The organism is Arthrobacter parietis, assembly GCF_039530425.1.
Taxonomy (GTDB): domain Bacteria; phylum Actinomycetota; class Actinomycetes; order Actinomycetales; family Micrococcaceae; genus Arthrobacter_D; species Arthrobacter_D parietis.
Genome location: NZ_BAAAON010000001.1, coordinates 1,356,378 through 1,412,556, shown reverse-complemented (window position 1 = coordinate 1,412,556; position 56,179 = coordinate 1,356,378). Strand labels below are relative to the sequence as shown.

The window sequence follows — 56,179 nt, the reverse complement described above, 5'->3', positions numbered from 1 at the left end:
AGCAGCTGGTGCTCGAGACACAGGGGATGCGAAGCTCAACGACCGCAGCCCTACTTTAGCTGGATCCAACAACAAAGATTTTCTGGCGCGCGTTGGTGCCGGTTTCACGGGACACAAGTCACTTTTGCACGCCCGGAATCTGTTTGCGTTTCGGAAGAATTGCGAACTTTGTTTATTGAAACCACTAGCGGAACCGAGACGCTTCTACTAGCGTTCTAGGTGACCTGACTCCGGCTGGCCCGGGTCCTCAAAGGCGAGAAGAAAGTGAATGATGACAGTCAATCAACACGGGATAGCGCAAGCTTCCGGGCATCGAACCGATGCCGCACGATTCTCAATGAAGCGCGCTGCACGAGCGGGCGCAGGTTTGGCAATGGTGGCACTGCTGGCCACCTCATTCGCCGCTGCACCGGCTCAGGCCAAGGACGCCGCAGCACCGCCGGTGGCTCCGCCGGACGCAAACTTCGAAAAGGTGACCCTGAATGACACGCCGGGTGAACCGGTGGACCTTGCGGTCCTCCCCAACAATGACGTCCTGCACACCACCCGCGGCGGCGAGGTGTGGCTCAATGATGCCGAATCCGGCCTCAACACTCTGGCGGCAACCCTCGATGTCTACGAGCATGACGAGGAAGGTCTGCAGAGCGTCGCGCTCGATCCGAACTTCGGAACCAAGGGCAACAACTGGGTCTACCTCTACTACTCGCCTCCGGGGGACACTCCGGTAGATGATCCGGCCACTGAGGGCATCAACGAGGGTGACGCACCGACCACCGGCACCGCCGCCGATTTCGCGCCCTTCAAGGGCTCGCTTGTCCTGTCCCGTTTCCAGTTCGACGGTTCCACCATCGATCTGGCCAGCGAACAGGAAATCCTCGAGGTTCCCGTTGACCGCGGCATCTGCTGCCACGTCGGCGGCGACATCGTCTTCGATGCCGAGGGCAACCTCTACCTGTCCACCGGCGATGACACCAACCCCTTCGCATCCGGCGGCTACACCCCTATTGACGAACGCCCGGACAGCAACCCGGCATTCGATGCACAGCGGACCTCCGCCAACACCAATGACCTGCGCGGCAAGGTTCTCCGGATCACCCCCACCGAGGGCGGCGGCTACACCATCCCCGAGGGCAACCTCTTCGAACCGGGAACTCCACAGACCCGCCCCGAGATCTACGTCATGGGCCTGCGCAACCCGTTCCGCATCGAGCTCAACCAGAACACGGGTGAACTGCTCATCGCTGACTACTCCCCCGACGCCCGGTCAGCCGATCCGCTTCGTGGTCCGGCAGGAACCGGCAAGTGGATGTCGGTGACCGAGCCTTCCAACTACGGCTGGCCCTACTGCGCCACCGCCGAGCTGCCGTACGTTGACTACAATTTCGCCACCAACACCTCCGGTGAGACGTTCAACTGCGATGCTCCGGTCAACGAGTCCCCGAACAACACCGGGCTCCGCGAGCTGCCGCCGGTATCCCAGCCTCAGGCATGGTACTCGTACGGCGCTTCGGCTGAGTTCCCTGAACTGGAGACCGGCGGAATCGGTCCCATGGCCGGGCCTGCCTATGATTTCGACAAGAAGGCCACCAAGGGCCGCGCACCCGTCGCCTGGCCGGAGTACTACGACGGAATGTCCTTCTTCTACGAGTGGACCCGCGACTACATCAAGGGCATGACCACCGCCGACGGTGAGCTCGTCTCCATTGAGAACGTGGTGGACTCGCTGGTCACTGACAACCCGATCGACATGGAGTTCGGCCCCAACGGCGCGCTCTACGTACTCGAGTACGGCGACGGCTACTTCGGCGAGAACCCTGATGCGCAGCTGTCCCGCATTGATTACATCGGCGAGAACGGCAACCACAGCCCGGTAGCAGTGGCCTCCGGTACTCCCACCGTTGGTTCAGCCCCGCTGACCGTCCAGTTCTCAAGCGAAGGCACGGCAGACGCCGACGGCGACAAGCTGCGTTACGCCTGGGACTTCAACTCCGACGGCACCGTGGACTCAACAGAGGCGAACCCCACGTTCACCTATGAGGAGATCGGCTCCTACACCGCAAGCCTTCAGGTCACCGACCAGGGCGGAAAGCACCGGGGAAAGCACTCCTCCGCAGAAGTGACGATTGAAGTCGGAAACCAGGCACCGGTTGTCGAATTCATTACTCCGGTTGCGGACCAGCCCTTCCAGTTCGGCGACACCGTTTCCTACGAAGTCCGCGTCACCGACGACCAGCCCGTCGATTGCGCACTGGTTCAGGTCACCTACATCCTGGGCCACCACACCCACGGACACCCGCAGACCACCACCACCGGCTGCACCGGAACCATCACCACCACGGTTCCTGAGGGACACGATCCCGCAGTGGACGATCTCTCGGCAGTATTCAATGCGTCCTACACTGACGCCGGCGATTCGGCTTCCGATCCGCTGACCGGAACCGCTGAAGTGGTGATCATCCCCAACTGATTCCGCACGAATCACGCTGATCGCGCTGTAAGGGCCATCTGGCCCTGATAAGAAAAGCGGATCCTGTTCCAGCAAAGGCTGGAACAGGATCCGCTTTTTCGTGGTCCGAAAGATTGTCCGCTATGCGAAGGAAAGCGGCACGTCGGCGTCGTCGTCGTGAAATCGAAGGAAGCCGGCAGGATTCCGGATGAGGGGTTCGAACGCGAGCTCCGCGGCACCGACCAGAATGGGATCTTCGCCCAGGGGAGCCAGTTCGATGGCCACGCGCTCTCGTGGACCGCGCGTACCCGGAGTGCGCAGCGCCTCGCTCAGGGCGTCGGGGGCGGCGCGATCCAGGATCCGCAGGAACCCTCCCAGTACGATCATGGAGGGATTCAGCAGATTGACGACGCTCTTGAGCCCTACGGCCAGGAGCTGGACCTGCCGCTCGATGATGTCCCTCAACTCCTGGGACCCCTCCTGCTGCAGCTTCTCCATCACTGCTTCTTCAAGATTCTCCGTCTCACCCGCAGGCAGACCGACGGCGGCGATCAGCTCTTCGCGGGTGACCTCGGCTTCCAGGCAGCCGGAAGACCCGCACGTACACGCCGCACCACCCGAACGCACATGGGTGTGTCCCAGCTGACCTGCAAACCCGGTCGCCCCACTGATGAGACGGCCGCCGCTGATGACACCTCCGCCGATACCGCTGGCTCCCCCATAGAGATAGACGAGGTCTGACACGTCCCGGCCCGCGCCGAAGGTCGCCTGCGCACGGGCGCCCACAACGGCGTCGTTCGCGGCGATGACCGGAAGCTTCAGTGCATCGCTGAGAAGTGCGGCGAGCGGTTCATCACGCCAGCCGAGGTGCGGCGCTTCGATAACCGTTCCATCGACGGGATCCACCAACCCTGGAATGGCCAGCCCAACCCCCATGATCCTGTGTCCGGCGGGCAGCGACGTGCGCATTCCCGAGTAGACCGCTTTCACGATATTCACCACTTCGGGCACCGACGGCGCACGAACCGTATGGAACCGTACCGGATTCACGATGTGGCCGCCGAGCGAAACAAGTGCCACGCTGACGACGTCGATATCCGGGTTCACCGACAGCGCCAGTGCCCCGCGGCTCGGCTCGATCATGATGCTGGGGCGGCCGTGCTGCTGCGCCAGGTCGAGGTTGCTCTCCACAACGAGGCCCAGCTGGACCAGTTCGCCGACGAGCGCGGCAATGGTTGAGCGGTTGAGCCCCGTGGCCCGGGTGAGCTGTGCGCGGGAGACGCCTGCCATGGAGTGCACGAGCCGCAGCACCGTTGAGAGATTGTGCTGCCGGGTTGAATCGCGGTTATTACCGAGGTTGGTACCCGCGACCGTGCGGCGAATGCGTTCATCCTGCGATGGCGAAGTCATTTCGGAGGAACGCGCCTTCCTGGCAGATCGCCTCGGTGCCGGATTTGTTCCTTCATGATAACGGGGAACCACGAAGTATTTACGGCTAGGTCTCTCGCGGTGCAGTTCCGGAGGGCAACCGTGGCGGAGCAGCAGGAATGAGGTTAGTTGGAGTTCACGTCTGAGATGACCGAGAAGAGCATGCCCTCGAGGCTGCTGCGCAGGTCCGCCGGAACGTCGTCGGACTGGAGGTGCATGACGGCGAGGTGGGCGTTCTCGGTGGCCAGACTGATCGCGTATTCCTTCGCTCCGCATGCCACCAGTACCGAGCGGATGTACTCGGCATCGGCGGCAGTCATGCCTGCCGATCCGATCAGCGCGGCTATGCTGCTCCATTCCGGCCTCGCGGCCGCGTAGGCGAGCAGGGCCGTCCGCTTGCCTTCCCTCAGGTCTCCCCAGGTGGTTTTCCCGGTACGGCTTTCCTTGCCGAACACACCCAGCACATCATCGGCCAACTGGTAAGCGATGCCGGCGTACCGCCCGAACGAAGTCAGCGCGGTGACAACTGGATCGGGCGCGCCGGCCAGTACGGCGCCGGCCTGCAGCGGTGCCTCGAACGAGTAGACCGATGTCTTCTGATGAGCCGTTTTGGTGATGTTCTCGAGGGAGGGCATGTCCGCCGTACGGCTGAACTCGATGTCGAGAACCTCGCCGCCTACAGAGCAGAAAATTGCGTCATCGAGAATCTCGTCAAGTCGCCGGCGCACGGCAGCCGGGGCATCGATGCTTCTCAATAGCCGGAAGGCGCTCGAGAGGGCGAGGTCGCCGGCAAGCACGCCCGCCGATACTCCCGCATGTTCTGCGGGAACTGGAGGCACACCGGCACGTAAGGCCCTGTTCCGGTAGTGGCCGGACACGTTGGGATTGCCGCGGCGAACGAAATCACGGTCAATGACGTCATCGTGAATGAGCAGCGCACTGTGCAGGAGCTCGTAGGAAGCCGCGAGCTGCGCCGCGCTCGGGAAGTCGGTGCCCCCGAGCTGCCGGTAGGCGAGCATCACCAACCGCGGGCGGGAGCGTTTGCCGCCCGCGGTTGCCCGTTCGAGAGCTTCCCAAAGTTCCAGGTAGGTCGCATTGACCGATACAGCCCGGAGTTTGGCGTCGATGAAGAATCGCTGGAGCACATCTTCGATCAGCTCGAGGTCCGTATTGCCCTTCAGCGCATGGTCCACGTTCAGGTTCACCGACTCATCCTCCGGTTTCGCCGGCTCCCGGAACTCGGGAGCCGGCTGGTGGGCTGCAACCAGCTTTCCGGCTAGACCTTCACCGGCTTGGGTTTTGCCCGTCGTGTTTTGCCGCGGGTTGCGAAGCGCTGCTGCAGCAGGACCGCTACGACGAGAATCAGGCCGCGGACCAGCGCCTGGATGGAGGTATCCAGGTTGTTTTGGGTGAAGACGTTCACCAGGGTGCTGAAGATCAGCACGCCGAGGACGGTTCCCATGATGGTTCCGCGCCCACCGATAAGGAGTGTTCCACCGACAACGACAGCGGCAATTACCTCGAGTTCGAGGAGCAGACCGTGGGTGGACGTGCCGGCTGTGGTGCGGCCGAGCATCATGACGCCGCCAATGCCAGCGGTGAGACCCGCGAGGACGTAGAGGTAGACCTGGTGGCGCTTCACCTTGATACCCGCAAGCCGGGCAGCCTCAAGATTTCCGCCAATGGCGATGGTCCGGCGGCCGAAGGTGGTGCGGTTCAGGAGGAACCAGCCCGCCACGGCCACGACGACAAATATCCAGACGAGGATCGGAATGCCCAGCACATCACTGCGCATGATCTGCGAGAAGTCGCGGTTGGTCACAATCTGAGTGCTGCGGCCGGAGATGAGTTCGGCAAGCCCGCGAGCGCCCACCAGCATGGCAAGAGTGGCAATGAAGGAGACGACATTGCCATAAGCGACCACCAGTCCATTGACCAGACCGGCGAAGGCGCCGACGGCCAGCGCCACGATCACCATGAGAATCCAGGATGACTGGGTCGCTGCCAACTGCACGCTGGTGAGGCTCGCAACCACCGAGGTCAGGCCGAGCACCGAGCCCACAGAGAGATCGATGCCGCCCGCGGTGATGACAAAGGTGACACCGACGCTGACTACGCCGATGATCGACGCGTACCGCAGGATGGTGAGCATGTTTTCGGGGTTCAGGAACCGGTCCCCGCTGGTTACCGCTCCCACCACGAAGAGCAGTGCGAGCGCGATGACCAGTCCCACGTTCCGCCCCGCCGGACCTCTGAGGAAGTTCTGCACGGGGTTGGCCTTGGGTTCGCTGTGGTCGGCCGTCGCGTCGGGACGCGGTTCAGCCACCTTGGTATTTTGCTCGCTCACGCGGCACTTCCCTTCATGACGAGGTCGAGCACTCCGTGCTCGTCTAGATCGCTTGCTTTGGTGTGAGTGAGTACTCTGCCGTCATCGATAACGAGCACGTTGTCCGCGAGGCCGAGCACCTCCTCGATTTCGCTGGAGACGACGATGATTGCCGTTCCGGCTGTCGCGAGTCTGCGGATGAGCGCGTAGATTTCAGCACGCGCGCCGACGTCAACGCCGCGGGTCGGTTCGTCCAGCAGGAGGACCGAAGTTCCGTGCACCAGCCAGCGGGCGAGCAGGATCTTTTGCTGATTTCCGCCGGAAAGCGTGCGGGCGGGGCGATCCGGATCGGCTGGACGCAGCTCCAGGGCGGTAATCTGCTCGCGTGCTGCATCCCGCTCTGCACGCTCATTCAGGCTGCCCGCGCGAGCGAACAGTTCGAAGCTTGAGAGCGTCACGTTCTTGAAGATCGGCTCGTCGAGGATCAGGCCCTGACTTTTGCGTTCCTCCGGCGAAAGTCCGATTCCTGCGTTGACCGCGGCGGGAACGGATCCGGGCTTGAGCAGCTTGCCGTTCACGGACACTTTCCCTGAGGAAGACTTCCGCGCACCGTAAATTGTCTCGAGAATCTCGGACCGTTTGGATCCGACGAGCCCGGCGAAACCAACGATTTCCCCTGCGCGCACGGTGAAGCTGACCTGCTCGAAGTGGCCGTCGAGTTCCAGGTTGTCCACTTCCAGGACCACGGGTGCGTCGGACGCCACCGGCTGTCCCTCCGGGAAGACGTTCTCGACGTCTCGGCCGGTCATTCGCCGAATGAGTTCCGCCTTCGGGGTGTCCGTGACACTGAGCCCGCTCGCGGTGCTGCGGCCATCCTTGATGACGGAGATGCGGTCACCAATCTGCCGGATCTCTTCGAGCCGGTGGGAGATATAGACGACGGCGATGCCCTGCGCGGTGAGTTCCCGAACGACGCGGAACAGGTTGGCGACCTCGCCGGAGTCCAGGATTGCACTGGGCTCATCCATGATGATCAGCTTGATGTCCCGGGACAGGGCGCGCGCCATGCTCACGATCTGCTTGTTGGCAGCCGAAAGCGTGCCGACCTCTGTGGACGGCGACAGGCTGCCGTGCCCAAGCCGCTTCAGCAGGTTGCGGGCAATTGCGTTGGTCTTCTTCACGTGGAGCACGCCGCCGCTGCTCCGCTCGTGGCCGAGGAAGATGTTCTCGGCCACGGAGAGTCCGTCCACGACGTCAAGTTCCTGGTACATGGTGGCGATGCCGAGATCCAGGGCTGCGGTGGGGCTCGGAATTGAAATCTGCTCGCCCTCCCAGCGGATCTCGCCGCCGTCGGGCTGGTGCACGCCCGAGAGCGTTTTGATGAGGGTGGACTTGCCGGCTCCGTTCTGGCCCATGACGCAGTGGACTTCGCCCGGAAGCACCTGCAGGTCGACGCCCTTGAGCGCCTGGACACCCGCAAATTGCTTGGTGATTCCTCGAACTTCGAGCAATGGCTGTGGCTGATCTTCTTCGAACATGAGACGAAGCTAACACATTATGTCGGCAATCGGTATAAAGTCGTCGATTTCGCTCAATCTTCTGTTATTGTGATTGCAGTCACGCGAAGATGCGGTCCTGCAGAGGCAAGCTGTTCCGCTCGCGAAGACGCATCCAACTCATTGAGGAGATACACATGCTTGCAGTTCGTACGGGCCGGAAGATGCTCGTCACCACCGGTGCTTTCCTGGCTGTCGGTGCCCTTGTTACCGGGTGTACTGCCGAAGCGGGCAACACCAACACGCAGCCCACCAATGCATCCGTTGAGGGCAACCAGGCCGAGGGCGACACCGTAGTCATCGGGTTCTCCGGGCCCGCTGCCGACCACGGCTGGCTCGGCGCCATCAACTCCGCCGCTATCGCGACGGCGGAGAACTACCCGGACATCGATCTGCGCGTAGCCGAGGGAACCAATGACGCGAACCTGCAGATCAGCCAGGTTGAGCAGTTCATCAACGACGGCGTCGATGCCATCGTGCTGCTGCCGACCGACGGCGCCGCTCTGACCCCGGTCGCCACCCAAGCCATGGAAGCCGGCATCCCCGTGATCAATGTGGACCGCGAATTCTCCAGCCCGTTCGCCGCCCGCACCACCATTCTGGGCGACAACTACGGAATGGGAGTCAGCGCAGGCACCTACATCTGCGAGCAGCTCGAAGGCAATGAGGATGCAGTGGTCGCCGAGATCGCAGGCATCGACTCGCTGCCGCTGACACAGGACCGCAGCCAGGGCTTCGCGGACGCACTTGAGTCCTGCGGCCTCGACGTGGACAACCGCGTAGCAGCCGACTTCACCGTCCAGGGCGGCGAGGCAGCAACATCGCAGCTCCTCTCCGCAGCTCCTGAGATCGACGCCATCTGGAACCACGACGACGATCAGGGCATCGGCGTCCTGGCCGCCATCGACAACGCGGGTCGCGATGAGTTCTTCATGGTCGGCGGCGCAGGATCCGCGAACGCAATGCGTGAAATCGAGTCGGGCGAGAGTGTTCTCCAAGCTACCGTCATCTACCCGTCCACTCAGGCAGCAGACGGCATCCTGCTCGCCCGCCTGATCGCTCAGGGCAAGGCCATGAGCGACCTGGTGGAAGTGGAGGTTCCGAAGCGCATCGTTCTGAACGCTCCGGTTGTCACCAGTGAGAACGTTGAGCAGTACCTGCCGACGGCCTTCGAATCGTAGGACACTAGGGGGCGGGGCGCTCAATCGCTGGCAGGGCGCCCCGCCTCCATCCAACTGCTTATAACCGCCGCCGGATAAAGAGGAAACATGCACAACGACGCACCACCCCTGAGAATCGCCCTGATCGGACACGGATTTATGGGGGCTGCCCATTCGCAGGGGTGGCGGGTTGCACCGCGCTTCCACGACCTGCCGGCCCGGCCGGAGATGACCCTGCTCGTGGGGCGCAACGCCCGTGGAGTAGAGGAATCGGCTCGTAAATGGGGCTGGGAAGAGACGGCTACTGACTGGCGGGCGGCCATCGCCCGCGACGACATCGACGTCATCGACATCGTTACTCCCGGCGGATCCCATGCGGAGATCGCCATTGCAGCGCTTGAGGCGGGAAAGCACGTTCTGTGCGAGAAGCCGCTCGCCAACACCCTCGAAGAGGCTGAGGCGATGGCAGCCGCCGCTGACCGCGCCGGCAACAACGTCTTCGCGATGGTTGGTTTCACCTATCGCCGCGTTCCTGCAGCGGCCTTCGCGAGGGATCTGGTTCACTCCGGTGCAATCGGCGAGGTCCGTCAGGTACGTGCCGCGTACCTGCAGGATTGGCTGGTTGACGCCGACGCCCCGCTGACGTGGCGGCTGCAGAAGGAATCCGCCGGCTCCGGCGCACTCGGTGACCTCGGCGCGCACGCGGTAGATCTCTCGCAGTTCATCACCGGCCAGAAGATCACAGGTGTGAGCGGGATCCTCAACACTTTTGTGCACGAGCGTCCGTTGCTGGCCGAAGCCTCCGGGCTCGCAGGCACCGCCTCAGCCGAGCGGGGAAGCGTCACAGTGGACGATCTTGCCCTGTTCAGCGGCCGGTTCGACGGCGGCGCGGTGGGCTCATTCGAAGCGACCCGCATGTCCACCGGGCGCAAGAACGCGTTGCGCGTTGAGGTGGCCGGCTCCACCGGCGCGATTTCCTTCGATCTGGAGAACATGAACTCGCTCGGCTTCTACGATGCAACCGCGCCTGATACCCGGCAGGGCTTCACCAACATTATGGTGACGGAGCCCTCCCACCCCTACATGTCCGCCTGGTGGCCCACCGGGCACATTCTGGGCTATGAACACGGATTTGCCCATCAGGCCAAGGATTTCGTCGAAGCAATCACAGCGAATCGCCAGCCGGAGCCGTCCTTCGCGGACGGACTGCAGGTGCAGAAGGTCCTTAACGGTGTGGAGCGCAGCGCGGAAGCTGACAGCATCTGGACTAAGACTATCTAGTACCGGCTATCCCGACGGCGCCAGCGAGAGGATCCCACGTGCCAACTCCACCCCTGTCTGTCCAGCTCTACACCGTCCGCGAAGCCCTCGAGGCTGATCTGGACGGCACCATCGACAGACTTGCATCGATCGGTTACACGCGGGTCGAGCCTTACAACTTCGCAGCGAACACGGCGGCGCTCTCCGCTGCGCTGGAACGCAACGGCATAGCCGCTCCGTCGGGCCACGCACCGCTGCTCGACGGCGACCGCGACCTCATCTTCGAAGCAGCCCGGACACTGGGCATCGGCACGGTCATCGAGCCCATGGTGCACCCTGAGCGGTGGACCACCGAGGAGGCCGTCGAGCAGACCGCACAGGCCCTCAACGAGGTGGCGGCCCTCGGCGCGGAGTACGGCATCACCGTCGGCTACCACAACCACTGGTGGGAGGTGGAAACCGATTTCGGCGGCCGCACCGGGCTGGAGGTCCTCGCCGGCGCCCTGGATCCCGCCGTCGTGCTTGAAGTGGACACCTACTGGGTGGCAGTGGGCGGGCAGGACCCGGCTGGGCTGCTCGTGAAGCTCGGCGACCGCGTGCGGTTCATCCACCTCAAGGACGGCGCGCTGGACAAGGACAACACCTCGCAGGTGGCGGTGGGCGCCGGACGGATGGACGTCCCCTCAGTCCTGGCCGCTGCCGGATCGGTAGAGGTAGGTGTCGTCGAGCTCGATGACAGCGCCGGTGACCTGTTCGAGGCGCTCGAGGCGAGCCTGCACTACCTGCAGGCGGACTCCAGGCAGGCAGGAGCATGAGCGGCCCGGTGGGCGTCGGCATCATCGGTGCGGGCGTCATCAGCAAGGAGTACCTGACCAACCTCACGGCGTTCCCCGATGTGCAGGTCCACATCGTCGCTGACCTCTTCCCGGAGGCAGCCCGGGCGCGCGCGGAGGAGTTCGGGATTCCAGCAGCCGGGGCTGTCGCGGACGCGCTCGCGCATCCGGACGTCGAGATCATCGTCAACCTCACCACTCCCGCCGCGCATGTGCCCGTCGCGCTGGACGCGCTGGCCGCCGGGAAGCATGTGTGGAGCGAAAAGCCGTTCTCACTCGACCGCGAATCCGGCCAATTGCTCCTGAAGACAGCCTCCGACGCCGGTCTCCGCCTTGGCTGTGCCCCTGACACTTTTCTCGGCGCGGGCCTGCAGACGGGCCTGCGCATGATCCGGCGCGGGGACATCGGAGTGCCGCTCACTGCGTTGACCCTCATGCAGTCGCCCGGTCCCGAGGCCTGGCATCCCAACCCCGCGTTCCTGTTTCAGGAGGGCGCCGGGCCGCTGTTCGACCTTGGTCCCTACTACCTGACAACCCTGGTTCAGGCCTTCGGCGCAGTGGAGACGGTAGCTGCGCTCGGCTCACGCTCGCGGGAAACCCGGGTGATCGGTTCCGGACCGCGCGCGGGTGAAGAGTTCGCTGTCACTGTTCCCACGCACGTCAGCGCGCTGGTCCAGTTCGAGGGCGGCGCCTCCTCCACGAGCAACTTCAGTTTCGATTCACCGCTGCGCCGCGAAGGGTTCGTGGAGATCACCGGCACCGAGGCGACGATTGTCCTTCCGGACCCCAACAGGTTCGACGGCAACATCCGCCTCCACCGCCACGGCGCCGAAGAGGAGGAATCCTTCCCGGCCGTCGGTTCCACCTACGGGCGCGGTACCGGAGTCCTCGACCTGGCCCGCTCGATCCGCGCCGGCGTTCCACACCGCGCACAAGGGGAGACTGCCTTCCACGTCCTGGACACCATGGCTTCGATCGCGGAGTCTGTGGACAGCCGCACGTTCGTTGACGTTGCCAGCTCAGCCGTGGCTGCCGAGCCGCTGCCCGAGGACTGGGATCCCACCAGCCGCACGCTTTCCTGACCCACTCACACAAGGAGAAAAATCATGGCACGCAACTTCACACTGTTCACCGGCCAGTGGGCCGACCTGCCGTTTGAGAAGGTCGCCGAACTCGCGGGCCAGTGGGGCTACGACGGCCTGGAAATCGCAGTCTCCGGAGACCACCTGGACGCGTGGCGGTGGGACGATGATGACTACATCCAGGACCGTCTCGACATTCTGGAGCGCAACAACCTGAAGGTCTGGACCATCTCCAACCACCTCAAGGGCCAGGCGGTCTGCGACAATCCGATCGACTTCCGCCACGAAGCCATCGTCGGGCCGCGCGTTTGGGGAGACGGCGATCCGGAGGGCGTCCGGCAGCGTGCAGCGGAGGAAATGAAGCTCACCGCCAAGCTTGCGCAGAAACTCGGGGTGAAGACGGTCGTCGGGTTCACCGGGTCCTCGATCTGGCAGTATGTCGCGATGTTCCCGCCCGTCAGCCAGGACGTCATCGATGCCGGTTACCAGGATTTCGCCGACCGTTGGAACCCCATCCTGGACGTGTTTGATGACTGCGGTGTGCGGTTTGCACACGAGGTGCATCCCTCCGAAATCGCCTACGACTACTGGTCCACCAAGCGCACGCTTGACGCCGTCGGCAATCGTCCCGCTTTCGGCCTCAACTGGGATCCGAGCCACTTCATGTGGCAGCAGATCGACCCGGTAGCCTTCATCTCCGACTTCGCTGACCGGATCTACCACGTGGACTGCAAGGACACGAAGATGCGGATGGGCGGCGGCCGCAACGGCATCCTCTCCTCCCACCTGCCGTGGGGAGATCCGCGCCGCGGCTGGGACTTCGTGTCCACGGGCCGTGGAGACGTGCCCTGGGAAGACAGCTTCCGCGCGTTGACCTCGATCGGCTACGACGGGCCGATCTCGGTTGAATGGGAAGACGCCGGCATGGACCGCCTGGACGGAGCCCCCGAGGCCCTGGCCTTCCTCAAGAAGTTCGACTTCGCGCCGTCGTCATTGTCCTTCGACGCCGCCTTCAAGCAGTAGCCATTGGAGTTTTTGTCGCCTACCTGCGGTTTACGCGCGTTTTAGGCAGCAGGTAGGCGACAAAAACTGAGTACGCTGGGTCGCATGCGTGAACTCCAGGCGAAGATTATCGAGGAAATGGGCGTACGCCCCACCATCGACCCTGCGGAGGAGATCCGCCGGCGCGTGGACTTTCTCAAGGACTACGTCCGGGCCACCGGCACCAAGGGCTTCGTGCTCGGCATCAGCGGCGGCCTGGACTCCACCCTTGCCGGAAAGCTCGCGCAGCTGGCGGCTGATGAGTTGAGGTCCGACGGCGTGGAGGCAACGTTCGTCGCGGCTCGCCTGCCGTACAACGTGCAGCATGACGAAGACGATGCCCAGGCGGCCCTGGCGTTCATCGAACCGGACCGGTCCGTTGTCTACAACGTCGCTCCCGCCGTGGACGGTTTCCAGGCTGAGTTCACCAGCGCTGCAGGCAACGAGATGTCCGATTTCAACAAGGGCAACGTCAAGGCGCGCGTACGAATGGTGGCGCAGTACGCCCTGGCCGGTGATGACAACCTGCTGGTCATCGGCACCGATCACGGCGCGGAATCAGTCACCGGCTTCTTCACCAAGTACGGTGACGGCGGGGCAGACATCCTTCCCCTGTTCGGCCTGAACAAACGGCAGAACCGGCAGGTTTTGAAGGAACTTGGCGCGCAGGAGCGCCTCTACAACAAGATCCCCACCGCGGATCTGCTGGATGAGAACCCGGGGCAGAGCGACGAGCACGAGCTCGGTCTCACCTATGAGCAGATCGATGACTACCTCGAGGGTCGGGACGTTCCCGAGGAAGCCGCGCAGCTGATTGAGCGCCGCTACCTGATGACCCGGCACAAGCGCACCGTCCCGGTTTCCCCCGACGACTCGTGGTGGCGCTGATTAGGTAACGTAGCAACTGTGAAAATAGCGACCTGGAACGTCAATTCCCTCCGAGCCCGTGCCGACCGCGTGGAAGCCTGGCTTGACCGCTCCGATGCGGACGTCCTTGCCATCCAGGAAACCAAGTGCAAGGACGACAACTTCCCCTGGGACATGTTCGAGAAGAGCGGCTACGAGGTTGCGCACTTCGGCTTGAACCAGTGGAACGGCGTCGCCATTGCATCACGTGTGGGGCTGACCGATGTTGAGCGCACCTTCCCCGGGCAGCCGGTGTTCGGGAAGGACACCGACCCCGTGCAGGAGGCCCGCGCCATCGGCGCCACCTGCGGCGGCGTGCGCGTGTGGAGCCTGTACGTACCGAACGGGCGGGCGCTCGGGGACCCGCACATGGCGTACAAGGTCGAATGGCTTGAGCTGCTGCGCAAGCACGCCGTCGGACTGCTGGAGGCAGACCCCTCCGCCCAGGTGGCGCTCACGGGGGACTGGAACATCGCGCCGCAGGATGAGGACGTCTGGGATATCGACCTCTTCGTCAACAACGGCTACACGCATGTGAGCCCGCCGGAGCGCGCAGCCTTCCACGCGTTCGAGAACTCGGGCTTCACCGATGTTGTCCGCCCCCACACCCCGGGCCCCGGTGTCTACACCTACTGGGACTACAAGCAGCTGAGCTTCCCCAAGCGCATGGGCATGCGTATTGACTTCATCCTGGCCTCCCCCGCCCTCGCAGAGCGGGTCAGCGGCGCGTCGATCGACCGGGAGGAACGCAAAGGCAAGGGCGCCTCTGACCACGCGCCGGTCATCGTAGAGCTGACCTGATCCATGGCAGACGTGCCCGGCGCCGGCAGCAGTTTCCCCTACGTTTCCTACCTACGGGTGTATGAGCCGCTTGATGCCTTCAGTGACGCCCAGCAGCTCGCCATCCTGGAACAGCGGACCCGCGGCCGCAGGGTCACCGAGCAGCTGGAACGCATCGATGCGGTGCGGCGCATAACGCGCGCAGTATCGGACCCGTTTCCGCACCATGCGCAGGATCTTGTGCGCGTGCTGCATTTCCCGCGCAGCAACGGCACCACCGCGCCCTACTACTGCCCCAATCAGCTGGCGGTACGCACCTACCTGTCCGCTGAGTCCCTCGAGCAGACCATCCGCGGTCCGCTGATGGATGTGCTCCTCCCGGAGATCGCGAGGGAGGCGCACCAGGCGCGGCTCGATCCCGAAACGCTGACCGAATCCACCGCCAAGCTGCATACCCGCTCTGCGACGTGGGGCATCCCCTTCGCCTGGTTTGTCCTCATCCACGAAGACGACCTCACCGAGGTGGTGGACGACGACGGCGAAGTCCACACCGTCCGAGTCTCCGCCACCATCAGCGACTGCATCGATCGTGCGCGCCGTGCCGTAGCCGGGCTCGCCATCGCTGCTCCGGAGCTTGATCTGCTGGAAGAGCTCACCGAAATCACGGAGTGGCTGCAGTCTTTCCGCCGCGACGCCGTCGTCGAACTCGACTACGGACCGGTTGCGGACCTGGTATTTCCGGACGAGTCCCCCATGGATGTCCGGATGGGAATCGAGTGCCTCGCCGAAGCGGATATGACCGGCGCGGCCGCGGCTTACCGCCGCCTCGCGTCACGGTGGGTTCCCATTCGCCAGCTCGCACGCGCGTCCTGAGCCGGCGGACTCGGCAACGCATGCAGCTCCGCCGGAATCCCGCCTTTGTCCAGTTCTGGGTTGCTTCGACGGTCTCGGATTTCGGTACCTACCTCACCACCGTGGCGCTGTCAGTGCTCATCCTTGTTGCGGCCGCTGGGCCTGAGCACGCACGTCTGGTTCATCGGCTCAGCGATGGTCGGCACCGTTCTTCCGGCCCTGATCCTCAATGACCTTCAACTCGGCGCGCTCGGCCTGGGTCTTGTCCTCGGCGGAGCGGGAATCGGTGCGGTGCTGGGCACCACCTGGTCCTCGGGCTGGGGTGAGCGCTACGGCACCGGACGGGTCATGGTGGCGGCGAGGCTGGCCCAGCCGGCCGCCGTCGTCGTCGTGGTTCTGGCACCACTGGTGGCAGCCGGGCAGGCGGGCGGCGGGAGCATCGAAAGTTGGCCGGCCACGGTGTGGGCGGCGTTCGCCTGCGCAGTCCTCGGGCAATTCCTCTTCGGCCTGGCGATGGGCGCCGAGGGGCCGCTGGAGATGGGGTACTGGCAGGGGGTCACTCCGGATGCGCTGATTGCCCGGATGAGCGCAACCAGGCGGTCGGTGAACCGCGGCATGATCGTTATCGGCGCTCCCCTAGGCGGCGCCCTGGCTACGGCGTTCGGCCCCGTCGTGGCTCTCGGCTCCGCCGCGGCGGTCATGCTGGCGGCCGCACTGATCCTGGCGGTTTCACCCTTCCGGGCGGCGTGCGAGGCGGACCTGCTGGACTCGGACGCCGCTAGTTGACGTCCTCCACAGCGTAGGAGACCTTGGTGACGCCCTTTTTCGACTTGATCTTGGGAATGCTCAGCGTACCGACCTCCGCGACATCCCGGACGTGGGTTCCACCGCACGGCACGCCGAACGTCTGGTTGTAGAGCACAATCCGCGCGGGCTTGTTGGTCGGGATGTTGTCCGGGACATGCCTGCAGTACTCACCCATGTCCGCAACCGGCATGAATCGGATCTCGTTGCGGCTGCCTTCGCCGATGATCTGCGCGACCTCCTGTTCGATGCGCTGCCGGACATCCTCCACCTCACCGGGCACGTCCCCGGTGTACTCGACAAAGGACATGTGCGGATAGTGCGCACTCTTACCTGGCACCCAGGGCAGTTCCAGCCGCTCAACGGCGAGATCAACAATATGCCCTGCGGAATGGAGCCGCGTGTTGACAGCCCTCCGGTCTGCGTCCACTTCCAGCACGACGGCGGCGCCCTCCAATGTTGCCTCCCCGCCCGCGGATTCCTTCCACGCTTCACCGGCGCCCAGGTGATGGACAACCCCGTGCTCGTCGAGGCGCACCTCCTCGACCCGAAAGGCGGCGTGCCCGCCGCGGATGGTGCCGGTGTCCCAGTCCTGTCCGCCGCCGCGGGGGTAAAAGCAGGTGCGGTCCAGTACAACGTCGAGCCTGCCGTCCTCGAGCACGGTCACCGCTGTGACGGTTGCGGGCGCGGTCAGGACATCGAAATCGTCAAGGTAGAGGAGTTCAGTAGCCATGCGTACCAGCGTAGCGACCGAATTGAAACCAGGGCGGTAGCAGCTAGCGGGGTGCCGGACCCGTCGAGGCGCGCTGGATGAGTTCATGGGGTTGCGTTGGCGGGTTCAGCACGGGCAGCGCCCCCTCCAGCTCCCTCAGGAGCAGATCCGCGGCGAAGGCTCCCTGCTCCTCAGGCACTTGCCGCACGGTGGTCAAGCCCATAGGCCCGGCGAACTCGTGATCGTCGATACCCACGATCGACAGTTCCCCGGGCACGCTGATGCCGAGTTCGGAAGCAGCCATCAGGGCGCCGAAGGCCATCTCATCGGAGGAGCAGAACAGTGCGGTGGGGCGTTCATCCACGGTGGACAGCATCCGCTTCACGGCGATCTTGGCCTCACCGAACCGGAAATCGCCGAACACGGACCAGTCATCCCACAGGGGCAGCCCGTGGGCGGCCATGGTCGCTAGATAAGACTCCTCGCGGATGCGGGGCACCTCGAAATAGAGACCGAAGGCACCGCCTCCGCGCACGTGCCCAATTCTGGTGTGGCCAAGGGAAATCAGGTGTTCGACGGCGTCCCGCACGGCAGCGCCGTCGTCGATGCCGACGTGCCGCACTCCCTGAACGGAACCGCCCACCACAATGGTGGGCGATTCCAGTTCACTCAAAGCCAGGTGCTCGTCTTCGGTGAGCTCCATACACATGACCAGGAGGGCGTCGATGCGCTTCCGCAGGATGGAGCGGTGAAACACGCGTTCCCGGTTGACTCCCGTTCCGCCGAGGCTGAAAACAATGAGGTCGTAGCCCGCGGCCCTGAGCTGACGGTCAACCCCCTCAAGGACGGCCGAGAAATACCAGCGTTCGATCAGGGGCAGCAGCACGCCCATCGCCATGGTGCGTCCAGAGGCCAGGCCGGACGCCGCTGACGACGGCACGTACCCGAGTTCCTGAGCGGCACTCAGTACCCGGGCGCGGGTCCCCGCCGAAACTCCGGCGAGGCCCCGCAGGGCGCGCGACACGGTTGCGGTTGAAACTCCCGTGGCTACCGCAACATCTTCGATGCCGGTCACGGTGCATCAGCCCTTGAGGCCACCAGCCAGCAGACCACGGACGAAGTACCTCTGCAGCCCGAAGAAGACCAGCAGCGGGACGATCATGGACACGAAGGCGCCGGCCGTGAGTCGGTGCCATTCGCCGCCGCGGGTACCGGTGAGCTCGGCGAGCCGCTGCGTAATGGGCGCAACGTCCCCTGTACCTCCGGAGAACACCAATGCAACCAGCAGATCATTCCAGACCCACAGGAACTGGAAAATGGCATAGGAGGCCAACGCCGGCACCGACAGTGGAATGATGATCCGCCAGAAGATAGTGGCGTGTCCGGCGCCGTCCACCCTCGCTGCCTCGATCACTTCACCGGGAATCTCCGCGATGAAGTTGTGCAGCAGGAAGATGGCCAGCGGCAGCGCGAAGATGGTGTGCGCAATCCACAGCTGTGCGTAGGATCCGGATGGAAGGAGCTCAAACTCGCCGATCTTCAGGTTCACAAAGAGGGTGAGCAGCGGAATCAGCGCCATCTGCAGAGGAATGATCTGCAGGGCGAAGATGAACACGAACAGTGTGTCCTTCCCGCGGAAACTGCTCCACGCGAAGATGTAGGCCGCCATGGAGGCGATCACCAGCGGTATGAGCGTCGCCGGAATCACGATCGCCAGGGAGTTGATGAAGTACTGGCCGAGGTTCGGCGACTGGCTGCCGCCCGAGATCAGGACGTCCGCGTAGTTGTCGAGTGTGAACTCGAAGTTCGAGAGCACGTTCCACCAACCATTTTGGTTGATGTTCTCTTCCGGCCTGAACGAGGAAATGAACAGCCCGAGCGTCGGTACGGTCCAGATGACAGCGATGATCACCGCGGCGATCGTGGCGCCGCGGGACGTCAGGCGCTGTTTCACCCGGCGGGCGATGGGCGGTTGTACCGTGGTGTCTTCCCCGGTGTCTTTGGTTCCCATGGCTGGAACAGCTGGTGTCGAAGTCATCGGATTTCCTTCTGCTTCTTGAGCACGCGGGCGTTGTAGATAACCACGGGCAGCACCATCAGGAACAGGATCAGCGCCAGTGCCGCGCCCCGGCCGGGTTCGTTGGCCCGGAATGCCTGCGTGTACATCTCATTGGCGATCACGGAGGTGTCATAGTTTCCGGCGGTCATGGTCCGCACAATGTCGAACACCTTCAGGGTGATGATCGTGATGGTGGTGATCACCACCACCAACGCTCCGCGGATTGACGGAATGGTGATGCTCCAAAACTGCTGCCAGGCAGTCGCACCGTCCAGGCGCGATGCCTCCACGATGTCTGCGGGGATGCCTTTGATGGCGGCGGAGAGAATCACCATGGCAAAGCCCACCTGGATCCAGACCATGACGGCGATCAGGAAGAAGGTGTTCCCCGGTGCCTCGAGCAGGAACTGACGCGGTTCGCCACCGAACCAGACGAGGATCTGGTTGACCAGCCCGATCTGCTCCTGTTCCACTCCGCGATAGGCGTACATGAAGTTCCAGATAATGCCCGCGCCCACCATGGAGATGGCCATCGGCATGAAGACGAGTGCCTTCAACACTCTCTCGCCGTGCGCCTTGTCGATGAAGACGGCATAGACGAGACCGATGATCGTGGAGATTGTGGGCACGAGAATCACCCATAGGACGGTGTTCCGAAGGGTGACCAGGGCGGTCGGCTCGGTGAACATCCAGATGAAGTTGTCCAGACCGGTGAGGTTTCCGTCGCGGTCGGTGAACGCGAGGAAGGTGGTCTGCAGCGCAGGCCAGACCATGCCGACAATCAACAGGATTGCAGCGGGTGCCAGAAAGCCGATGATCGTCGCCTTGTCGCGGAACGATTTGGGTGCACGGTCCACCAGCAGCATGATGATCCCGATGACGGCGGCGAAGATCGCCATGGCGATCACCACCTGCAGGAATTTCTCGCCGAGATCCTCCATAACGCAGCCTCCTTGCTGGGTGCGGTCAGTTGTCAGGACAGACCCGGCGTCCCACTACCGTGGAACGCCGGGTCCGCAGAAGGAACTACTGGGGCCAGCTGCTTTCGATGGTGTCAACCACTTCGTTGGTCGGCGTGCCATTGATCCATTCGACAATGCCGCTCCAGAAGGAGTTGGCGCCAACGGCGCCCGGCATCAGGTCGGAGCCGTCAAAGCGGAAGACAGTGTCTTCGCTCTGCAGCAACTCGATGGACTGCCGGTCCAGCGCGCTTTGTGCCAACGACGGGTCGAGGGCCTTGTTGGCGCTGATTGCGCCGCCCTCGGAGACGCGGTTATTGGCAAACTCACCGCTTGCCATGAAGGTCTGGAACGCTACCACCGCAGGCTCATCTGAGTACGCTGCGACAAACTCGCCGCCGCCCGTGATCGCGCTGCTGCCTTCCTCGACACCCGGGGTCATGAATGCCCAGACGTCTCCGTCTTCGGCAACCTCGGTTCCTTCAGGCCAGTTGGCGGCCTGGAAGGATGCCTGGTGGTGCATGGCGCATTCGCCGTCGAGTACCGGCTGGCCGGCATCAGCGAACGGAGTGGTCAGGATGGAGCGCACGTCTCCGAAACCGCCATTGACGAACTCGTCGTTCTTCAGAATTTCACCGACGGAATCGAAAGCTTCCACGATCTGGGGATCATTGAACGGAATCTCGTGGTTCACCCACTGGTCATAGACCTCAGGTCCGGCCTGGCGGAGAACATAATCTTCAACCCAGTCAGTACCCGGCCAGCCTGTGGCTTCACCGGATTCGAAGCCTGCGCACCACGGCTTCATGGTTCCCTCGGCAGCGATGTCCTCAGTGAGGGTCATCATTTCATCGAGGGTGGTAGGGATTTCCCAGCCCTTCTCCTCGAAGGTTGCAGGGTCATACCAAACGTAACCCTTGACGTTGGCGAGCATCGGGGCGGCGTAGAACTCGCCGTCCACGGTGCCGTAGCCCTTCCAGTCCTCGGACCAGTTCTCGTCGACAAGTGCCTCGACGGCATCCGGCGCGGGCAGGACGTTGCCGCTGGCAACCTCGGCTGCAAGCAGACCCGGCTGCGGGAAGATGGCGATGTCCGGCGGGTTCCCGGCCTGTGAACGGACGCCGATCTGGGTTTCGAATTCCTTCGAGCCTTCGTAGACAACCTCGATGCCGGTGCACTCGGCGAAATCGGCCCACGAGTTCTCGAGACTCTCCGCTTCGACGTCGACGATGGTCGAGTAGACACTTACCTCTTCACCATCGAAGGTTCCGTAGTCCTCGTAGTTAGCGCAGTCGGCAGCCGGCTGGTCACCGCCTCCTTCGCCCTCGCTTCCCGATCCACAGGCGGAGAGTGTGAGTGCTAGCACGCTGAGTGCGGCCACTGGCAGCACCGCTTTCTTACCGCGAATAATCGCCATGAAAATGACTCCTTTGTCCGGCAGCTAGGCACTGAATTGGTTACCGCCGCCTTGCCTCTTGATACGATCAAAGTAAGCGCTTACGTTGTGATCTGCAACACCAGGCGCACCCGACCGCCCCGTCGATATCCAATCGTGACCCACCATCCTGCAGAGGAGCCCCCATGACTGCCTCCGATCTTTCAACTCCCGTCCACCCGGTTCAGGACCGTGGAGGCGCCGCCTGGTGGGAAGACGCCGTGATCTACCAGATCTACCCCCGTTCCTTCGCGGACGGAAACAGCGACGGCATGGGTGACCTGCACGGCATCACCAGCAAGCTCCCCTACCTTCAGAACCTCGGGGTGAACGCCGTCTGGCTTTCGCCGTTCTATGTTTCACCACAGGCGGATGCCGGCTACGACGTCGCTGATTACCGGGATGTGGATCCCCGCTTCGGCACCCTCGCTGACTTCGATGCCATGTTGGCCGACGCCCACGAGCGCGGACTCAAGGTGATCGTTGACCTGGTACCCAATCACACTTCGGACGAGCACGAGTGGTTCCAGGCCGCCCTGCGCTCTCCGAAGGGCTCCAGCGAGCGCAACCGTTATATGTTCCGGGACGGCGGCGGCGAGAACGGCGAGCTGCCCCCGAACAACTGGCAGTCGATTTTCGGCGGCGATGCCTGGACGCGGGTGGAGGACGGCCAGTGGTACCTGCACCTGTTTGACACCAAGCAGCCGGACCTCAACTGGGAGAACCCCGAAGTGCATGAGGAAATGATCTCTGTCCTGCGCTTTTGGCTGGACCGCGGGGTGGACGGCTTTCGCATCGACGTGGCGCACGGCCTCGTCAAAGCGGAGGGACTGCCGGACTGGGCCGGCCGCGAGAGCATGGTGGGCGACGTACACAACCCCGATGCAGCCGAAGAATCAACAGCCACCGAGCCCACGCCGCCGTACTTCGACCAGCCCGGCGTCCATGCGATCTACCGCGACTGGAACCGCGTCCTGGCCGAGTACCCCGGGGACCGCATGCTGGTCGCGGAAGCGTGGGTGGAACCGGCGGAGCGGCTCTTCCACTATGTCCGCCCGGACGAGATGCAGCAGGCCTTCAACTTCGATTTCCTGCGCGCCGGTTGGGATGCCGGGCGCCTGACCGCAAGCATCACCGAATCACTCGCGCAGGCCGGGAATGTCGGTGCGCCCAGCACCTGGGTCCTCTCCAACCACGACACCGTCCGGCACACCACGCGCTTCGGCCTGCAGGACCCGACGCAGCTGCCCAAGGGCGTTGGGCCGCGGGATGAGCAGCCTGACGAGGCGCTGGGACTGCGGCGCGGACGCGCAGCGATTCTCACCATGCTGGCGCTGCCCGGTTCCGCCTACCTCTACCAGGGAGATGAGCTCGGCCTGCCCGAGCACACCCTGCTGGATGACACCGTCCGCCAGGACCCCGCGTTCTTCCGCACGGAGGGCGTGGAGCGCGGCCGCGACGGCTGCCGGGTGCCGCTTCCGTGGAAGGCTGACGCACCGGGCTTCGGCTTCAGCACAACCAACAACAACGACGACGCCGCCCCCTGGCTGCCCCAGCCCGCCGGCTTCGCGGCGTACGCGGCGGACGTCCAGGTTGACCGCCCCGGCTCCGTGCATGAGCTGGTGAAGTCGGCGTTGACCGAACGCTCTTCGCGTGGACTGGGGCGCGGATCGCTGGAGTGGGCGCCGGAGCACCGCCCCGGCGAGGGCGTGATCGCCCTTACCAACGGTTCAGTGCTGGTGGCTGCGAACATGGGCGAGAAGCCCATCGAGCTGCCTTCCGGCGTCGTCGTACTTGCCAGCGCGGAAGATGCCGTATCTGAAGCGGGAGGCGGCAAGAAGCTGCAGCCGGACTGCGCGGTGTGGATCGAGCGGTCCTGACGCAGCCGGCGCCGCGCGGGACTAGCCCTAACGCACCCTCTGCCTAGCGCACCCTTTCGGCGCGGGTGAAACGCGAGCGGGCACCGGAGCTGATGCTGATCAGCACCGGTGTCTGCACGCCGAGCACGGCATCCAGCGCAGACACGAGCGCCGAGACCTCCTCCGCTACCACATAGGGCGCCACGCCCTGCCGCGGGAAGACCTTCACCTTCAGTGCAGGCCGGCCACGGAACTCATAGGTGGATACGGCCGAGTTCACAAGGTCCACCCGCTCACTCAGTGCAGCCTTCAGGGCCTGCTCCGCCACCGCCGCGTTGATGGTGACGCTGCCGGGAACCGGGTGGTCGTCGTCGTCATAGGCAAGCGTTCCTGACCGTCCCTTCCCCTGGTTGGCCACCCACGCGAACACGAGGATGATCAGCAGCACCATCAGCAGGGCTAGAACGATCCAGAGCCAGCTGTCCCGCTGCCCGGGGAGGGTTGTAGCGTCCAAAACGTTGCTGATCCACTGACCAGCCTGCGAAGCCGTTGACTGCCACCAGCCGGCGACGGCGGGGACACCGAGCGCCATGGCGAGCGCTCCGGCGAGCATCAGTCCCAGACCGAAGACTGCGAGCAGGATCCGGTTGATGGTCCGTGGCGTCTGGTTCACTGCCCGATCACCCCGGACTGCGCAATCGCCACCGAGACCTCGGGCACCGGATCGATGGCGGTCCGGCGAAGCTCATCCTCCACGGCCGCCTGGACGGACTCCTGGTTCACGGGGATGCCGGATGTTGGCCGCACCTGCACGTCGACGAGCCGGCGGCCGATGGTCACCAGCACCTGCTCCGGAGTCACCCCCGCAGCCACGCGCGCGCGGCGCGCCAGCGAGGATGCCAGCACCTCCGCATCGACAACGACGGCGGCGCGCCCGTTGGGAATGCTTAGCCGCGCCCGCCTGCCGGGAAGGATCGCAGCGAGGAAAAACAGGAGCCCCACCAGGAAGATCAACACTCCCGCCGCGGCAAGCACTGAGGCGGAGACACCTGCCGGAAGCGCACCCAGCCACCCTGCCGTTGCCTCCGGCCCCAGTAACCAGGGATTTTGGCCAAGCGCCTTCAGAGCGGCCTCCAGCATCACGTACAGGCAGACGAGGATGACCAACCCGGCAACGATCGTGGCCGGTACCGCCCGGGATGCGTGGGTTTCCCGGTGGATGACGTCCGAGGTCAGGCGGGTGGTCTCATCATTCATTGCGTCCTCCCGCGCTCACTGACACGGGCGCCGGTGACCCTGATGTCGACGCGGCTCAGACGGGACCCGCTCAGCTGGGCGACCCGCTCAAGAATGACCCCCTTGGCTCGATGCACGCGGTCCTCAACGGATCCACCGAACATCTCAACAGCCGCGGGGTCCGCTGCCACCCGGTGCAGGGAAGGGATGGCGATGGGCGTAGCAAGGCTGAGGGCGAGCAGACCGGCGTCGTCAGACCAGCTGGCGCGGACCTCGCGGACGGGAACCCGAAGCACCTCGGCTGCAACGGCGCACGCTGTGCTGGTGAGCGCCTGCGTGCTGATCCGGTTGTGGCCGGCCAGCCGTTGCGGCGCTGCGGCTGCTGCGGTCACGATGATGAGCGGCGTCCGGCCAGGGCATCCCGCACGCTGCGCAGGTCGAGCTTGCCCTCCGCAACCCGGCCGACGAAAGCGCCGATAGCCATGAAGAGTGCCACCAGGAGGAAGCCCCAGAAGTGGAAGATGAGCGCAGCGAAAGCAAGGATGGTGCCAACGAGGATACCGACGACGGTGAGGTTCATAGTGGCTCCTTAGCTCGCCGCGGGGCGGGGCTTCTCAGTGCTCTTGGGATCATTCAGGCCGGGCACGTGTACATCATTGATTTCAACGTTGACTTCAATCACCTTCAGGCCCACGAGCTCACCGACAGCGGCGAATACGGCTGCGCGCACCTGGTCGGCCACCGCAGTGAGCGGGTAGCCGTATTCAGCAACGAGGTTGATGTCAACGGCGGCTTGAATCTCCCCCACCTCCACGTGCACACCCTGCGCCAGGTCGCTGCCACCGACCACATCGCGAAGCGCCCCAAGCGCTCTGCCGGTGCCGCTGCCCAGCGCGTAGACCCCCGGCACCTTGCGGGCGGCGATCGCGGCAACCTTTGCGGCGGCAGTTTCGGAGATGGTTGTCCTGCCGGTTGCGGATTCAGTAACGGGCGCTACGCCCGCCGGCCCTGTTCCCTGCTCGTGCTCCATGCTGGCGCCCTTTCTCTTTCGCCCAGCCTAACCCTTCCGCTGAACCTTTGACACGCGCCGGAAGGGTCAGCGGGAAGGCTCGCTGCAGTGCTCCCTGAGCCACTCCTGGACTGGCTGCAGCGCCTCACGGAACGCGGATTCATCAAACTGGCCAGTGCCGTGCGGGCCGCTCTCAGCGGCGTCCGCCACCCGGACGAAATGCGGCTTGAGCTCGTCGGGAACCTTGCCGTGCAGGTGATGCAGCTGATCCTCAAGCTTGGCCATGGTCTCGGGATCTTCATCTCCCCTGAAACTGAGCGGGGCCAACAGCACAGAGGAGATTCCGGCGGCAACAACCAGGCAGTCCGCCATGGCCGCTCCGGTGTTGTGTGCGCCCTCCGCGAGCCGAGGATCGGGCGATTGGAACATGGATGGCGAAGACTGCGGTGGTTCGGAAGGGATAGGCGGCATGCTCAGGGTGCTGGCTGCCTCCGGTGGGGCAGCGGCGCACCCGGCCAGGGACAGGGTGAGCGCACCAAAAACGGCCACGGCGAACTTGAGTCTCACGCCTGGCGGTCCTTCCATTGAGGGGTGGTGGCTGATGGAGTGCCGGCTGCCTGCAGACAGGGCTCCACCTCTCTAACGGTCAACGGCGTGAGTCTTCTCCCGCAGCATGGCCACGGCCCGCCAGCCGTTAGACTTCCCCCAGGACGTGCAGGAGGGGGAACCACACCGTGTCCATAGAGGTAGGCAGCCGAAGCGAGACACAGCGGCTTCTCACACTGGAGCGCTATTCCCTTGCGGACGGGTTGTCCGGCCGCGAGGGAACCTATTACGAGGATCTCGACAACCTCGTAGTACTGGCCGCGGACGTCTGCAGGGTCCCCTTCGCTGTCATCAACATCATCACCGCCGACCAACAGCACCAGATAGCCGCTCGGGGTATCGAAGCGAGTGTGTGTTCACGCGAAGACTCAATGTGCGCCCAGGTCTTCCGCTATGGCCACACGGTCATGGTGGAGGATTGTCTGGAGGACCCGCGGTTCCGCGGGAACCCTTTTGTCACCGGTGAGATCGCCGAGGTCCGCTTCTACGCCTCTACTCCGCTCATCACCGCGGAGGGCGACGCGTTGGGAACACTGTGCGTATTCGATGATTCACCCGGCTCGATCACTCCACAACAGAGCCGCAGCCTCGAAATCCTGGCCACCCAGATCATGGACATCCTGAACTTGCAACTGCGGACACGCGAGTTGAGCACCGCCCTGCAGGAGCTGAAACGCAGCAATGAACTCCTCGCGGAATTCGCCGGGCGGGTGAGCCATGATCTGCAGGGTCCGCTCACAAGTATTCGCGGCTTCGCCGAGATGCTTGAGGATGACACCGCGATTCCCGCCCGCAGCACCAGCCGGAAATACCTCGAGCGCATCGGTGCCAGCGCGGGCAGGATGACGGCGATGATCGAAGAGCTCCTCGCATTTGCCCGCTCCAACGGAACTCTGCGCGTCCAACCGGTCAGTTTGGCGGCAACCGTGAGAGCCGTGCAGGACGACCTCGCCGCCGCCATCTCCGCTGCCGGAGCGCGCCTTGAGGTGGAGGAATTTGTGGGCCAGGCTGATCCCACCCAGCTACATACGCTGTTGCAGAATCTGCTCCAGAACGCCCTGAACTACCGCCATCCCCACAGGTCTCCCAGAGTACGGATCAGTGCCGGCCAGTCCGCCGAAGATAGGTGGTGCCTGAAGTTCGAGGACAATGGCATCGGGATTGCTCCCGAAGACCGGCAGAGGGTGCTCGAACCGCTCGTGCGGCTGGAGAGCAACGCAATAGCCGGTACCGGGCTCGGCCTGGCAACCTGCAATCGGATTGCCCAGGCGCACGGCGGTTTCCTTGAGCTGGAGGAGACCGAGGGCGGCGGCCTGACCATCCTCGCGTGTTTTGGCAGCGGTAGTTAGCAGGAACACCGGCGCCGGCTACGGTGACGCGTTCTCGAAACCTGTCCGGGTCATGGTGCCCCAGACCTGCTTCTTGCCGCGAAGCGCTGCCCACCAGCCCTGAATCCGCCAGATAGCGGTCAGCTGGCGGTACCCGATGTTTTCCTGAACCGATACCAGCAGGGCCACCCAGAGATCCCCCCACCGGTTGTAGCGGTGGAACGAAGCTTCCTCGACCAGCAATGCCATCAGCGAGACAAAAATGGCATAGAGGTACGCGACAGCGATGAACGCGAGCGCGTAGGGCACGTTCACCACGCCGAGCAGCAGTCCCAGCGGGACAATGACGAGGCCAAAGAGCTCAATGGCGGGAGCGATGAGCTCAAAGATCCAGTAGTAGGGCAGCGCAATCATGCCCACGGTCCCATAGCGGGGGTTGAACGTCATGCCGCAATATTTGATCAGGACTTCCCACAGACCGCGGTGCCACCGCCGTCGTTGTCTTGCAAGGACCGCGGCCGTGGAGGGAACTTCCGTCCAGCACACCGGTTCGGCGATGAAGATGACGCGGTACTTCCGTTTGGACCGGCGCATCATCCGGTGCAGGCGCATGACCAGTTCGAAGTCCTCGCCGATGCAGTCCGGGTCCAGACCACCCGCCTGGGTCACGAGGTCGCGCCGGAACATTCCGAAGGCACCGGAAATGAGAATCAGGGAATTGAGTTGGGACCACCCCGCCCGCCCAAGGAGGAAGGAGCGCAGGTATTCCACGATCTGAATGCGGGCGAAGTAGTTCTTCGGCATGTTCACGCTGACCACGCGGCCTGCAACGACCTCGCATCCGTTGGCCACGCGCACCACTCCGCCGGTTGCGATCACGCGCTCGGGGTCATCAGTGAAGGGCTTGGACACCACAAGGAGGGAATCGGGATCCAGCAGGCTGTCGGCGTCGACCATCACCACGAGGTCCTTGGACGCGACGTTCAGTCCCATGTTCAGCGAATCCGACCGGCCCGAGTTTTCCTTGTCAACAACCACGATGGGCAGCGCTGTATCCCGCGCACGGTAGATGGCGCGGATGGTTCCCCGGACGGGCACCTTGACGGACACTTCCCGCCGGTCTTCGACGAGGTCATAGACATCGATCAGCGTTTGCAGCGTCTCATCCGAGCTGCCGTCATTGACCACCACGACTTCGTGATCCGGGTAGCGCAGGTCGAGCACAGAGCGGACGGACGTTGCGATGACTGCGCCCTCGTTATACGCCGGCATCAGGACGGAGATTCCCGGACTGAGCGGGGATGCGGCGGTGACTCGGGCCCCGGCAAAGGACTGCCGCCGGAGATGCGCGGTGAAATTCACGCTCGCGAAGATGATCAGCAGCAGCAGGAACGAATTGATCACGATGAAGTAGGCCAGTACGGGGTACGCCGTGATCTCGAAGAGCAACCGGATTGCCGCTCTCAGCGGCTCAAGCACGTTCTCCATCCGTTCCCCCTATGCATCCACGAGGATGCGGCGGACATCCGCATCGGCATGCTCGATGACCCGCCTGCGCACGTCGCGTGCCTCGGCGCCGGGCATCGCCTTGAGAGCTTCTCCTGCTGCCTGCCGGACAGACGACGACGCAGCGCTTGAGCAGGAAATGTCCGCAAGTTCGCTGATGGCAGGCTTGTGGCCGAGCCGTCCCAGTGACCGGGCGCAGGCAGCGATGACGACATCGGACGCACCTTCCCTGCCCCGCTCCGCAACCATGCAGTCGAACAGTGCGTCCGCGGCTTCCGACATGAGCAGCAGGCCCACCACAGCCGCAGAGCCATAGCGGATCCCGGCGTCCCGGTCCCGCAGACCCTCGATATACACTGCGGGATCCTGTTCGGGCAGATTGAGCAACGCCGTGGCGGCAACCGAGTGCGGGATCCCGCTGGTCAGCGAAAGCGCATCGACGAGGTGCCCTCCGGCCTCGGGCTGGGCCGCGACGCCGAGGGCACGCGCCGCCACAAGACGGACCTCGAGGCTCTTGTCCTGAAGGGCGACCGTCAAGGGGCCGATGACCTCCCTGCCGCCGAGAATGCCGAGCAGTTCAGCCGCAGCAGCCCGCTGAATGGCGCCGCGGGAATGGATTCGGTCAAGGGATCGGCTGAGCAGGCCGCGAGCGGCGAGGACGCGGATCATGGCCTCGCACACATCACCACGAACTTCGGGGATCATGCGCAGCAGGGTGTTTTCCACGTGCTCCCCGAGGGCGCCCGTTGTCGATGCGAGTTCCGACTCCAACTCCGCCAGCGCCTCATCCTCGGCAACCGCGAGCATCATGATGCGGGTGCGGATTGCCTCGTCATGGACAGTCCTCCGGCGCTCACCGGCGTGGCGTGCCGCCTTGATGAGAACGACGGCAGTCAGAGCCAGCACGCACGCGACAACCAGAACGACAACGGCGACCGCCAGCACATCCCATGAGACCAGCACGGGAGTTAGCGTGCCAGGATGCCGGCAACCCGGGCTGCGAGTTCGCGGGGGCTGAAAGGTTTGACGACGTAGTCGGTGACGCCGGCGGCGAACCCATTCTCGATATCGCGTTCCTGGTTTTTGGCGGTCAGGAGGATCACCGGAACGGAGATCGGAGGCTCTGCCGAGCGCATCATTCTGACCATGTCCACCCCGGACATGCCAGGCATCATGACGTCGGAGATCACAAGGTGGTACTCATTGTTGGTGGCCAGTTCCAATCCGGCGACCCCGTCACCGGCGGTCTCAACCTCGTAACCGCTTGACTCAAGCTTGGTGGAGACGAGATCGCGGATGTCCGCGTCATCGTCAACAACCAGGATTCTGTGTGGCATTGCCGATCCTCCCCGCAATCCTTGCATCTTGCCCCCCCCTACCCAGACCTAGCCTAATCGACGGCCGGCGACCCTGTTTCGATTCGTCGCTGATGCGCGGAAGGATTAGCTTGGCGGGGAAACTGCGGGGCAAAGCAAAAGCCCCCGGTTTCCCAGGGGCTTTCAGTGGTGGCTCCGACCGGCGTCGATCCGGTGACCTTTCGATTTTCAGTCGAACGCTCTACCAACTGAGCTACAGAGCCTTGCAACCATCGTGTGATGATCACCGTCGACGCCCGGATTTCTCCGACCGCCTCAGCGACCCTGACGGGACTTGAACCCGCGACCTCCGCCGTGACAGGGCGGCGCGCTAACCAACTGCGCTACAGGGCCTTGCGATTTTGCAAGAGTTTGATCCTATCAGCACCCAAACGGTGCTTTGAACCACTCCCTTGCGTACCCCCAACGGGATTCGAACCCGTGCCGCCGCCGTGAAAGGGCGGTGTCCTAGGCCGCTAGACGATGGGGGCCAGGACCACACAAGTGCTTTACTCCTCGTTGTGGACCTCTAAAACTATAGGGCTTCGATCTCGATTACACAAAACCTCTGAATCGCCGGTCGGACGTCCTGCGGAAGCGACGGCAGTAGAGTTTCCTCCGTGCCCATCGATATGAGCCTCGAGGACTTCGAATCAGCAGTCGACGACGCAATTGACCAGATCCCGGACAGGCTGGCGAGGGCTATGAACAACGTCGCCATCTTCGTCAAGGAGGAATTTGAGCCCGGCCCCGGCGAGGAAGCGGATCCCGACCTGCTCGGCCTCTATGAGGGTACTCCGCTGACGGAAAGGGACTCCTGGTGGGATGCCGGCTCCCTGCCCGACCGCATCAGCATCTTCCGGCAGCCGCTGCTGAGGATGTGCGGGAGCCGCGAGGAACTCGTGGATGAAATCCTCATCACCGTGATCCACGAGGTTGCGCATCACTTCGGGATTGATGACGAACGCCTCCACGAGCTGGGCTGGGGGTAACCCAACCTGGCTACCGCCGGGGCTTCATACTGGTTATATGGGCGCACACTCTCATGGGCATCCCGTCACCGCGACGGGGAAGCACCGCAAGTCGCTGGTGCTGGTCGTGGCGATCACACTCGCCGTCGTTGTTGTTCAGGTGATCGGCGCTGCGCTGTCCGGGTCCCTGGCCCTGCTCGCTGACGCGGGCCACATGCTTTCCGACGCCGCCGGCGTTTTCATAGCGCTGCTTGCCTCCTGGATAGCAACCCGGCCTGCCACTGTGCGGAGCACCTACGGCTACCAGCGGGCAGAAGTGCTGGCGGCACTGGCCAATGCCGTCATCCTGGTGGTGATCGCGGTGGTCATTGCGATCGAGGCGTTCCGCAGGCTGGGTGAGCCAACAGAGGTGCGCACGGACATCATGCTGATAGCTGCGCTGCTCGGCGGCGCGGCGAACCTCGCCTGTCTGCTGATCCTCCACGGCGGGCATAAGGAAAGCCTCAATCTTCGAGGCGCCTATCTGGAGGTGCTGGGAGACCTGCTTGGGTCAATTGCCGTGGTGATTGCCGCCGTCGTCATCGCAGTGACCGGATTCCTGCAGGCTGACGCCATAGCCTCCATCCTCATTGCAGCCATGATTCTGCCGCGCGCATGGAGCCTGCTGAGAGACGTGATCAATGTGCTGCTCGAGTCCGCCCCCAAGGGTGTGGATCCGGCGATGATCCGGGAGCACATCCTGAAAGTGCAGGGGGTTGTTGACGCACACGACATTCACGCGTGGACCATCACCTCGGGCGTTCCCGTCTTTTCGGCCCACGTGGTGGTGGACACCGAAAGCCTGAACGCCGAGGGTGTTGACCGCATGCTCGACCGCCTTACGCACTGCCTCAGCAACCACTTCGATACCGAGCACTGCACGTTTCAACTTGAACCGCTGGAGCATGCCGTGCATGAGAGCCGGCAGCACGCCTGACGCGGGCGCGACACGCCGTGAACGGCCTTGCGTTGGGAATGACACCGCTGTTGTTTAAGATACTGGTGTGACAAATGTTGCCGAAGTGACATTTGGGGCTCTATCCTCGGACAAGTCTGGTTGCCGTCCGAGGATCGAGTTATGCCGCAAACCTTTTCGCAGCGCGGATTTTCCGCGCTCACTGCCATGCTCGTGGGATCGCTGCTCACCGTGGGATTGACGCCGTCGCCAGCCTTTGCAGCATCGGATCTGCCCAGCCCCGCCGACATTGCCACTGCGGAGGACAACACAGCAGCGGCGGCTGAACTCGTGACAGAGATCGAAAGCATCCTCGAGAATGCTTCCGCAGAGCTGCAGGGCGCGCAGGTTGAGGCAATGAAGTCGCAGGGCGCCTACATTGATGCACTCGCGGAACTTGATGAGCGGCGGTCGACCGCCCAGCGGCTTTCGGCACTGGCCGGGCAGGCCGAGCAGACCTACCGCACTGCCTCTACGGAGCTCGGTCAACTTGCCGCTGACATTTACCGTGCGGGCGGCATCATGCCGGACAGCAGCCTCCTTTCGTTCGCCCAGGACCCAGGCAGCATCATGTATCAGGCCTCCACTGTCGAAGGCATGGCCGCCTCCCGGTCACGCACCGTCAACCAGGCTGAAACTGCGGCGAAGTCGCTCGAGTCCCTGCAGGCCGACGCACGCAACGCGGAGCAGGCAGCCGCCGACGCAGCCGAGGCCGCGGAAAAGGCCGGAGCCGCCACAGAATTCGCGATGGCGAGCGCCGCGAGCCTGGTGGAGGAGAAGGAGGCCGAACGCGGAACCCTGGTTGCGCAGTTGGCGCAGCTGCGGGACACCACCGCGGCTCTCGAGGAGCAGCGTATCGCCGGCCTTGAACAGGAACGACGCGAGGATGAGCTCGCTCGCATTCTTGCCGCATCAGCCGAGGCGGCTGCCGCAGCGACCGCCTCGCCTCGCTCCGAAGCACCGCTTGCTCCAGCCCCCACACTGGTGCCGCCGGCGCAGGCTTCTCCGCAAACACCCGCGCCTGCACCGGCGCCCCAGCGACCCACCATTCCTGCTCCGGCACCTGCTCCGCGTCCGACGACGCCGGCTCCTGCTCCCGCGCCCGCTCCGGTTCCGCCGCGACCGGCACCCCAACCTGCACCTGCACCTGCTCCCACGCCGGCACCTCCTCCGCCGGCACCGGCACCGGCACCGGCACCGGCACCCCAGCCTGCACCGGCTCCTGCTCCGCCTGCAGTGAATCCCGGCGGAGTGGCGGCAGCCGTCAGTTACGCCCGTGCGCGCGTCGGAGCGCCCTATTTCTATCAGTGGGGAGGCAACGGTCCGCGGGGTTATGACTGCTCCGGGCTGGTGCAGCAGGCCTTTGCCTCAGGGGGCATCTCACTCCCGCGTACAGCGTCCGCGCAGTTCTACGCGGCACAATCCCATGTGCCGCTGTCGCAGGCACAGTTCGGTGACCTTGTCTTTTGGGGCGAGGGCGCCGGCATCTGGCACGTTGCCATCTACGTAGGTAACAACACCGTGGTCAACGCCCTGAACCCCTCACAGGGCATTCTCGAGGTGAATCTCGCGAATATGAGCGGGATGGGCGCACTCAACCCGCTCGCTGCGCGGTTCTAGGCGACCATCGGTCCGAAGTTTGCGCGGTCCGTCAGGCGAGGATCCTCCCTGTCCGGCACCACAAGAACCGGGCCTTTCGCGTGGTGCAGCACGCCCTGGCTGGTGGAGCCGAGCAGCATTCCGGCGAATCCGCCGCGGCCGCGGGTGCCAAGCACAACCAGCTCGGCCGTCCGTGATGCCTCGATCAGCACCTCAACGGGAGGCCCGTCGAGGAGTTCCACTGATATGTCCAGTTGAGGGAAATGGCTCTGCAGCCATGCCTTCCCCGCGTTGAGTTGAACCATGATCTCCGCGTGGAGTGCGTCCCGGTCAACCGGGGTGGGCATCCATGCAAGTGAACCGGTGAAGGGCGGCAGTGAACACACCACCCGTACGGGCAGACCACGAGACTGCGCCTGCTCGGCTGCAATCAGCGAAGCCATGCGCGCCTGCTCGGAGCCGTCAACTCCGACCACAACCACCTTTTCGATCTCTTCCGCGCGCGGGCACGGCTCGCCCTTCGGTTTCGGTGCGGATACGCCGGCCTCATCGAGCCTCGGGGCACAGTACAGCGGTACAACCACAGTGGGGCACTTTGAGTGCGCCGGCAGTGCGGCGCTCACGGAGCCAAGGAGGCGTCCAACGAAGCCTCCCCTGCCACGCGAACCCACAACCATGAGTTCGGCCTCCTCGGAGAGCTCAAGGAGCACACCTGCGGCATCACCGCTCTCCACCCGCGGCACAATTTCGATGTTGTGGTGACCGGCTATCTTGCTGATGGACTGATCGAGGACCGCCTGCGCCCCCTCCCGGATCACCGAATCATCCACGGTTGCGTAACCGGCATCCATGCTCGACGCCGCGAAGACCGGGACGGTATAGGCAGTTACTACATGGAGTGGGCAGTGGCGGCGCTCGGCCTCCTGTGCCGCCCAGACGAGAGCACACATGCTCTGGTCGGAGCCATCAACCCCCACAACCAGTCCGCGCCCCTGGGAATGCCACGGCGCCTCCGGCTTATGAGCCTCACTCATGGTCCGCCTCCTCGCGGTTGAACCTCAATTGACACCTTCGCTCAGCCGTCCAGATATTTCTAGCCTACTCTCCAGTAGGAGGACTATTCAGCACCCAAAAAGTTATATAGGCTTCGAGAATCGTTATCGGGCGGATGGTCTCCACAAAGGTTCCCGCCCGCTTTCAGTGCGCTTGGTTGACCCGTTCGCAGCCAAGTGTCCGCACAGCCCGGAAGAGGCGCCGGGCTGTGCGGAATTCTCCTTCGTCCAGGAGGTTTTCATCGATGCTGCCGAAGCCGATCGACCACGTCGCCGCTGATCCTTCCGTGCCCTCAGCCGCAGAGATGACCACCACAGTGGTGATTGGCTCCGGGTTGTCCGGGCTGGCCGTTGCCAGCGAGCTGAGCCGGCGCGGCGTGCAGTCCATCGTGGTCGAGAGCATCGAATGCCTGAACTCCGGGCCAAACCGAACCGTAATGACGGACTCGGTGTCGCTGTCCGAACGCACGGAACTCCTGCGGCTGCTGCGCTGCTACGCGTCAAGCCATTCACTGGACATCCGCCAGGAGACGGTTGCTGAGGGACTGTGCATAGTGGGCTACTCCCAGCTTCTTCCGGCTCCGGTACTCGGGTCCAAGAAATGGGCGGTGCAGACGCGGAACGGCGTCCTGCTCGCAGACCACGTGGTCTTGACCAAGTATCCACAGAACCAGCTGCGCCGTTTCGTGCAGTCCCTCGGCCTCGCAGTGGGAATCGACATCAAAGCGGCGCTTCGGGCTATCGGTCTCTACCTCATCGGGGTGGGCGAGATGCTGACGCCGACAACTCGGGAAATTGTCCGGCAGGCCAAGGTCATCAGCGACTCAATTGTCTCGCAGGGAGCTCTCGCGGCTCAGGTGATCCAGCCAGTGAAGGCTTCCGTGATGGCCGCCGCTGTTGCCGGATCAACCAGGCGTCCGCCCGCAATCAGCGCCTGAGAAGGTGCCCGCCCGCAATCAGCGCCTGAGAAGGTGCCTACGCGGCGTCGTCGTTGTTGCCCTGGGTGAGGCGCCGCCTGGCTCCAAGTGCCAGCACCACAGCGAGCGCAATCAGCACCGCAATCATCAGGATGACTCCCCAGGAAAGACCGGAGTCTGCCGCCGGCTCCTGGTCAAGCGCGCCGGGGTCAGCTGTTTCGATCGGGCCTGCTGTACCCGCGGACGCCTCAGGCGTCCCCGCAGCCTCAGACGCCTCGGCAGCAGCGCCTGCCGTAGCCGTGAAGTCGAAGGTACCTTCAATCGGGTGCGAATCAGAGGACACCACACGCCAGTTCACCGTGTAGGTTCCGGCCGGCGCCCCGGCGCGGATCGCCTGTGTGGCCACGGTGTCAGTGATGGAGACCTCGCCCTCAGCCCAGTCTTCGCCCGCAGCATCAAGCACCTGAACCTGCGAGCCGATGGTCGCAGGAACATTGGTGAACGTGAGTTCAATCGCCTGAGGCATTGTCTTGAGCGTTGCACCCGGCTCCGGAGTCGAGGAGCTCAGCTCATCATGCGCTGACGCAATCGAGGCTGATCCCAGGACTAACGCGAACGCAACCAGAAGTACGCCGGCCAGGAGCACGGCGGTGCGCTGAACGGAACGCGCACCCGGAATACGCGCCGCGCGCGCTGCAACTACTGCGGAAGGCTTCATGCCTTAAGCCTACGGGAGCGAACTGGCAGAATCCTGAATCCGCCATTGGATAGACTCCTTGAGCGAAACTCCCCCACCAACAGAGGAATACCCGTGCCTGAACTGCGCACCGCGATGGACCGCTACTTCCAGCTCACCGCTCGCGGATCAACCTACTCACGTGAAATCAGGGGCGGCATCGCCACGTTCTTCGCGATGAGCTACATAGTGGTGCTCAACCCGCTGATCCTCGCTGGAGCGGACGCAAGCGGAGGCAGCCTCGGGTTTGAACGTGTGGCGGCAGTGACCGCGCTCGTCGCGGGACTGCTGACCATCCTCATGGGCGCCTGGGCCAAGTATCCCTTTGCTCTTGCCACCGGGCTGGGCGTCAACGCCTTTGTGGCCATCACGGTTGCCACCAATCCGGAGCTCACCTGGCCGGACATGATGGGCCTTGTGGTTCTTGCCGGCCTGACCATGCTGGTGCTGGTCCTGACGGGCTTCCGTACCGCCGTCTTCAATGCCGTGCCGGAGAGCCTGAAAACAGCGATCGTCGTCGGTATCGGGCTCTTCATCGCACTGATCGGACTGGTGAACGCCGGTTTTGTCCGGCGTATCCCAGATGTTGCGGAGACCACCGTGCCGGTCGGGTTGGGATTCGGGGGCGTACTCCTCGGCTGGCCCACCCTGGTGTTCGTATTCGGCCTGATCCTGACCATCGCACTGGTGGTCCGCAAGGTTCGCGGCGGCATCCTGATCGGTGTCATCGCCGCCACCATTCTGGCCGTCATCATCGAAGCCGTGGCGAACGTCGGGCCGAGTGTGGGACCGGACGGCTCCAACCCACAGGGCTGGTCGCTCGTTGTTCCGGAGCTTCCTTCCGGGGCCTGGATCGGCCTCCCCGACCTGAGCCTGGTCGGCAGTGTCAGCGTCTTCGGGGCGTTCGGCAGCCTCGGCGCCACCGCCGCCCTGCTGCTCACCTTCACCATCCTGCTCAGCATCTTCTTCGACGCCATGGGCACCATGGTGGGCCTGGCAAATGAAGCAAAGCTGGTGGACAAGCGGGGCAACATCCCCGGCGTCGACCGCGTTCTCATTGTTGACGCTCTCGGAGCGGTGGCCGGCGGGGCGGGATCAGTCTCTTCCAACCAGATCTACGTCGAATCGGGCGCCGGTATCGGCGAAGGCGCGCGCACCGGCATCGCCAACATCGTGACCGGCCTGCTGTTCCTCGTGGCCATGTTCTTTACGCCGCTGATCTCGCTGGTGCCGTTCGAGGCAGTGGCGCCTGCCCTCGTCGTCGTTGGTTTCATGATGGTGTCCCAGGTGGGCCGGATTGACTGGCAGGACTGGGGAATCGCCATTCCCGCGTTCCTGACGTTCACGCTCATGCCGTTCACCTACTCGATCGCCAATGGACTGGGCGCCGGGTTCATCGCGTACGTCCTGGTCCGCACGTTCCAGGGCAGGGCCAGGGAAATCCACCCGCTGATGTGGGCCGTGGCAGGTGCATTCGTGGTGTTCTTCGGGATCGGCCCGATCGAGCAGCTGCTCGGCGTCGGCTGACCCACCCGTTGCTAGTCGGTGAGGACTGCCGCGCCACTGATGAAACGGGTCACCTGCGCATCCCGCCACAGGTGCGCCGGCACTCCGCCGCCAAGCAGCTCACGAGCCAGGCCGGGATCCTCCCCAAGTGGAGCATCGCTTCCGGCAAGAATCACATTTCCGTAGCGCCGGCCCTTGAGCATTGCGGGGTCCGCAATGATCACGGTATGGGTGAAGGCAGCGGAGATGGTCGCCGCCTCGCGCCGCGCCATCCCCAGGTCCGGGGAATCCCCGCAATTGACGACATAGACCCCGGCCGCATCCAGGACACGCTTGGCGTGCTCAACAAACTCGACGGTGGTCAGCGGGGCTGGAGTGCGGCTGCCCGCGAAGACGTCCCGGATGATGAGGTCCCGGCTACTCGCGGACAGTGCCTCAGTGACTTTGCGCGCTTCGCCAACACGGATCCGTAGCAGCGGTGCACGCGGCAGGTCGAACCACTCACGCACCAGGCCCGCGAGCGCGCCGTCGAGTTCCACGACCACCTGCCGCGCATCGGGAAAGGTCACGGCAAAACTCCGCGCCAGCGAGCAGGCCCCGCCACCAAGATGCAGGGCGCGGAGCCGGAACGTGGACGGCCACTGGGACGTTACCAGCGAACTGATCCAGCGCATGTACTCGAAGTCGAGCCGGGCAGGATCGGTGAGGTCGATGTGGGAACTCGGCACACCATTGATGTGAAGCACCCAGCCGTTGGGATTGAAGCGGTCGTGGACGAGCTCACAAGTGCCGGTGTCGATGGTGTGAATGCCGGGAACCGGACCGCCGTCTGTGCCCGCTGTTTCCCTGCGCTCGCGCTGGCGTCCCATTGATCCTTACGCTTTGCCTGGTGCCGTTCGGCTAGTAAGGACGGACGGCACCCTGGTGGTGCAGGTGTGCGTTGACCTGCCGCACCCTGCCCGGAATGGTGAACAGGTCAATGACCATCATGATCCACAGCGGGATCAGGAACAGGAACCCGAGAACAAACCACGCCGTGGCGTAGCCAATGAGACCCAGGCCCAGGTAGAGGAAGCCCATCCCGTTCTGGCGCAGGTAGAACTTGTGGGCGCCGAAGTTTCCGAGCAGGAACCAGAGCAGGTAGGCGAGCCAGCTTTCCTTCGCGGCGTAGACCACCACGTGTTGAGAAGGCTGGTTGCCGTAGTAGTTGGACACGTCATTCCCCTGTCAGTTGTGAACCTGATGCCGAAGCGCTGATGCGCGGCGGCTCGACGGCGCAGGCAGCGCGCACCATCCGAATCTCATGAAGGCCGTTCCACCGTTCGGAGAGTTGTTCCCGCTCTCCGTCCGGAGCGAAGCCGAGCTTGCGGTAGAAAGCGATGGCGCGTTCGTTGCCCTCCAGGACCCAGACGCACGCGGCGGCATCGCCGATAGCGGCATCGGCGAGCGCCCGGCCCAGACCGGTGCCGTAATACTCCTCCAGCACGTACAGCATAAAGAGTTCGACGGCGGCAGGAGGGTTATCACCCCGCGCCTCACCGCCTGCTGCAATACCGACGATCGCGCCGTCGTCGTTGACCGCTACCAGCGGTACGCTGCCGCTCTCATCGAATCCCTGTCTCCACGCTTCGGCGATGGCTTCGATGCCGTCATCCAGGCCATCGAGGACTTCTTCGCGCACCTTCCCCCGGTAGGCCTGGCGCCAGCCCTGGTTCTTCATGCGCAGCGCAGCTTCGGTCTCGTCGATGCGGAGCGGACGGATGGTGGCCATGCCGTTCATGCTATCGGGAACGACGACGGTCACTCGCCTGCAGCGGTTGTAGTTGCGTCCTAGTTGACGATGGCGACCGCAAACCCATCCCAGTCCTTGGACCCAACTGTCTGCAGGGCAGTCGCATCAAGGCGCGGGTGGCTACCGAGCAGTTCCAGCGCCCTGCGGGTGCCCTGGATGTCTTCGTCGCCGTTCTCGTCCAGCACGCTGCCCCCGCGCACCACGTTATCGAGCACAATGACGGATCCCGGCCGGGACAGCTTCACCGCCCACTCCAGATAGTTGGGGTTGTTCGCCTTGTCCGCGTCGATGAAGAAGAGGTCATAGGGCCCTTCCAGCGTGGGAAGCGTCTCCAGTGCCGCTCCCACGTGCACGGTTACCTTGTGCCCGACGCCGGCCACCTCCAGACTGCGCCTGGCCACCTCTGCATGGGCGGGCTCATACTCGCAGGTATCAATGGTTCCGCTCTCGGGAAGACCGCGTGCCAGCCAGGTGGTGCTGAAGCCGCCCAGCGTACCGATCTCCAGGACCCGCTTCGCCTGATGGATACGGGCAAGGAGCATGAGGAACTTGCCCTGCCCGGCAGTCACTTCAATGGCAGGCATACCTGCGTTGCGGGTATTGTCAACGGCCGCAAGGAGAGCGGCGTCCGGTTGGACCACCGTGCGGTTCAGGTAGCTGTCAACCTCTGTCCAGTTACTCATGAGTGGCCCTGGTACTCGTCCATCTCATCAATCGCGCGCTCGAGGCGCTCCACTTTTCCGCTGAGCTCGCCCGTGTGGCCGGGACGGATGTCCGCCTTGAGCACCAGGGAGACGCGGCTGCCGTACTTGGCCACTGCCTCCGTAGCGCGTCTGACCACGTCCATGACCTCATCCCACTCACCCTCGATCTCGGTGAACATGGAACTGGTGGAGTTCGGCAGGCCGGAGTCACGCACGATCTTCACGGCTTCGGCTACCGCGGCGTGAACCGAACCGTCCCCGTTTTCGCTGGTGTCCTGACGTGCGCCGCTGGGCCGGCCGGAAGGTGCAACTGAGAAGGCTACGAGCATGGGAAACAGTCTGTCAGGTTTGGCCCCACCGGTCACCCGTTCCGTACGTCGAGGGTGAACCGGCAGTCCGGAGGGTGACGCAGGCAGCAGGCGCCGGGCAGTGACTATGCACCGTCGATCGTGCAGGATGAAGGAATGACCACCCGCGGAATTTATGTCAGCGCCATGGCCCCCGGGTCAGGCAAATCGCTCATCTCCCTGGGGTTGGCCAGCATGCTGCAGGGGCACGCGGACAGGATCGGCTTCCTTCGCCCAATCTCGGAAGCGGAAGACGGCAACGATGATCCGATGGTTCTCCTCATGCGGCGCGCGTTCGGGCTGGATGAGAAGACCGCCAGGAGCGCCATGACGCGGGCGGAAGCCCGGGCCCTGCTCGTGTCCGGCGAGCGCGAGGAAATCGATGCGCGTTCCGTCTCCGTGTACAGCGAGATGGCGCAGTCCTGCGACGTAATCATCGTGGAGGGGACGGACCTGAGCGGGCAGGACGCCGCCGTCGAGTTTGATCTGAACGCACGGCTGGCCAACAATCTGGGCGCCATGGTGCTTGCCGTGGTAAGCGCAAAGGACATGACCTCCGCTGAGGCAGCTGACGCCGTCGACGTCGCGCGCAGGGAACTGGACGCAGCGGAGGTGTCGCTGCTGGCCATGATGGTGAACCGTGCGGCAGAGAGCGCCGTAGAGGCCATCCGCGATCAGGTGCGCCCGGGGAAGTCCGGCCGCCCGGTCTACGTCATTCCCGAAATGAGCGAGATCTCCCAGCCGACAATGGCGGAGGTTGCCGGCGCCCTGGACGCGCGTCACATCGCCGGCGGCGCCAGCCTGGAACGTGATGTCTCCTCCATCCGCGTCGCTGCCATGAACGTTGGCCACTTCCTGGAACTGCTGACCGACGGCGCCCTCGTGATTGTTCCCGGAGACCGGGCGGACGTGCTGGTGGCAACTGTGGCGTCGTCGTTCTCGCCTGAGTTTCCCGTGCCCTCCGGCATGATTCTCACCGGTGGTCTGACGCCGGACCCCAATATCCTTGCCCTGCTTGCCCATGCCACCTTCCCTGTTTTCGCGGTCGACGACGACACCTACACGGCCGCGAAGCGCGTCAGTGAGGTGCGCGGCGAGATTGCGACCGGCTTGCGGCGCAAGGCTGCCGCCGCACTTGGTGTGTGGGCACGGCAGGTGGATGCGACGGAGCTGCTGGAGCGCCTTGAGCTGCCCCGGCCGGTGAAGATGACTCCGCTGCGGTTCCTGCACGAGCTGATCGAGAAGGCCCGCGCGGACCGTAAGCATGTGGTTCTACCCGAAGGCCTGGACGAGCGGATCCTCCGCGCCGCTGAGATCCTGCGCCGCCGGGATGTCTGCGACCTGACAATCCTCGGACCGGAGGGACAGCTGCGCGAGCGTGCCGCCGGCCTCGGTGTGGACCTGACCGGGCTCACCCTGCTGGACCCGGCAACCTCGGACCTGCGCGAGGAGTTCGCTGCGGAGTACGCGCGGCTGCGTGCGCACAAGAACGTCTCGCTCGACGACGCCCGGGACCGCATGCTCGATGGCTCCTACTTCGGAACAATGATGGTTCAGCTGGGTTACGTTGACGGCATGGTCTCCGGCGCCGCGCACACCACCGCGAACACCATCCGGCCCGCGCTTGAGTTCGTGAAGACGAAGGAGGGCGTGAAAATTGTCTCCTCCGTGTTCCTGATGCTGCTTCGTGACCGCGTGCTGGTGTACGGAGACTGCGCCGTCAATCCGGATCCCACCGAGGAGCAACTGGCGGATATCGCTGTGGCGTCGGCTGAAACGGCTGCCCAGTTCGGGGTTGAACCGCGCGTGGCCATGCTCTCCTACTCCACCGGAGAGTCGGGTTACGGAGGCGCAGTGGACGAGGTGCGGCGGGCCACGGAGCTGGTCCGCTCGATCCGCCCCGACCTGCCGGTGGAGGGGCCCATCCAGTACGACGCCGCCGTAGACGCCTCCGTGGCAGAGTCCAAATTGCCCGGGTCGTCGGTCGCGGGGCAGGCAACCGTCTTCATATTCCCCGATCTGAATACAGGCAACAACACGTACAAGGCGGTTCAGCAATCAGCCGGTGCGGTCGCCGTGGGGCCGGTGCTTCAGGGCCTGCGCAAGCCGGTCAATGACCTGTCACGGGGCTGCACCGTCGAAGATATTGTGAACACCGTCGCCATCACCGCCGTGCAGGCGCAGGGCACACCAGCGCAGGAGGCGCCATGATCATCCTCGTCATCAACTCGGGCTCGTCATCGCTCAAGTACCAAGTCCGGGATTCCGTGAGCGGGGAGCGCCTGGCCAACGGGCTGATCGAGCGCATCGGCGACACCGCGAACGGCGGCCCGAAGGATCACACCGAAGCGCTGGACCGGGTCACCGAGGAGCTGGACGCCAAGCTGCAGGGCAAGTCCATCGACGCCGTCGGTCACCGCGTGGTTCACGGCGGCGAACGGTTCAGCGAACCAGTGCTCATCACGAATGAGATCATCCGCGCGATCGACCGGCTCAACCCACTGGCCCCGTTGCACAATCCTGCCAACGTGCAGGGTCTGCGCGCCATTGCCGAGCGGTGGCCGGACATGCCGCAGGTGGCAGTGTTTGACACGGCCTTCCACCGCACGCTGCCCGAGCATGCGTGGCGGTACGCCGTGCCGGATGAGCTGTACAAGAAGTTCGGCATCCGCCGGTACGGGTTTCACGGCACCTCCTTCGAGTACGTGACTCGGCACGCCGCCGAGCTGCTCGGGATGCCGCCAACCGAATTCACGGGCATCATCGCGCACCTGGGCAACGGCGCGTCCATTACTGCTGTGCAGGATGGCCAAAGCATTGATACCTCGATGGGGTTCACTCCGCTGGAGGGACTTGTCATGGGAACCAGGTCCGGCGACATCGACCCGTCGATCCTGCTGTTCCTCAGCCGGGAGGGCTACATGGAGAAGGATCTCGATCAATTACTCAACCGCGGGTCCGGCTTGAAGGGCCTCACAGGCCACAATGACATGCGTTCAATCGAGGAGTCCGGGGACGCTGCCGGCACCATGGCGCTGGAGATCGCCTCCTATCGCCTCGCGAAGTACATCGGCGGGTACCACGTTGCTGTTGGAGGCGCGCAGGCGCTCGTGTTCACGGCGGGCATCGGGGAGAACTCCTGGCGTTTCCGGGAGCGGGTGGTCAAGCGTCTGGGCGCCCTGGGTGTCTACATTGACGACGCCGAAAACCAGAAACCGGGCGGCTCGCCGCGGGAGATCAGCACAGAGGAATCGGCTTTCCCGGTCCTCGTGGTGCCCACAGACGAAGAGGCGGCTATCGCTGAGGCGACTGCCGCCGTCGTCGGCTCTGTCTAGATCCCTGCTAGTGAGCCACTCGGCACACGCGAGCGGCCGTATTCACGGGGCTAGGGGGCGCCAAGCAGACGCGCCAGTGCCGCGGCGCCCGCCCCCACGAGGACGACGACGAGGAACGGTGCCCGCAGCCACAGCGCCACCCCTGCTGCGACGACGGCCGCGAGGCGCGCATCAATCACCAGGGATTGCCCGCTCGAAAAGGTGTTCACGGCGGTCAGTGACGCGAGCAGCCCGATAGTCAGCGTGCCGGCGACGCGGGTCATGTGCGGGTTCTCCATGAGGCGCGCGGGCACCAGATAGCCGGCGAGCTTCGTGAGATAGCTGATTCCGCAGGCAATGAGGATCCAGATCCAGAGGTTCACCGGTGTCCTTCCGTGGGATAGGGCTCGACATCGGGCTCCAGGCCCTCGCGCGGGGGACCGGAACTGAACCAGCCGGCCAGCGCAGCTACCGCGGCGGCCAACAGGATCGGGATGCCCGCAGGCACAAAGGGGACGGTGAGCAGGGTAACCAGCGCACAGACCACGGCGATGGCCGCCGGCTCCCGCGCCTTCAACCGGGGCCACAGCAATCCGAGGAATGCGGCGACCGCAGCGCCGTCCAGGCCCCATTGCGCAGGATCACCGAGTGCGTTCCCCAGTAGCGCGCCCGCAAGGGTAAAGACATTCCATAGAACGTATATACCGATCCCTGCAACCCAGAACCCGCGCGCCTGCTCCTGGGGATCGCTTTGTCCCGTGGCCGTCGCCGTCGATTCATCAATGGTTACCTGGGCGGCCGCGAAACGGCGCAGGCCGCGCGGCCGGAGCATCGCGTTCATCTGCATGCCGTAGACGGCGTTGCGGATACCGAGCAGGGAAGCCGCGGACATCGCGGCCGCCCCGGTTCCGCCGCCTCCCACCACGCCGATGAACGCGAACTGGGAACCGCCGCTGAATAACAGGAGACTCAGTGCCATGGTCTGCAGGAGGTCCAACCCGGAGGCGACTGACAAGGCACCGAAAGACACCCCATAGAGGCCGGTAGCCACGGCAATTGACAGTCCAACCCGGACAGCCGGGGATCTCGATAACTCCACCGGCCAAGCGTATGCCGTTCCGCCTATGGGGTTCACTTCCGACGGAATCCCGGCAATACTGATTATAGTCAGCATGCTTACCAACCCCTTGGAGAGACCAACATGAAGGCACTTACCTGGCAGGGCAAGCGATCGCTCAGCATCGACAACGTTCCTGATCCGCGAATTCAGGAGCCCACGGATGCAATCGTTCGCATCACTTCAACCGCGATCTGCGGATCCGACCTTCACCTCTACGAGGTGCTCGGTCCGTTCATGAACAAAGGGGACATCCTTGGCCATGAACCAATGGGCATCGTGGAAGAGGTGGGAAGCAGCGTAACCAACCTCACGCCCGGAGACCGCGTGGTCATCCCGTTCAACGTAGCGTGCGGCCACTGCTGGATGTGCAATCAGGGCCTGCAGTCCCAGTGCGAGACCACCCAAAGCAGGGACAAAGGCACTGGCGCGAAGATGCTCGGGTATTCGGAACTGTATGGCTCCGTGCCGGGCGGCCAGGCCGAATACCTGCGCGTTCCGCACGCAAACTACGGGGCCGTCAAGGTGGGCAGCGAGCTGCCCGACGAGCGCTACCTGTACCTTTCCGATATCCTCCCCACCGCCTGGCAGGGCGTGAAGTACGCGGACGTGCCCGACGGCGGGACCCTGGCCGTCTTCGGTCTTGGTCCCGTTGGCCAGTTCGCCAGCAGGGTCGGCAAGTACCTCGGTCAGCGGGTAATCGCGGTTGAGCCCGTGGCGGAGCGCCGCGCAATGGCAGAGCGGCACGGCATCGAGGTTGTCGACTTCTCGAAGAATGTCGGCGATGAGCTTCGGGAAATGACCGACGGGCGCGGCCCGGACGCCGTCGTTGACGCCGTCGGCATGGAGGCACATCACTCACCCCTCGGCGCCTTCGCACAGCACGCCGTCGGGCTCCTCCCTGACGCTGTAGCCAAGAAAGCCATGGAAACAGCCGGAGTGGACCGGCTGAGCGTCCTGCACGCGGCGATTGATGCGGTGCGCCGGGGCGGAACTATATCAATCAGCGGCGTGTATGGCGGCACGGCAAGCCCCATGCCTCTGCTGACCATGTTCGACAAGCAGATTCAGACACGCATGGGTCAGTGCAATGTCCGCCGGTGGACCGATGAACTGCTTCCCATCGTGGAAGACCCCTCGGATCCGCTGGGCGTCATGGATCTCAAGACCCACGAAGTTCCTCTGGATGAGGGACCGGCTGCCTACGAAACTTTCCAGAAGAAGGAGGACGGCTGCATCAAGGTGGTGCTCAAGCCTTAACCGTCCACCGTTCATCTGACAGGACACGCCCCTTATGACCCTTCATAAGGGGCGTGTCCTGTGAAATCAGTGCGCGAGGGAGACCTGCTGGGCCGCGTGGATCGCATCGGCGGCCCGCACCAGCCCCAGGTGGGAAAACGCCTGAGGGAAGTTCCCGGCCATCCTGGCGTTTCCGGCGTCGTACTCCTCGGACAGCAGGCCAAGCTGGTTGGCGTAGCCCACCAGCTGGTCCATCAGTTTCTTGGCGTCCTGAAGCCTGCCGGTATGCGCATACTGCTCAACGAGCCAGAAGGAACAGGCAAGGAACGGGTGCTCGCCGGGCGCCAAGCCATCGATTGATGATTCGGTGCGGTAGCGGAGTAGCAGCCCATGCTCATCGAGCAGCTCTTCTTCCAGCCTCGCAACCGTGCCGATCATCATCGGGTCGTCGTAATCAACGAATCCGACCTGCGGCAGCTGCAGCAGTGATGCATCCACCAAGGTGGTGCCGTAATACTGGGTGAAAGAGTCCACCTCCCTGCTGAAACCCTGCTCAAGGATCTCGATGCGGAGCTCATCCCGGAGTTGCTCCCATCGGTCTGCCTCACCCTTGAGACCGTGTTCGCGGACCGCGCGGGCTCCGCGGTCGAACGCGGCCCACATCATGACGCGGGAGTGCGTGAAGTAGGCCGGCTCACCGCGCATCTCCCAGATACCGTGATCCTTGGCGCTCAGGTGTTTCTCCAGGAACCCCAACAGTGCATGCTGCAGCGGCCAGGAGAATTCGTCTTCCTTCACTCCGCGCTTGCGCAGCTTTTCCAGGGCAACCATCACTTCACCGACGACGTCGGCCTGGTATTGGGTCACGGCCCCGTTGCCGATCCGAACTGGAGCGGAGTCCGCGTAACCCGGCAGGTGCCCCAGGACTTTCTCGGGAAGGTTCCGCTCACCCGAAACGCTGTACATGATCTGGAGATCCTCGGGGTCGCCGGCAACCGCACGGAGCAACCAGTTCCGCCATTCCGAGGCCTCATCCTCGTAGCCGTGCGTCATCATCGCTTCGAGCGTCAATGCGGCGTCACGTAGCCAGCAGAACCGGTAATCCCAGTTACGCTCGCCGCCGAAGGCCTCGGGCAGCGACGTGGTGGGGGCCGCGACGATGCCGCCGGTGTCTTCATGCGTCAGGGCACGCAGCACCAGGAGTGAGCGCTTGACGATGCCGTCATACTCGCCCTGCTTCTCGCAGCTTTCCGCCCAGCCCTGCCAGTAGTCGATGGTTGCCTGCAGTGTGACGTCGAAGTCCAGGGGCGTCGGCTGCGGACGGTGGGATGGGTACCACACCAGCTCGAGGTCCACCTTTTCACCGGCTTCGACGGTGAACTCTCCCACGTGGCGGTGATCGGCGGCGCGCGGAAGATGGGTGCCACGCAGGAGCAGGGCATCCGGCCCGGCCATCGCGAGAATTCCGGGACCGCCCTCCTCATGGGTACGCCGCACCCATGGCAGCACCTCGCCGTAGCCGAAGCGCACTACAAGCTCCTGGCGCATCGGCACTGATCCGCTGATTCCCTCGATGCGCCGTGCAAGGGATGCGCGCCGGTCATGGATGGGCATGTAGTCGGTCACCAGGACTTCACCGGCTTCGGTACGCCATCTGGACTGCAGTACGAACGTGGAGTCGATGTACTTCCACTCCACCAGCTCCGCAACACCGGCGGCGTGCGCCGGCGCCACGAGCCAACGTCCGTGATTGTCATTGCCCAGCAGCGCGGAAAAAACCGACGCCGAGTCGAACCGCGGGTAACAAAGCCAGTCCACGCTCCCACCCCGGGAAACGAGCGCACCGGTATGAAGATCGGAAATCAGCGCGTAGTCCTCAATCGGCATAGCCATGCGATAACTCAATCACACCCGGCCGGTCGAGGACTCCCCTTTGAGCCTGCCAAGAACATACGCCGGACGGTTGGTAGTGATCTCCTGGGCGCCGAGGTCGCGGAGGAGGTCTATGTCGTCGTCAGCGTCAACCGTCCACACCCGCAGGCGAAGCCCGGACTCGAGCCACCGCGCAACCCGGTCCGGATGGGCACGCACGTACGCGATGCTTGGCCCGGCGATTCCCACCGCTCCACTCGCGATGATGCGCTCGCCCTCGTGCAGCGCGCGCCGGAGGAGGTTCATCACGGCCGCAGCGGTAAGCGGGCCCAAAGTTTCGCGCACGTCATCAGGCTGCACGTCGGCCACCAGCTGGCAGACGACGTCGGCGGGCACGCGCTCCAACAGGTGGCGGACCGAGTCGGGATTGAAGCTCATGAAAGTGATGTGCAGGTTGGCGAGCCGGGAAGTCTCCGGGTCATAGCCCTCCCTCATCAGGAAGGCGATCAGCCGTTCCTCCAGCTTGAGCCCAAAGGGGCTCGGGTGCTTCAGCTCGATGGCCAGCTCGAGCTGACGTCCGTCCGTACGCAGGAGATCCAGCAGGTCTTCGAGCGTGAGCAACTGGTCGGCCACACCGCCATACCCTGGCGGGATATTCGCCCCCTTCCATGACGCGAAGTCCAGTTCACGCAACTGCCGCAGCGTATGATCTCCCACGTCGCCCGTTCCGCTGGAGGTGCGGTCCAGCGTGGTGTCGTGGATACAGACAAGTTCCAGGTCCTCCGTGAGGTGGACGTCGCATTCCACCCCGTCAGCACCTTCCGCGAGCGCGTGCAGAAACGCAGCGCGGGTGTGTTCCGCGTACTGTTCGCTCGCCCCGCGGTGCGCGAAAACCAGGTGCTTCACTGCTCGTTGTTCTGCCACAGGCCTTACGCTAGCGAATCGGCGGCGTGACTGTCCTCCGGACGGCTGGTTAGATGGGAATTCAGCATCGATGCGGAGGACTAAGTGAGCATTGCGTTGACCGATACGGAGCGCGCCGCGGGTCTGAGGCGGATGAAGACCGTTGCGACGGGCCTGCTCGCCATCATGGCGGTGATTTTCCTGATCGCCTTCGCCTTTCAGGAGCAGTACCCGTGGTTGCAGTACGTCCGCGCTGCTGCGGAGGGCGGCATGGTGGGAGCCTTGGCCGACTGGTTCGCCGTGACGGCCCTGTTCAAGTACCCGATGGGGCTCAAGATTCCCCACACGGCGATCATTCCGCGCAAGAAGGACCAGATCGGCACATCACTGGGGCAGTTTGTGGAGGAGAACTTCCTGTCGGAGTCCGTGGTGCAGCAGAAGCTTTCCTCACTCGGCCTCGCCCAGCGCGCCGGCGCATGGCTCTCCCGGCCGGAGGGGGCAGACCGCGTAGCCGTGGAAGGTGCCGCCCTGATCCGCGGTGCTTTCACCGTGCTGGATGACGACGCCGTCCAGAAGGTCATCGAATCAATGGTGCGCAAGCACGTGGTGGACCCACCGTGGGGGCCGCCGGTCGGTCGCATGGCAGAGCGCGTCTTCGAGGAGGGACACCACCACCGGCTCGTTGACCTGCTGGTGGACCGGGCAGCCGAGTGGGTGGACGGCAATTACGACGTCGTTTCCAGCGTTGTGTCCCAACGCTCACCCACATGGGTGCCGCACTTCGTGGACGGGCTCGTCGGCGACAAGGTTTATGTGGAGTTCCTCAAGTTCGTTCGGGCGGTCCAGGCGGATCCCCAGCACGATGTCCGGCTCTCCATCGACAAATACCTCAAGGACCTCGCCCAGGATCTGCAGCATGATCCGGTCATTATTGCGAAGGCCGAGGAAATCAAGGCCGGCATCCTTGATGACCCGCGTCTGCATGATGTTGCCGCACGGGCCTGGTCCACCATCAAGACAGCCCTCCTGGAAGCAGTCAATGACCCTGATAGTGAACTGACCCGAAACTTCAAGGCTGCGGTCCGCGACTTCGGGCGGCGTCTCACCACGGACGAGGATCTTGCGCGCAAGATCAACACGTGGATTTCCGACGGCGCCGGTTACCTCGTGCGGACCTACCGAAGCGACATCGCGGGCATCATCTCCGAAACTGTGGAGCGCTGGGACGCCGAAGAAACCTCACGGAAGATCGAACTCCAGGTCGGTAAGGATCTTCAGTTCATCCGGATCAACGGCACCGTGGTCGGCGCTCTTGCCGGACTGGGCATCTTCTCATTGGCGCACGCGCTGTTCGGCTAGCGTCAGGGCTGCGGGCCGTTACCGGTCTCCGGGAGCTTCTCGAGCTCCGTGAGCAGCTCACCGGGGATGACGGTGGGCGGTGGACCGAAGGCTTCCCGGGTTGCCTCGATGACCGTACGGCCCATCTTATGGTTGGCCACCCCGCCCACAGCTGCGCCTACCCCGAACGGGAGCGCCCGGCCCAACAGGGCGCCGCCCTGGCGCGCGAGCATGCGCTTGAGGAAACGCTTGCGGATGCTGGCGCCGATGCCGCGTACTGCGGAGGAGGACATCGACCCCCCGACCACGTTGCCCCAGTGACGCGTGACCCCGCCCGCTGATGACCCGATGGTCGCCTGGATGAGAGCCGAGCCTTCCTCACCCATGAGGATGGCCATGACGAGAGTGCGGGCACGTTCCGGATCCTCTGTGGAGATTCCGTGCAGCTCCGCGACTGATTGTGCATAGAGCGCCGTTGCCTCCAGAAAACCGACGGTGGCGGCGGCGGAAAGTCCCAGCGAAACCACTGTTCCAATAGCCGGGACGACGGCGGTGCCACCGACAGCTGCTCCTGCGGTTGTGATCGCAACGAGATAGTCGCGCTCCAGTTTTGCGTTCAACTCGGCACCGGTGGCCGTTGGGTTTTTTCTGCGCAATCGCCGCAGGTTGGCGAGAACCAACGGTCGTTGAATATCGATAGCCCGTTCCACCGCGCGCTGGATGCCCGGCTTTGGTTGGCCGTTGCGGTCGAATACCGCTCCGCTGGCAAATTTCCCCGCGGGGTTGAAGCGTGCCATAACTGATCCTTCCGTCGAGATGTTCAAGTTTGGGCGAGCGCTTGCTCAACGCAAAACGCCCCGTCGGATGGGGGCCGGCGGGGCGTTTGGTCGATGTACCCGGTTTATGCGTGCGAGCGATTCTTGGTGATCGCTCCGTAAACGAGGAGAACGATGATCGCGCCGCCGATGGCCAGCAGCCACGAGGAGATCGAGAAGAACTCGTTCACGCCGACATTGAAGAGGAGGTTACCCAGGAAGCCTCCGAGGAGGGCCCCAATCACGCCCAGGATCAGGGTCATGATCCAGCCGCCGGCCTGCTTGCCGGGCAGAATCAGCTTGGCGATGGCTCCCGCAATAAGGCCGAGAAGAAGAAATGCCAGGAAATTCATGAAGTGCTCCTTTATCGAACTTCTAACTGCGCAACATATATGTCGATTTCGACGATGCACCGGAGTGCAACTGCACACTACCTTACTTGATAAGTGAGCTTAGTAATAGCATACGCCTCACCGGTGGAACTATTAAACTCCTGCTCGGCGACTTTGCAACCCCTTGTAATCGAAACTTCACCAGAAACGGGATCGACAGTATGCTGATCACGTGGCGCTTATATTCCGGCAACCCGCCGTGGCTACTGGGACTAACAGAAGAATTCCTGAAGCGGGTCAAATCAAGGAGTGGTTGGCATGAGAATCGGTTCCTCCATTGTCCTCATTGCACTTGGTGCAATATTGGCCTTCGCAGTCTCAGATAATCTGGTGAACTTCATCGACCTCACCCTGGTGGGTTACATCCTGATGGGGGTCGGCATTCTGGGGCTAATCATTTCGCTCCTTATGAATGCTCCCCGCAACCAGAAGCGGGTCAGCGAGTCGCGTACCGTCCAGGACCCCAACACCGGCGAGCGGATCACCCGAAACGAGACCCGCGACGGCGGGATCTGACCGAACCTGTCAGCGGGGCTGCCGAGCAGTCCGTACAAGAGAAGCCATCAGCGCCGTCGGCGCTGGTGGCTTCTTCCTTTTCGCGCCCTCTCCGAGGAACTGCCATAAGCAGATCTGCCTTTCCTTCCGTTTTCCATTGACACCCAAACAGAAACACAGATAGAGTCACTGAAACGGAAATGGTTGTGACGGCAGTCACGCAGCGAGGAGGAACGGTGTTCGCCGAGGAACGCTATAACAGGATCGCAGCGCTGGTTATGTCCGAGGGCCGGGTAACTGTGGCCCAGCTGGCATCGCGGTTCAACATCACCAAGGAGACTGTCCGGCGCGATCTCGCACTGCTGGAGAAGGACGGGCTCCTGCGTCGGGTACACGGCGGTGCCGTTCCGGCCGCCAGCGCAAGCACCACTGAGCTCAGCCTCACAAGCCGTGAAGGCCGCAACCAGGCAGAGAAAGCACGCATCGCCAAAGCCGCGCTGACAATGGTTCCCACCGAAGGTTCGATTGTGCTGGACGGCGGAACCACCACAAGCAGCCTCGCTGCACTCCTTGCGCAGGAAGCTGGGAACCAGCTCCTCGTCATCACCCACTCCGTACCGGTCGCCTCCACCCTGATCGGCTCATCACTCCAACTGGAATTCATCGGTGGCCGGGTCCGCGGCCTGACCAGTGCCTGCGTCGGCAGCGGCACTGTTGCGCGCTACAGCGGCTTCCGCCCGGACGTCGTTTTCATCGGAACCAACGGAGTGCACCCGGAATTCGGGCTCAGCACTCCTGACCCGGAGGAGGCCTCTGTGAAGGCAGCAATCGTTAGATCCGCTCGCCGCGTCGTCGTACTGGCGGACGCGTCGAAATTGAACACAGAGACGCTCGTCAGCTTCGCCGAACTTGGCGACATAGACGCCCTGGTCACCGACGCCCAGCCGGACACCGGTTTCACCCGCGCCCTCGCCGAGGCGGACGTCGAGCTGGTCATCGCATGATCATCACGCTCACAGCCAATCCCAGCCTGGACCGCACTATTGAACTCGCCGCCCCCCTGGCCCGCGGTGCGGTGCAGCGTGCAACGGCCAACCGCCAGGAGTCGGGCGGCAAGGGAGTCAACGTCTGCCGGGCCCTGTCCGCCGGCGGCGCCGAGGCGCTGGCAATCCTTCCCGGCCACGAGGATGATCCGGTACTCACCGGTCTCCACTCCGCCGGTGTCCCCTACCGCAATCTGCCCATCGCGGCAGCACTTCGCAGCAATGTCACGCTGACGGAGCCGGATGGCACCACCACCAAAATCAACGAGCCCGGTCCGGCACTGAACCAGCGGGAAGCTGACGCCCTTATTGACCTGGTGGTGGAACTGTCCGACGACGCCCGCTGGCTGGTCCTTGCAGGGTCCCTTCCGCCGGGCCTTGCCCCGGATTATTACGCTGAAGTCGTTCGCGCGGTAAGGAACCGCCACGGCGACCGCGCTCCACTGATCGCTCTGGATGCGTCCGAAGCAGCGCTCATAGCGGCGATCGAGAACAACGCCGCTCCGGACCTCCTCAAGCCGAACGCCGAGGAACTCTCCCAGCTCACCGGCCTTGGAGTTGGAGACAGCCTCGAGGACCAGCAGGACCTCGCGGTCGAAGCAGCTACCCGGCTGCTCGCCCGCGGCGTCCGTTCGGTCCTTGCAACCCTCGGTTCCAAGGGCGCTCTTTTGGTTACCGCCGACGGCGCGTGGCACGCACAGCATCCACCCATCACAGCAATCTCCACCGTCGGCGCCGGAGACTCCGCGCTTGCCGGCTACCTCCTGGCGCAAACCCGCGGCGCCAGTGCCCCCGACTGCCTGCGCCAGGCGGTGGCTCACGGCTCGGCTGCTGCATCCCTACCGGGTTCAACAGTGCCGGCCCTGCACCAAACCACACCGGACGCGGTTACGGTCCGGGTGCTCGCTTCAACCCATGCTTCCCCCAACCACCCATAACCTCCAAAGGAACTCCCATGTCCGCAATGATTACGCCCGAACTTGTCGTTCTCGACACGTCGCTGGGCACTGACCGCGCCGGCGTCATTCGCCGGCTCGCCGAACTGGTGGTGGCGCAGGGCCGCGCCGACCAGGTGGAAGGGCTTTTCGCCGATGCTCTGGCCCGCGAGGAAAAGACAGCCACCGGCATCCCCGGCGGCATCGCCATTCCGCACTGCCGGTCCACTGCCGTTCTTGAACCGACCCTGGCGATGGCACGCCTTGAGCCGAAGGTGGACTTCGGCGCCAAAGACGGCCCGGCAGACCTGGTGTTCTTCATAGCGGCTCCGGAAGGCGCCGACCAGCAACACCTCAAGCTGCTGTCGAAGCTCGCCCGCTCCCTGATCAAGAAGGACTTCACCGCCGCGTTGCGCTCCGCATCCACCGAGCAGGAGGTCGTGGCTCTGGTGGAGGAAGCCCTCGAAGCCGCTCCTGCCAGGAAGGAAGGCGGCGCTACTGCCGTGAAGCCTGAGTCCGCGGACCCGGGAACCACAACGCCGCCGGACGCAGCCCGGACCAAGCGACTGGTCGCCGTGACCGCATGCCCCACAGGTATTGCCCACACCTACATGGCAGCCGACTCACTCGTCGCCGCGGCCAAGGAGCGTGGCATTGACCTGCAGGTCGAGACGCAGGGCTCCTCAGCATCCACTCCCCTCGACCCGTCAGTGATCGCTGCAGCGGATGCAGTAATTTTCGCCGTCGATGTCGACGTCCGGGACAAGCACCGGTTCGCCGGCAAGCCGGTCATCAATGCGCCGGTCAAGCGCGGCATCGACGAGCCGGGAGTCATGGTCGAGGAAGCCATCGCCGCGGCAGATAACCCCAATGCCCGCCGAGTTGCCGATTCCTCCATGCCTGGGTCCGACGACGACGGCCCTCGTGAAGGTGTCGGCGGCCAGTTGAAGCGCGCGCTTCTTACGGGCGTCAGCTACATGATCCCGTTCGTTGCAGGCGGCGGGCTCCTCATTGCCCTGGGCTTCCTCCTCGGCGGGTATGACATCACCGGATTCGCTGATGACATGGTGGTCAACAACAGCCTCTGGAACCTCCCTTCCGAGTTCCCCGAGACAGCCCAGGGCGCTCTCGGCGCATACCTCGGGGCGGTGTTCTTCAAGATCGGTTCCCTGTCGATGGGCTTCCTGGTCCCAGCCCTGGCGGGCTACATTGCCTACGCACTCGCTGACCGTCCCGGCATTGCCCCGGGCTTCGTTGCCGGTGCTGTTGCCGGCTTCATGGGCGCGGGTTTCCTGGGTGCGATTGTCGGCGGTCTCCTGGCCGGCTACGTCGCCATGAAGATCGGTAAGCTGGCAGTTCCCCGCTGGCTGCGCGGCCTGATGCCGGTAGTGATCATCCCGCTGGTGGCGTCGATTGTGGCCTCCGGCCTCATGATCCTTATCCTGGGTGGTCCGATTGCCGCCCTGACCGTTGCGCTCAACGATTGGTTGTCGGGTTTGACCGGCACCGGTGCGGTTCTGCTTGGCATCATCCTCGGGCTCATGATGGCAATTGACCTCG

Annotated in this window: 57 protein-coding genes and 3 tRNA genes (2 of these 60 only partly in view); 26 read left to right on the top strand and 34 right to left on the bottom strand. The window is 63.9% G+C overall.

Annotation, left to right across the window (positions count from 1 at the left end; translation table 11 throughout):
* Positions 1-59, top strand: partial view of an alkaline phosphatase family protein gene (locus ABFX19_RS06730; RefSeq protein WP_346027857.1) — the 3' portion only. 1,363 nt of this gene lie to the left of the window's left edge; only the last 59 of its 1,422 coding nucleotides appear in the window; the start codon falls outside the window, past its left edge; it ends in the stop codon at positions 57-59.
* A 209-nt stretch (positions 60-268) separates the two neighbouring features.
* Positions 269-2,467: a PQQ-dependent sugar dehydrogenase gene (locus ABFX19_RS06725; protein ID WP_346027856.1), complete on the top strand. Its 2,199-nt coding sequence runs from the start codon at positions 269-271 to the stop codon at positions 2,465-2,467.
* Between the two features lie 120 nt (positions 2,468-2,587).
* On the opposite strand, the gene ABFX19_RS06720 is transcribed toward ABFX19_RS06725, so the two are convergent.
* The 4 genes from ABFX19_RS06720 to ABFX19_RS06705 all read right to left on the bottom strand — a co-directional run bounded on the left by ABFX19_RS06720 (position 2,588) and on the right by ABFX19_RS06705 (position 7,738).
* On the bottom strand, positions 2,588-3,856 hold the full coding sequence (locus ABFX19_RS06720) for an ROK family transcriptional regulator (protein WP_346027855.1): 1,269 nt from the start codon (positions 3,854-3,856) through the stop codon (positions 2,588-2,590).
* A gap of 143 nt (positions 3,857-3,999) precedes the next feature.
* A complete protein-coding gene (locus ABFX19_RS06715; protein ID WP_277359039.1) occupies positions 4,000-5,079 on the bottom strand; it encodes a polyprenyl synthetase family protein in 1,080 nt (359 codons plus the stop codon).
* Between the two features lie 71 nt (positions 5,080-5,150).
* Positions 5,151-6,221: an ABC transporter permease gene (locus tag ABFX19_RS06710; RefSeq protein WP_404800736.1), complete on the bottom strand. Its 1,071-nt coding sequence runs from the start codon at positions 6,219-6,221 to the stop codon at positions 5,151-5,153.
* A complete protein-coding gene (locus tag ABFX19_RS06705) occupies positions 6,218-7,738 on the bottom strand; it encodes a sugar ABC transporter ATP-binding protein (protein ID WP_346027854.1) in 1,521 nt (506 codons plus the stop codon). The genes ABFX19_RS06710 and ABFX19_RS06705 overlap by 4 nt, the downstream gene beginning before the upstream one ends.
* A gap of 155 nt (positions 7,739-7,893) precedes the next feature.
* Between ABFX19_RS06705 and ABFX19_RS06700 the strand changes: the two genes are divergently transcribed.
* The 9 genes from ABFX19_RS06700 (at position 7,894) to ABFX19_RS06660 (ending at position 16,456) form a co-directional block, all read left to right on the top strand.
* Positions 7,894-8,937: a substrate-binding domain-containing protein gene (locus tag ABFX19_RS06700; protein ID WP_277359041.1), complete on the top strand. Its 1,044-nt coding sequence runs from the start codon at positions 7,894-7,896 to the stop codon at positions 8,935-8,937.
* 87 nt (positions 8,938-9,024) lie between these two features.
* On the top strand, positions 9,025-10,197 hold the full coding sequence (locus ABFX19_RS06695; protein WP_346027853.1) for a Gfo/Idh/MocA family protein: 1,173 nt from the start codon (positions 9,025-9,027) through the stop codon (positions 10,195-10,197).
* A 38-nt stretch (positions 10,198-10,235) separates the two neighbouring features.
* The gene (locus ABFX19_RS06690; protein ID WP_346027852.1) at positions 10,236-10,991 is read left to right on the top strand and encodes a sugar phosphate isomerase/epimerase family protein; all 756 of its coding nucleotides are present in this window, start codon (positions 10,236-10,238) and stop codon (positions 10,989-10,991) included.
* Positions 10,988-12,091: a Gfo/Idh/MocA family protein gene (locus ABFX19_RS06685; protein WP_346027851.1), complete on the top strand. Its 1,104-nt coding sequence runs from the start codon at positions 10,988-10,990 to the stop codon at positions 12,089-12,091. The genes ABFX19_RS06690 and ABFX19_RS06685 overlap by 4 nt, the downstream gene beginning before the upstream one ends.
* Before the next feature lie 24 nt (positions 12,092-12,115).
* Positions 12,116-13,114, top strand: coding sequence for a sugar phosphate isomerase/epimerase family protein (locus tag ABFX19_RS06680; protein ID WP_346027850.1), 999 nt, complete (start codon positions 12,116-12,118; stop codon positions 13,112-13,114).
* Positions 13,115-13,198: 84 nt separating this feature from the next.
* Positions 13,199-14,020 carry an ammonia-dependent NAD(+) synthetase gene (nadE, locus tag ABFX19_RS06675; RefSeq protein ID WP_277359046.1) on the top strand — a complete coding sequence of 274 codons (822 nt, stop codon included), beginning with the start codon at positions 13,199-13,201 and terminating at the stop codon, positions 14,018-14,020.
* An 18-nt stretch (positions 14,021-14,038) separates the two neighbouring features.
* Positions 14,039-14,839 carry an exodeoxyribonuclease III gene (locus tag ABFX19_RS06670; protein WP_056545896.1) on the top strand — a complete coding sequence of 267 codons (801 nt, stop codon included), beginning with the start codon at positions 14,039-14,041 and terminating at the stop codon, positions 14,837-14,839.
* A gap of 3 nt (positions 14,840-14,842) precedes the next feature.
* Positions 14,843-15,691, top strand: coding sequence for a DUF8083 family protein (locus ABFX19_RS06665; protein ID WP_346027849.1), 849 nt, complete (start codon positions 14,843-14,845; stop codon positions 15,689-15,691).
* A gap of 123 nt (positions 15,692-15,814) precedes the next feature.
* The gene (locus ABFX19_RS06660; protein ID WP_346027848.1) at positions 15,815-16,456 is read left to right on the top strand and encodes an MFS transporter; all 642 of its coding nucleotides are present in this window, start codon (positions 15,815-15,817) and stop codon (positions 16,454-16,456) included.
* Here the strand turns inward: ABFX19_RS06660 and ABFX19_RS06655 are convergent.
* From ABFX19_RS06655 to ABFX19_RS06635, 5 genes are all read right to left on the bottom strand, one after another.
* On the bottom strand, positions 16,449-17,207 hold the full coding sequence (locus tag ABFX19_RS06655; RefSeq protein ID WP_277359049.1) for an alanine--tRNA ligase-related protein: 759 nt from the start codon (positions 17,205-17,207) through the stop codon (positions 16,449-16,451). The genes ABFX19_RS06660 and ABFX19_RS06655 overlap by 8 nt on opposite strands.
* Positions 17,208-17,250: 43 nt before the next feature.
* The gene (locus tag ABFX19_RS06650; protein WP_277359050.1) at positions 17,251-18,261 is read right to left on the bottom strand and encodes a LacI family DNA-binding transcriptional regulator; all 1,011 of its coding nucleotides are present in this window, start codon (positions 18,259-18,261) and stop codon (positions 17,251-17,253) included.
* Between the two features lie 6 nt (positions 18,262-18,267).
* On the bottom strand, positions 18,268-19,224 hold the full coding sequence (locus ABFX19_RS06645; protein ID WP_056545889.1) for a carbohydrate ABC transporter permease: 957 nt from the start codon (positions 19,222-19,224) through the stop codon (positions 18,268-18,270).
* A complete protein-coding gene (locus tag ABFX19_RS06640; protein WP_277359051.1) occupies positions 19,221-20,186 on the bottom strand; it encodes a carbohydrate ABC transporter permease in 966 nt (321 codons plus the stop codon). The genes ABFX19_RS06645 and ABFX19_RS06640 overlap by 4 nt, the downstream gene beginning before the upstream one ends.
* Positions 20,187-20,271: 85 nt before the next feature.
* On the bottom strand, positions 20,272-21,621 hold the full coding sequence (locus ABFX19_RS06635; protein ID WP_277359052.1) for an ABC transporter substrate-binding protein: 1,350 nt from the start codon (positions 21,619-21,621) through the stop codon (positions 20,272-20,274).
* Positions 21,622-21,785: 164 nt separating this feature from the next.
* Here ABFX19_RS06635 and ABFX19_RS06630 point away from each other — a divergent pair, with 164 nt between their 5' ends.
* Entirely contained in the window at positions 21,786-23,519 is a 1,734-nt protein-coding gene (locus ABFX19_RS06630) for a glycoside hydrolase family 13 protein (protein ID WP_277359053.1), read from the top strand.
* Between the two features lie 43 nt (positions 23,520-23,562).
* On the opposite strand, the gene ABFX19_RS06625 is transcribed toward ABFX19_RS06630, so the two are convergent.
* From ABFX19_RS06625 to ABFX19_RS06600, 6 genes are all read right to left on the bottom strand, one after another.
* A complete protein-coding gene (locus ABFX19_RS06625) occupies positions 23,563-24,171 on the bottom strand; it encodes a hypothetical protein (protein WP_346027847.1) in 609 nt (202 codons plus the stop codon).
* A complete protein-coding gene (locus tag ABFX19_RS06620; RefSeq protein ID WP_277359055.1) occupies positions 24,168-24,755 on the bottom strand; it encodes a DUF6286 domain-containing protein in 588 nt (195 codons plus the stop codon). Before ABFX19_RS06620 ends, ABFX19_RS06625 begins: the two co-directional genes overlap by 4 nt.
* Positions 24,752-25,132 carry a hypothetical protein gene (locus ABFX19_RS06615; RefSeq protein ID WP_346028049.1) on the bottom strand — a complete coding sequence of 127 codons (381 nt, stop codon included), beginning with the start codon at positions 25,130-25,132 and terminating at the stop codon, positions 24,752-24,754. Before ABFX19_RS06615 ends, ABFX19_RS06620 begins: the two co-directional genes overlap by 4 nt.
* Positions 25,123-25,314, bottom strand: a complete 192-nt coding sequence (locus tag ABFX19_RS06610) for a DUF2273 domain-containing protein (protein WP_277359790.1) — start codon at positions 25,312-25,314, stop codon at positions 25,123-25,125. Before ABFX19_RS06610 ends, ABFX19_RS06615 begins: the two co-directional genes overlap by 10 nt.
* A 9-nt stretch (positions 25,315-25,323) precedes the next feature.
* Entirely contained in the window at positions 25,324-25,764 is a 441-nt protein-coding gene (locus tag ABFX19_RS06605) for an Asp23/Gls24 family envelope stress response protein (protein ID WP_277359789.1), read from the bottom strand.
* A gap of 66 nt (positions 25,765-25,830) precedes the next feature.
* Positions 25,831-26,310 (bottom strand): hypothetical protein, encoded by a 480-nt coding sequence (locus ABFX19_RS06600; protein WP_346027846.1) that lies wholly within the window; start codon positions 26,308-26,310, stop codon positions 25,831-25,833.
* 167 nt (positions 26,311-26,477) lie between these two features.
* Here ABFX19_RS06600 and ABFX19_RS06595 point away from each other — a divergent pair, with 167 nt between their 5' ends.
* Positions 26,478-27,698: a sensor histidine kinase gene (locus ABFX19_RS06595; protein WP_277359787.1), complete on the top strand. Its 1,221-nt coding sequence runs from the start codon at positions 26,478-26,480 to the stop codon at positions 27,696-27,698.
* An 18-nt stretch (positions 27,699-27,716) separates the two neighbouring features.
* On the opposite strand, the gene ABFX19_RS06590 is transcribed toward ABFX19_RS06595, so the two are convergent.
* The 6 genes from ABFX19_RS06590 to ABFX19_RS06565 all read right to left on the bottom strand — a co-directional run bounded on the left by ABFX19_RS06590 (position 27,717) and on the right by ABFX19_RS06565 (position 31,029).
* Positions 27,717-29,165, bottom strand: a complete 1,449-nt coding sequence (locus ABFX19_RS06590; protein WP_346027845.1) for a glycosyltransferase family 2 protein — start codon at positions 29,163-29,165, stop codon at positions 27,717-27,719.
* A 9-nt stretch (positions 29,166-29,174) separates the two neighbouring features.
* On the bottom strand, positions 29,175-30,146 hold the full coding sequence (locus tag ABFX19_RS06585) for a HEAT repeat domain-containing protein (RefSeq protein WP_346027844.1): 972 nt from the start codon (positions 30,144-30,146) through the stop codon (positions 29,175-29,177).
* A 5-nt stretch (positions 30,147-30,151) separates the two neighbouring features.
* Entirely contained in the window at positions 30,152-30,520 is a 369-nt protein-coding gene (locus tag ABFX19_RS06580) for a response regulator transcription factor (protein WP_277359784.1), read from the bottom strand.
* Positions 30,521-30,686: 166 nt separating this feature from the next.
* A tRNA-Phe gene (locus tag ABFX19_RS06575) sits at positions 30,687-30,762 on the bottom strand.
* 56 nt (positions 30,763-30,818) lie between these two features.
* Positions 30,819-30,892, bottom strand: a tRNA-Asp gene (locus ABFX19_RS06570).
* Between the two features lie 64 nt (positions 30,893-30,956).
* A tRNA-Glu gene (locus ABFX19_RS06565) sits at positions 30,957-31,029 on the bottom strand.
* 141 nt (positions 31,030-31,170) lie between these two features.
* On the opposite strand from ABFX19_RS06565, the gene ABFX19_RS06560 reads away from it, so the two are divergent.
* From ABFX19_RS06560 to ABFX19_RS06550, 3 genes are all read left to right on the top strand, one after another.
* Complete coding sequence (locus ABFX19_RS06560) at positions 31,171-31,530, top strand: metallopeptidase family protein (protein ID WP_346028048.1); 360 nt, start codon at positions 31,171-31,173, stop codon at positions 31,528-31,530.
* Between the two features lie 37 nt (positions 31,531-31,567).
* Entirely contained in the window at positions 31,568-32,485 is a 918-nt protein-coding gene (locus ABFX19_RS06555; protein WP_056545857.1) for a cation diffusion facilitator family transporter, read from the top strand.
* A gap of 141 nt (positions 32,486-32,626) precedes the next feature.
* A complete protein-coding gene (locus ABFX19_RS06550; RefSeq protein ID WP_346027843.1) occupies positions 32,627-34,123 on the top strand; it encodes a C40 family peptidase in 1,497 nt (498 codons plus the stop codon).
* On the opposite strand, the gene ABFX19_RS06545 is transcribed toward ABFX19_RS06550, so the two are convergent.
* Positions 34,120-35,136: a universal stress protein gene (locus tag ABFX19_RS06545; RefSeq protein ID WP_277358764.1), complete on the bottom strand. Its 1,017-nt coding sequence runs from the start codon at positions 35,134-35,136 to the stop codon at positions 34,120-34,122. The genes ABFX19_RS06550 and ABFX19_RS06545 overlap by 4 nt on opposite strands.
* Positions 35,137-35,399: 263 nt before the next feature.
* Here ABFX19_RS06545 and ABFX19_RS06540 point away from each other — a divergent pair, with 263 nt between their 5' ends.
* Complete coding sequence (locus ABFX19_RS06540) at positions 35,400-36,092, top strand: FAD-dependent monooxygenase (protein WP_346027842.1); 693 nt, start codon at positions 35,400-35,402, stop codon at positions 36,090-36,092.
* 37 nt (positions 36,093-36,129) lie between these two features.
* Here ABFX19_RS06540 and ABFX19_RS06535 read toward each other — a convergent pair whose 3' ends face one another.
* Complete coding sequence (locus ABFX19_RS06535; protein ID WP_277358766.1) at positions 36,130-36,789, bottom strand: copper resistance CopC family protein; 660 nt, start codon at positions 36,787-36,789, stop codon at positions 36,130-36,132.
* Positions 36,790-36,903: 114 nt separating this feature from the next.
* Here ABFX19_RS06535 and ABFX19_RS06530 point away from each other — a divergent pair, with 114 nt between their 5' ends.
* Positions 36,904-38,334: an NCS2 family permease gene (locus tag ABFX19_RS06530; RefSeq protein WP_428831025.1), complete on the top strand. Its 1,431-nt coding sequence runs from the start codon at positions 36,904-36,906 to the stop codon at positions 38,332-38,334.
* Positions 38,335-38,345: 11 nt separating this feature from the next.
* Here the strand turns inward: ABFX19_RS06530 and ABFX19_RS06525 are convergent, their stop codons facing one another.
* Genes ABFX19_RS06525 through ABFX19_RS06505 form a run of 5 tightly spaced genes read right to left on the bottom strand, consistent with a single transcriptional unit; the run spans position 38,346 to position 41,138 of the window.
* Complete coding sequence (locus ABFX19_RS06525; RefSeq protein WP_346027840.1) at positions 38,346-39,182, bottom strand: spermidine synthase; 837 nt, start codon at positions 39,180-39,182, stop codon at positions 38,346-38,348.
* Positions 39,183-39,213: 31 nt separating this feature from the next.
* Positions 39,214-39,528: a TM2 domain-containing protein gene (locus ABFX19_RS06520; RefSeq protein ID WP_277358769.1), complete on the bottom strand. Its 315-nt coding sequence runs from the start codon at positions 39,526-39,528 to the stop codon at positions 39,214-39,216.
* 1 nt (position 39,529) lies between these two features.
* Positions 39,530-40,084, bottom strand: a complete 555-nt coding sequence (locus ABFX19_RS06515) for a GNAT family N-acetyltransferase (RefSeq protein WP_277358770.1) — start codon at positions 40,082-40,084, stop codon at positions 39,530-39,532.
* A gap of 59 nt (positions 40,085-40,143) precedes the next feature.
* Complete coding sequence (locus tag ABFX19_RS06510) at positions 40,144-40,788, bottom strand: O-methyltransferase (protein WP_346027839.1); 645 nt, start codon at positions 40,786-40,788, stop codon at positions 40,144-40,146.
* The gene (locus ABFX19_RS06505; RefSeq protein ID WP_277358772.1) at positions 40,785-41,138 is read right to left on the bottom strand and encodes a thiamine-binding protein; all 354 of its coding nucleotides are present in this window, start codon (positions 41,136-41,138) and stop codon (positions 40,785-40,787) included. The genes ABFX19_RS06510 and ABFX19_RS06505 overlap by 4 nt, the downstream gene beginning before the upstream one ends.
* 135 nt (positions 41,139-41,273) lie before the next feature.
* Between ABFX19_RS06505 and pta the strand changes: the two genes are divergently transcribed.
* Both pta and ABFX19_RS06495 read left to right on the top strand, forming a co-directional pair.
* Positions 41,274-43,367 (top strand): phosphate acetyltransferase, encoded by a 2,094-nt coding sequence (gene pta / locus ABFX19_RS06500; protein ID WP_277358773.1) that lies wholly within the window; start codon positions 41,274-41,276, stop codon positions 43,365-43,367.
* Positions 43,364-44,491: an acetate/propionate family kinase gene (locus tag ABFX19_RS06495; protein WP_277358774.1), complete on the top strand. Its 1,128-nt coding sequence runs from the start codon at positions 43,364-43,366 to the stop codon at positions 44,489-44,491. The genes pta and ABFX19_RS06495 overlap by 4 nt, the downstream gene beginning before the upstream one ends.
* A gap of 50 nt (positions 44,492-44,541) precedes the next feature.
* Here ABFX19_RS06495 and ABFX19_RS06490 read toward each other — a convergent pair whose 3' ends face one another.
* Both ABFX19_RS06490 and ABFX19_RS06485 read right to left on the bottom strand, forming a co-directional pair.
* On the bottom strand, positions 44,542-44,853 hold the full coding sequence (locus tag ABFX19_RS06490) for an AzlD domain-containing protein (RefSeq protein WP_346027838.1): 312 nt from the start codon (positions 44,851-44,853) through the stop codon (positions 44,542-44,544).
* A complete protein-coding gene (locus ABFX19_RS06485) occupies positions 44,850-45,569 on the bottom strand; it encodes an AzlC family ABC transporter permease (protein ID WP_346027837.1) in 720 nt (239 codons plus the stop codon). The genes ABFX19_RS06490 and ABFX19_RS06485 overlap by 4 nt, the downstream gene beginning before the upstream one ends.
* 102 nt (positions 45,570-45,671) lie before the next feature.
* Here ABFX19_RS06485 and ABFX19_RS06480 point away from each other — a divergent pair, with 102 nt between their 5' ends.
* The gene (locus tag ABFX19_RS06480) at positions 45,672-46,847 is read left to right on the top strand and encodes a zinc-dependent alcohol dehydrogenase (protein WP_346027836.1); all 1,176 of its coding nucleotides are present in this window, start codon (positions 45,672-45,674) and stop codon (positions 46,845-46,847) included.
* 66 nt (positions 46,848-46,913) lie between these two features.
* Here the strand turns inward: ABFX19_RS06480 and ABFX19_RS06475 are convergent, their stop codons facing one another.
* On the bottom strand, positions 46,914-48,719 hold the full coding sequence (locus ABFX19_RS06475; RefSeq protein WP_346027835.1) for a glycoside hydrolase family 15 protein: 1,806 nt from the start codon (positions 48,717-48,719) through the stop codon (positions 46,914-46,916).
* A gap of 12 nt (positions 48,720-48,731) precedes the next feature.
* Complete coding sequence (locus ABFX19_RS06470) at positions 48,732-49,622, bottom strand: glycerophosphodiester phosphodiesterase family protein (protein ID WP_346027834.1); 891 nt, start codon at positions 49,620-49,622, stop codon at positions 48,732-48,734.
* Positions 49,623-49,754: 132 nt separating this feature from the next.
* Between ABFX19_RS06470 and ABFX19_RS06465 the strand changes: the two genes are divergently transcribed.
* The gene (locus ABFX19_RS06465) at positions 49,755-50,960 is read left to right on the top strand and encodes a DUF445 domain-containing protein (protein WP_346028047.1); all 1,206 of its coding nucleotides are present in this window, start codon (positions 49,755-49,757) and stop codon (positions 50,958-50,960) included.
* A gap of 2 nt (positions 50,961-50,962) precedes the next feature.
* Here the strand turns inward: ABFX19_RS06465 and ABFX19_RS06460 are convergent, their stop codons facing one another.
* Positions 50,963-51,736 carry a hypothetical protein gene (locus ABFX19_RS06460; protein WP_277358780.1) on the bottom strand — a complete coding sequence of 258 codons (774 nt, stop codon included), beginning with the start codon at positions 51,734-51,736 and terminating at the stop codon, positions 50,963-50,965.
* Between the two features lie 104 nt (positions 51,737-51,840).
* A complete protein-coding gene (locus tag ABFX19_RS06455) occupies positions 51,841-52,107 on the bottom strand; it encodes a GlsB/YeaQ/YmgE family stress response membrane protein (RefSeq protein WP_277358781.1) in 267 nt (88 codons plus the stop codon).
* A 297-nt stretch (positions 52,108-52,404) separates the two neighbouring features.
* Here ABFX19_RS06455 and ABFX19_RS06450 point away from each other — a divergent pair, with 297 nt between their 5' ends.
* The 4 genes from ABFX19_RS06450 to ABFX19_RS06435 form a co-directional block, all read left to right on the top strand.
* A complete protein-coding gene (locus tag ABFX19_RS06450; protein WP_056545827.1) occupies positions 52,405-52,662 on the top strand; it encodes a DUF6458 family protein in 258 nt (85 codons plus the stop codon).
* Between the two features lie 215 nt (positions 52,663-52,877).
* The gene (locus ABFX19_RS06445) at positions 52,878-53,645 is read left to right on the top strand and encodes a DeoR/GlpR family DNA-binding transcription regulator (protein ID WP_277358802.1); all 768 of its coding nucleotides are present in this window, start codon (positions 52,878-52,880) and stop codon (positions 53,643-53,645) included.
* Entirely contained in the window at positions 53,642-54,622 is a 981-nt protein-coding gene (locus ABFX19_RS06440) for a 1-phosphofructokinase family hexose kinase (RefSeq protein ID WP_277358782.1), read from the top strand. The genes ABFX19_RS06445 and ABFX19_RS06440 overlap by 4 nt, the downstream gene beginning before the upstream one ends.
* Before the next feature lie 17 nt (positions 54,623-54,639).
* Positions 54,640-56,179, top strand: partial view of a PTS fructose transporter subunit IIABC gene (locus ABFX19_RS06435; protein WP_277358783.1) — the 5' portion only. The gene runs 503 nt beyond the window's last position; 1,540 of the gene's 2,043 nt are visible here — the first part of the coding sequence; it begins with the start codon at positions 54,640-54,642; the stop codon falls past the right edge of the window.

Excerpts from the sequence above, each read along its gene's own strand:
- ABFX19_RS06725 (WP_346027856.1), top strand. The coding sequence starts at position 269 with ATGATGACAGTCAATCAACACGGGATAGCGCAAGCTTCCGGGCATCGA.
- ABFX19_RS06720 (WP_346027855.1), bottom strand. The coding sequence starts at position 3,856 with ATGACTTCGCCATCGCAGGATGAACGCATTCGCCGCACGGTCGCGGGT.
- ABFX19_RS06705 (WP_346027854.1), bottom strand. The coding sequence starts at position 7,738 with ATGTTCGAAGAAGATCAGCCACAGCCATTGCTCGAAGTTCGAGGAATC.
- ABFX19_RS06700 (WP_277359041.1), top strand. The coding sequence starts at position 7,894 with ATGCTTGCAGTTCGTACGGGCCGGAAGATGCTCGTCACCACCGGTGCT.
- ABFX19_RS06695 (WP_346027853.1), top strand. The coding sequence starts at position 9,025 with ATGCACAACGACGCACCACCCCTGAGAATCGCCCTGATCGGACACGGA.
- ABFX19_RS06685 (WP_346027851.1), top strand. The coding sequence starts at position 10,988 with ATGAGCGGCCCGGTGGGCGTCGGCATCATCGGTGCGGGCGTCATCAGC.
- ABFX19_RS06680 (WP_346027850.1), top strand. The coding sequence starts at position 12,116 with ATGGCACGCAACTTCACACTGTTCACCGGCCAGTGGGCCGACCTGCCG.
- nadE (WP_277359046.1), top strand. The coding sequence starts at position 13,199 with ATGCGTGAACTCCAGGCGAAGATTATCGAGGAAATGGGCGTACGCCCC.
- ABFX19_RS06665 (WP_346027849.1), top strand. The coding sequence starts at position 14,843 with ATGGCAGACGTGCCCGGCGCCGGCAGCAGTTTCCCCTACGTTTCCTAC.
- ABFX19_RS06655 (WP_277359049.1), bottom strand. The coding sequence starts at position 17,207 with ATGGCTACTGAACTCCTCTACCTTGACGATTTCGATGTCCTGACCGCG.
- ABFX19_RS06645 (WP_056545889.1), bottom strand. The coding sequence starts at position 19,224 with ATGACTTCGACACCAGCTGTTCCAGCCATGGGAACCAAAGACACCGGG.
- ABFX19_RS06640 (WP_277359051.1), bottom strand. The coding sequence starts at position 20,186 with ATGGAGGATCTCGGCGAGAAATTCCTGCAGGTGGTGATCGCCATGGCG.
- ABFX19_RS06635 (WP_277359052.1), bottom strand. The coding sequence starts at position 21,621 with ATGGCGATTATTCGCGGTAAGAAAGCGGTGCTGCCAGTGGCCGCACTC.
- ABFX19_RS06630 (WP_277359053.1), top strand. The coding sequence starts at position 21,786 with ATGACTGCCTCCGATCTTTCAACTCCCGTCCACCCGGTTCAGGACCGT.
- ABFX19_RS06620 (WP_277359055.1), bottom strand. The coding sequence starts at position 24,755 with ATGAATGATGAGACCACCCGCCTGACCTCGGACGTCATCCACCGGGAA.
- ABFX19_RS06610 (WP_277359790.1), bottom strand. The coding sequence starts at position 25,314 with ATGAACCTCACCGTCGTCGGTATCCTCGTTGGCACCATCCTTGCTTTC.
- ABFX19_RS06605 (WP_277359789.1), bottom strand. The coding sequence starts at position 25,764 with ATGGAGCACGAGCAGGGAACAGGGCCGGCGGGCGTAGCGCCCGTTACT.
- ABFX19_RS06590 (WP_346027845.1), bottom strand. The coding sequence starts at position 29,165 with ATGGAGAACGTGCTTGAGCCGCTGAGAGCGGCAATCCGGTTGCTCTTC.
- ABFX19_RS06580 (WP_277359784.1), bottom strand. The coding sequence starts at position 30,520 with ATGCCACACAGAATCCTGGTTGTTGACGATGACGCGGACATCCGCGAT.
- ABFX19_RS06560 (WP_346028048.1), top strand. The coding sequence starts at position 31,171 with ATGAGCCTCGAGGACTTCGAATCAGCAGTCGACGACGCAATTGACCAG.
- ABFX19_RS06555 (WP_056545857.1), top strand. The coding sequence starts at position 31,568 with ATGGGCGCACACTCTCATGGGCATCCCGTCACCGCGACGGGGAAGCAC.
- ABFX19_RS06550 (WP_346027843.1), top strand. The coding sequence starts at position 32,627 with ATGCCGCAAACCTTTTCGCAGCGCGGATTTTCCGCGCTCACTGCCATG.
- ABFX19_RS06545 (WP_277358764.1), bottom strand. The coding sequence starts at position 35,136 with ATGAGTGAGGCTCATAAGCCGGAGGCGCCGTGGCATTCCCAGGGGCGC.
- ABFX19_RS06540 (WP_346027842.1), top strand. The coding sequence starts at position 35,400 with ATGCTGCCGAAGCCGATCGACCACGTCGCCGCTGATCCTTCCGTGCCC.
- ABFX19_RS06535 (WP_277358766.1), bottom strand. The coding sequence starts at position 36,789 with ATGAAGCCTTCCGCAGTAGTTGCAGCGCGCGCGGCGCGTATTCCGGGT.
- ABFX19_RS06530 (WP_428831025.1), top strand. The coding sequence starts at position 36,904 with ATGGACCGCTACTTCCAGCTCACCGCTCGCGGATCAACCTACTCACGT.
- ABFX19_RS06525 (WP_346027840.1), bottom strand. The coding sequence starts at position 39,182 with ATGGGACGCCAGCGCGAGCGCAGGGAAACAGCGGGCACAGACGGCGGT.
- ABFX19_RS06515 (WP_277358770.1), bottom strand. The coding sequence starts at position 40,084 with ATGGCCACCATCCGTCCGCTCCGCATCGACGAGACCGAAGCTGCGCTG.
- ABFX19_RS06510 (WP_346027839.1), bottom strand. The coding sequence starts at position 40,788 with ATGAGTAACTGGACAGAGGTTGACAGCTACCTGAACCGCACGGTGGTC.
- ABFX19_RS06505 (WP_277358772.1), bottom strand. The coding sequence starts at position 41,138 with ATGCTCGTAGCCTTCTCAGTTGCACCTTCCGGCCGGCCCAGCGGCGCA.
- pta (WP_277358773.1), top strand. The coding sequence starts at position 41,274 with ATGACCACCCGCGGAATTTATGTCAGCGCCATGGCCCCCGGGTCAGGC.
- ABFX19_RS06495 (WP_277358774.1), top strand. The coding sequence starts at position 43,364 with ATGATCATCCTCGTCATCAACTCGGGCTCGTCATCGCTCAAGTACCAA.
- ABFX19_RS06480 (WP_346027836.1), top strand. The coding sequence starts at position 45,672 with ATGAAGGCACTTACCTGGCAGGGCAAGCGATCGCTCAGCATCGACAAC.
- ABFX19_RS06475 (WP_346027835.1), bottom strand. The coding sequence starts at position 48,719 with ATGGCTATGCCGATTGAGGACTACGCGCTGATTTCCGATCTTCATACC.
- ABFX19_RS06465 (WP_346028047.1), top strand. The coding sequence starts at position 49,755 with ATGAAGACCGTTGCGACGGGCCTGCTCGCCATCATGGCGGTGATTTTC.
- ABFX19_RS06460 (WP_277358780.1), bottom strand. The coding sequence starts at position 51,736 with ATGGCACGCTTCAACCCCGCGGGGAAATTTGCCAGCGGAGCGGTATTC.
- ABFX19_RS06455 (WP_277358781.1), bottom strand. The coding sequence starts at position 52,107 with ATGAATTTCCTGGCATTTCTTCTTCTCGGCCTTATTGCGGGAGCCATC.
- ABFX19_RS06450 (WP_056545827.1), top strand. The coding sequence starts at position 52,405 with ATGAGAATCGGTTCCTCCATTGTCCTCATTGCACTTGGTGCAATATTG.
- ABFX19_RS06440 (WP_277358782.1), top strand. The coding sequence starts at position 53,642 with ATGATCATCACGCTCACAGCCAATCCCAGCCTGGACCGCACTATTGAA.